This is a genomic window from Rhizobium sp. Root274, from assembly GCF_001429245.1.
Taxonomy (GTDB): domain Bacteria; phylum Pseudomonadota; class Alphaproteobacteria; order Rhizobiales; family Rhizobiaceae; genus Allorhizobium.
Genome location: NZ_LMJE01000001.1, coordinates 1,677,939 through 1,734,504, shown reverse-complemented (window position 1 = coordinate 1,734,504; position 56,566 = coordinate 1,677,939). Strand labels below are relative to the sequence as shown.

Here is a 56,566-nt window from a genome sequence, read left to right as displayed (position 1 = left end):
CTCCAGGCGTGGCTGGGTGCGAGGCACAATCAGGGCCGGCTTATCGAAGGACAGGATTTCGCAATAGGTATTGTAGCCGCCCATCGCGACGACTGCGCGCGCGCCGGCTATCCTGTCTTCCATCCGATTGTCGAACTCGATGATCTCAATGCGCGGATCGCCCGCGGCATGATCCATGAACTGCTGACGCTGCTCGTTGGGCATATAGGGCCCGAGCACGATCATCGCTTTGATCGTCAGCGTCGGATCCGCCTTGTAAGCGGCAATCACGTCTCGAACCAGGTCAGAGCCGTCTCCACCGCCACCCGTGGTCACAATCAGATATTCGCCAGCCTCCGACGAACGCGTGACAGATGCCTTGCGTTGCAGAAAGCCGACAAAATTCATTTTCTCGCGTACACTGTCGGGCACGTCGAGCCCGGTCAGCGGATCATAGAAGTCCGGCGGACCATAGACCCAGATATCGTCATAGAGCATGCCGATCTTGTGCATGGTGTCATTGCGCTTCCACTCGACGTCGAGCAGATGCGGTGCGTCCATGACCTCGCGGAGACCAAGCACGAGCGTGGTGCCGCGTCCTTTAAGGAAGTGAAGGGTATCCTCCACCTCGCCGCGCAAGCCCAGCGGTTCCTTGTCGATGATGAAGATGTCGGGCTCGAACGTCTCCGCCGTATTGCGGATGATCGACCGGCGCATGGCGATCGTTTCCGCCACGTTGATGTGCTGATCCATCGACGTGTATTCGCCATTGCGCAGCTTGATGACGCTCGGAATTTTGACGAAGTCGACGCGAGCCCGGTATTCGAAGGCACCTGCAATCGTCGCGCCGGAGATGATCAGAACCTGCAGGCTGCTGTAATCCTCAACCAGAGAATGCGCGATCGTCCGGCATCGGCGTAGGTGTCCCAGGCCGAACGTATCGTGGCTGTACATAAGGATGCGAGCTTTACGCGAACGTCCCGTCGTCATCAGATAACCTCACTGCGAAATCGCGGACGTCTTTCGGCGCTGTCGTGCCTCATCCAGGGTGTATTTGGGTCAATTATATGGATCGGCGGCATCTCTCAGGCCATCTCCCAGAAAGTTGAAAGCCAGGATGACAACGATGACCGGGATTACCGGGAAAAGCAGCCACGGGTAAAGGGCAACAACGTTCACAGTTCGTGCTTCCGTCAGCAAAACCCCCCAGCTCGTGATCGGTGGCCTGAGACCGAGACCGAGAAAGCTGAGAGTGGTTTCGCCGAGGATCATCCCTGGAATGGTTAGTGTCGCGCTGGCAATCAGATGCGACATGAAGCCGGGAACCAGGTGGCGGGCGATGATGCGCGGGCTTTTTGCCCCCATCAGCTGGGCTGCCAGAACATAGTCTTCTTCGCGCAGGGCGAGCAATTTGGAGCGGACGGCGCGGGCAAGGCCCGTCCAGTCGAGCAGCCCGAGAATGAAGGTTATTCCAAGATAGACAACAAGCGGGGACCAGTCCGCCGGCATGATCGCCGCCATGGCAAGCCAGAGCGGAATGCTGGGGATCGACTGCAGAACTTCCGTCACGCGTTGGACTGCGAGATCGAACCAACCTCCCCAATAACCCGCCAATCCACCGATCACGATGCCGAGAGCAAAACTCGTCATAACCCCGAGCAGGCCGATGGTCAGCGAGATCCGGGCGCCATAGAGAATCCGGGACAGGACGTCCCGCCCAAGCCGGTCCGTTCCGAGCAGGAAGAACTCACCCTTCTCCGCCGGGCAGACGAGATGCACATTGCCCTCGATCATGCCCCAGAAGCGATAGCTGTCTCCGCGGCAGAAGAAGCGGATTTTCTGCACGTCCGTGACGTCGTCGGTATAGATTCGTCGTAGCGTGTTCATGTCCAATGTCATGTCCCGTCCGTAGACGAAGGGTCCGACAAAGGCTCCGTCGTGAAAGAAGTGGACCTCCTGCGGAGGTGCATAGATGTTGTCCACGTTTCGGGTATGGACATTGTAGGGCGCCAGGAACTCCACGATCACGATCATCAGATAGGCGGAGAGCAGCAGGATGCCTGAAATCAGGGCGAGCTTGTGTCTGCGGAAGCGCCACCAAGTCAGTCTGAGCTGCGAGGCATGTCCGCTCGCCTGATCGTTGTCGACCTCTACGAGATAGGGGTCGAAAGGGGCGCTGGAGACGAAATGCTGCGCCACATTGTCCGATGCTGTCCGATCACTCATTTGGTTCGTCCCCCCTGGAGGCGGATGCGCGGATCGAGGATCGCCAGCGCGATGTCCGACACGAGGACACCAATCACGGTCAGGATGGCGAGGAACATCAGGAAGGAGCCGGCGAGATACATGTCCTGATTCTGCAGGGCGCGGATCAGCATCGGCCCTGTGGTCTCCAGTGACAATACGACAGCGGTGATTTCGGCCCCCGAAATGATCGAAGGCAGGATGGAGCCGATATCGGAAATGAAGAAGTTCAGCGACATGCGGAACGGATATTTCATCAGCGTGCGAAACGGATGAAGGCCTTTGGCCCGGGCCGTCATGACATATTGTTTGTGCAGTTCATCCATGAGGTTCGCTCGAACCCGGCGAACCATGCCGGCGGTGCCGGCCGTGCTGATGATCAGCACCGGGATCCAGAGATGCTCAAGGATCGACTTGAACTTCGCAAGGCTCATCGGTTCGTTGATGTAGCTCGGATCCATCAGATGGCCGATGGAGGTGCCGAACCAGATATTGGCGAAATACATCATCACCAGGGCCAGGATGAAGTTGGGCACCGCAATGCCCAGCAGGCCTAAAAGCGTGAAGCCGTAGTCGCCCCAACTGTATTTATGCGTCGCGGAATAGATCCCGATGGGAAAAGCGATCAGCCAGGTCAGGGTAATGGTGACGGTCGAGACAAGAACTGTCAGCCACACGCGATCACCGACCACATCGGCGACGGGCATGCGATATTCGAAAGAATACCCGAAGTCGCCCATGGCAAATTTGGTCACCCAGTCGATGTATCGGAGCGGCGCAGGTTTGTCGAAGCCGTAGCGCGCCTTGAGATCTTCGATCTCCTCCATATCGGCCTTTTCGCCGATGGCGCGCATCTCTTCGATATGGCTTTCGAAAAAGTCCCCGGGTGGTAGCTCGATGATCGTAAAGACGAGGATCGAGATCATGATCAGGGTCGGCACCATCATGGCGATGCGCCAAAGAATATAGCGCAACATCAGGTGTCTCCTTCGAACCAGAAGGTGTCCGGCATGTAGACGCCCAGATAGGAGGTGGGGTCGAAGCCGAAAAGAGCTTGTTCTGGCACATTCCGCAATCGGCGGTTCTTCGCCACCGGCTGCAGAACAGAATTCACGATTCCGATCGTGAAGACCTGCTGCGTGAAAAGCTCGAGCATTTCGTGCCAGATCGCAGTTCGGCCTTCGAGTGTGTCGGCCAAACGCCAGCGGTGGAAAAGCTCAAGCAACATCCGTGCTTCATCGGTTTCCGGCGGGCGTCCGTCGCCGCCGCCGGAAAGCTCGTGCAAGCCCCAGAGCGGCCATTGGATCTGGTCATTCGAGGTGGGCGCCAATTCGCGCGGCGACATGTCGGCCGTTGGCACGCCGTTGTCCAGTCCCCACCAGAGCGCCATGACCGTCTCGCCGTTGACGATCCGTTGGCGGAAGAGTTCACGATGCGCGACATGGGTGAAGATGCGAAAGCCGATGCGCCAGAAGTAGTCCGTGACGAGCTCGAGCACGTCTGTCTCATAACTCGTTTCGGCCGTGGTTTCGATGATCAGGTTGCACAAACGACCGTCGGGCAGCAGGCGCTGTCCCCGTGGGCTTTCCCGCTTCAAACCTACCTCGTCGAGCAGAGCGTTCGCCTGGTCCGGGTCAAATGCCGCCCAAGCATCCCGGTAACGTGTCTTGTACAAAGGACTATCGGGCAGAACCGCATTTGCACTTGGTTGGCCGAGACCAAAGAAGACAGCTTTGTTGATCTCGTCGCGGTTGATCGCGAGCGACAAGGCGCGGCGAACCCGCACGTCGCGGAAAACGTTGCGCCAGACCAGATCGGTGCAATTGAGATTGGGGATGAGCGCGGTCCGCGAGCCCTGGGTGCGCTTCCACAGGTCAACCTTGATGACCCCGCGCTCCTCCGCACCCTTGAGGAAGGTGTAATCGGAGAAATCGATATTGTTCAGCTGCAGATCGCTTTCCCCTGCGGCGGTCTTGGCTGAGATCAAGTCGCCGGAACCGACACTGAGTGTGACTATGTCGGCATAGGGCAACTGCTGCCCATTCTGGTCGACGCGGTGAAAATACGGGTTGCGTTCGAAAACGAAATAGCCGGAAGGGGGCGAAGTGGTGTTGCGCCAGGGATCAAGCGTGGGCAGATCCGGATTTTCCGGTCGTGCCGAACGCGACATCTTCTGATGCAGCGCGACCCAGTCTTCCACACCTTGCTGCGCGATCAGCTCGGCAAGCTTCTCGGGCGTCTGGTAGCTGGGATGAAACTGCTTCAGATAGGCAGAGGGCTGCATCAGGCGGGTCGCGACGGGAGATGCGAGTTCTGCGAGAAAATCCGGGTTTGGATCCTCCCAGCTGTAGCGCACGGTGACCGGGTCGAGCACCTCGAATACCGGCTCCTTATCCGCGACACGCAGCACGTTCGGCATGCCGCCCTTATGGAGCTCCTTGTTGTGGAACATGTCGTCCCAGACATAACGGAAATCCTCGGCCGTGAAGGGGCTGCCATCCGACCAACGATGGCCAGGGCGAAGATGCAGCGTGAAGATCCGGTCGCGCTCCACGCCGAAATCTCTGAGGATGTCGGGCTGGAAGTTGAAGTTCCGGTCGAAGCCAATCAGGCGACAATAGCTGTAGATCGGCATGTAACGGATGTCGCGCTGATTGCCGACCAGAATACGGATCTTGCCGCCCGTGCGTCCGGGCGCAAGGCCTGGTCCTTCCAGAGAAATGACGCGGGGGACCTGCGGCAGGCGCTCGCGCATCGGCGGCAGCGTACCCGCACGCACGGCTTCGCGCAGTGCTTCGGGTTCATCATCGATCGCGGCTGCGAAAACCGGACGGGCGAGCGTCGAGGCCGCCATCAAAGCGAGGATCGAGCGACGGGTAATCATGCCTTGAGCTCCCGTGCATCGGCGGTGCTGCGCGCAAGGACAAAATGTTCGCCCCCAAGGTCTATGTGTGTGAGCACATCCGGGTCACCCTCATCCAGAAACTGTTTGCCCCAGGCTCCCTTTGCGGAAATGGATGTCTCGCCTGCGCGCTCGAAGTCGATTGGCCTATCGAGATCCGGAGAGGGCACGGCTGCAATCAGCTTGCGTGTATAGGGATGGATGGGATTGCGCATGATGATGTCGCAAGGGGCAATCTCGACGATCCGGCCTGCATACATCACGGCCACCCGGTCGGCCATGTAGTTCACGACTGCCAGATTGTGCGAGATGAAGATGTAGGTAAGCCCCAGTTCAGCGCGGAGATCCTTCAGGAGATTGAGAACCTGCGCCTGCACGGACACGTCGAGTGCGGAGACTGGTTCGTCACAGATAAGCAGATCTGGGCCAAGCGCAAGTGCCCGCGCAATTCCGATACGCTGCCTTTGCCCACCGGAGAAGCTGTGCGGATAACGCCCCAGCGCCGACGTCGGCAATCCGACAGATTCCACGAGCCGTTTTGACAGAGCGACCCGTTCACGGGAATCGCCATAGCCGTGGATCTCCAGAGGCTCCCCGATAATGCTGCGCACCGTCATGCGCGGAGACAGCGACGAGACGGGGTCCTGAAAGACCATCTGAATGGAGGATCGCAGATCCTGCAAGGCTTTGCCGTCGGCTTTGAGAATGTCGACAGGCCCGTCGGCGCTTTCAAATATCGCCTGCCCATGGTCCGGGGTCACGCCCCGCATGAGGATTTTGCTGAGCGTGGTCTTGCCACACCCACTTTCGCCGACCAGGCCCAGCGTTTCGCCACGCCGGACATCGAACGATACGTCATGCACCGCACGGGTCGGCTTGGGCAACTTGCTGAAAAAGCCGTTCGAGCCCTTGGGCTGGTAAGTCTTGGTGACGTTGCGCACGGAGAGCAGGATATCGGACTTGCCCGCGGCGGGACGGGTTCGCGCGCCCAAAAGCCCGCCTGCGTTGACCTCGATCTCGCGCAAGGGCTTCAGTCGCTCGTCACGCGCCATGTCGAAATCGGGCACTGCCGCCATCAGCCCGCGCGTATAAGCATGCTGCGGATTGCGAAAAATCTGCTCGACGCTGCCCGATTCCATCACCTGGCCCCGATACATCACCACGACCTCGTCAGCCATGGACGCAACCACGCCGAGGTCATGGGTAATGAGCAGGACCGCCATGCCGAGCTTCGATTGCAGCTCCTTGAGCAGCTTGAGGATCTGCGCCTGGATCGTCACGTCCAGTGCCGTGGTTGGTTCGTCGGCAATCAGAAGTGCCGGTCGGCCGATCAGCGCCATGGCGATCATGGCGCGCTGGCGCATCCCCCCGGAGAGCTCGAAAGGATACATGTCGAAGATCCTGGCGGGATCCTGGAAACCCACCATCGCCAGCATCTCTTCAGAGCGCTCGCGGCGCTCACGAGCCGAGAGCATCGAGTGGATCCGCAGCACCTCTTCGATCTGATTGCCGATGGTGTGCAGCGGCGAAAACGAGGTCATCGGCTCCTGGAAGATCATGCCGATTCGATCACCGCGGATCTGTCGAATGCGGCGTCTATCGCGTGGCAGGCTGATCAGGTCGACCGGACCGTTGCCCTGAGGATCGTTGAACACGGCCTTTCCGGAGATCCGCGCATAATCGGATTCGATCCCCATGATCGCCCGGCCCAGCGCCGATTTACCCGATCCCGATTCTCCGACAAGAGCGGTAACGCGACCAGGTGCCACGCGCATGGAAAGCGAGCGAACGGCCTCGACGCTGCCGTTAATCAAGGGAAAGGAAACACTGAGCGTCTCCACGGAAAGCAAGTCAGTGCCGACGACCATGAACCAATTACGCCCCCGGGGATGCCAAAACCGTCCAAGCTTACGATCTTCTTCTGGGCTCGTTCTTGGACAAATCTACCGTATCGACCTCACCGCAGACTGTCCATCGCGAAGATGTGGCCATCAGCAGGCTTTGGAGGACTTGCGAGTGCATGGCTTTTGCCGATAGAAATCGGGCACTTGCCAAAGCGGGAGACAGGATTTGACCGACACCGACAATCCGCGCGCCCGCGCCCGCGAAATCATCGCGCAGTCCATTGAACAGGCACGCGCCGGTGATCCCGATGGCGCTCGGCAAGCGCTGGATGCCCTGGCCGCTGATACTGAACTGGTATCTCAAGCGGAACTGGGCCCTCCGACCGTATTGGGACTGCCCCGCAAGTTGCACTCTGCCTATCTGAAACTTGCCAAGCTTTCAGGCGACCGGTTGCGGGTCACCGGGCTTCAATTCACCCTGGTGCCTGATCCCGGCACGATGGAAGCTGTCGGCACCTATACCGGCGAGCAGCGCCGCCTCATTGCCCGTCTTGCTGCCGCGCCGGTGCCGCGCATACTGCACCAGGTGTGGATCGGCGATCTCCCACAGCCGCCGGCAGTCGCTGCATGGCGTGCCCATTGCGCAGCGCATGGCATGGAATATCGTCTCTGGGACACGATGGCGCTTCAGCGGGAAGGTTTTCATGACCACCCAAGCTACGCAGACATGCTGGCGCGCGAGGATTATCCCGGAGCAGCTGATGTTGCGCGATATCTGGTCCTTGAGCGCTTCGGCGGGATTTACATGGATGCCGACTGGTATCCGGCCCGGGACGATGCGGGTTTTGAAGACTTCATAGCATTGGTCGGTTTCACGGCGCTGGCGGCCGAGATACCACGACTGACCAGCGCGGGTGGTCTGCTTCTTGCCAATGCCTTCATAGCGACACCGGCGGCACACCCCGTGATCCAGCGCATCATCGAGGCCATGCCCGGGATCATGGAAGCTTTGCCGGGTGCGCCGGCCTGGTGGTCGACCGGCCCCCTCATCTTCACCTATGCCAGCCGCGGCGCAGGAGTGACACTGGCCACTGCAGACATGATGGCCGCCGTCTTACCAAGGCGCGCACCCTTCTCCGACGTTCAGATGGCGCGCGAGACCGCGATGAGAACCGATCGCGGTTTCATCATCGACTGGAAGTCCTGGTAGGACTCAAACCTCGGGCGAGACCCATTCGCATGCGGGATGCGACGCTGTAATTGCCAGCAAAGCCTCTAGGAACGACCATGCCGCGGCGTCGTGCACCAGATGATGGGTGAGTATGCCGATCATCGGAGGCGCATCGGCACGCCCAACCCAACCCGCCAGTTCGGCAAAAAGCGTATCCGCCGGTCGCCCGCCGCCAGATCCGTGCCAGTCCATGATGTCGACATGTGTGTTGACGAGCGGGATCGGCGACGAGGATTGCTCCTTCCCGAAAACCGACAGCAGCTTGAGCCCGAGTGCGGGCAGTTCCGGTAGTAGGGCAGGTGCGATGCGGTTCCACGGCGGCACCAGCATGGGAATAAAACGCGCAGCATGAATTGCAGCGAGCTTGTCGAAGCCTTGCTTCAATTCCGCGAGAACAACGGGCGCCGCTCTGTGCAGACCGATTTCCTGCTTTTTCTCCGCAGCGGGAGCATGATTATGATGCGACCAGCCATGCAGTGCCACACGCGCATGAGGTGCTTTGTCCAGGCGCCGAACCAGCGGTTCCCCGGTGTCTTTCGGAATGACGGCCAGGGTCACCGGCACCATGTACTCATGCGTCAATTCCAGCAGCCGATCGAGCGCTTCGGTGGGATCGACAGAATCGTCGTCGCGCAGCCAGAGCCGGACTTTGTGACCCTGCGCCCCGACAGTGTCCATTGCATTTCTGAGGAGAGCTTCGCTCACAGTGGATACTCCAAAGCCGCCAGGAGAAGAGGGGCGATCTGCGCCGCAATGACGGGCTGCGAGCGCTCCGTCAGAACGAAGTTCCGCGCCCTCTGGCCGAGAGACCTCCTCAGATCAAAATCTTGCAACAGCCTGTCGATCGCTCCAGCCAGGGCGTCAGCGTCGCCGGCGGGCGTCAGGATCCCGGTGCGCCCGTCGACGACGACTTCCGGCACGCCGGCGGTTTCATGAGCGATCACTGGCAGACCGGCTGCCTGGGCCTCGAGATACGCCAAACCATAGGCCTCCCCGTAACCTGGCCAGACGAAGACACTGGCACGGGCCAACTGCTCCGTGACACCCTCGCGCGGCAACTCGCCGATCCATTCGATGCGCTCCTGAGGCAGCAAGGCAAACAATTGCCTCACCTTGTCGCGCTCCGGGCCGTCGCCGATCACGGCCAGCCGCCACGCATCCGAGCGAACCCTCCGCAGGGCCTCTGCAAGTGCTGCATAACTCTGCATCTTGTCGCCGGCGCGCATCATTGCAACGGTAACCAGCCGTCCGGCCTCGGGCGCGGTCTTAATATTGGCAAAGGGCTCGGCATCGATGAACGGCGCGATCCGGGCAAGCCTGGCTTCCGGTGCCGCTGCCGTAAGACCGGCTTCGTCGCGCGCGGTGAGACAGATGTTCAACGCTGCGCGTTCCACCAGCGATTTCAGGGCCTCTTGATGCCCAGCCCAAAATCCGATGTTCCGGCGGGCGGAATAGGAAGCCTCTGCCGTCACATAGGGAAGCGAAAACCGTCGGGCAATGACCGGGCCGATCAGGTCAGGCGCCTTATAGTAGGGGTGGTAGCAGAACCACAGATCGGGCGGGCCGTCAGCCTCCCAAGCCCGCGTGAGCCGATCGATCTCCGCGTTTGCAGCACCCTCTAGGTCAGGCAAGACAGTATCGGGGGTCGCATGAAAGCTGCGCAGTCGCGAGGCGATCTCGAGGGAATGCCCGGCTTCTCTCAGAATACGCACGAACTGACGGGCCATCAGCCGGTCGCCGGAAGGCACGGGATGATCGGGCGATTTCAGCGGTGCATAGAACGCGATCTTCATGTTCGCTTTAGACCCTGCCGCCTTTTGTGAGACAAGAGGGAGGCACTCACATTTACGCGGGGTGGATTAACCGCAAAGGACCCCGCCCTTGACAGACACGTCCTGCGCACGCAACTGACAGGGTCAATTGCATCTCTCGGAGCCTGTGCATCATGCCATCCTCTTCCGCAGCGATCGGCCTTGGTGCCGCCATTCAAGCCCGTACAGCAAAAGCCGGAGTGATCGGCCTCGGTTACGTCGGCTTGCCCTTGGCCATGAGCATCGCCCGCGCCGGCTTTACGGTCGTCGGCTTCGATATCGATCCGTCAAAGATCACGGCCGTCGAGGCTGGCGAAAGCTATATTGAGGCAGTGCCGAGCGAAGTCCTGCAGGCCGAAACCTCCGCCGGCCGGTTCACCGCGACCTGTGACTTCTTGAGGCTTGCCGAATGCGAGGTCATCGCGATCTGTGTCCCAACGCCGCTGACGCGCCATCGGGATCCGGATCTGTCTTTTGTCGAGCGAACCTGTCGCAAGATTGCCGAGACACTGCGGCCCGGCCAATTGGTCGTCCTGGAATCGACCACCTGGCCGGGAACCACCAATGAGGTGATGAAGCCAATCCTGGAAGCCACCGGCCTTACGTCGGGAACTGATTTCTTCCTCGGTTTCTCACCTGAACGCGAGGACCCGGGCAACCGCGACTTCTCGACATCGACCATACCGAAGGTCGTTGCCGGCGACGGGCCGGACGCCAGCGCCCTGATGGAGGCCTTTTATAGCGCAGTCGTGAAAACCGTCGTGCCGGTTTCAACAACGGCAACCGCCGAGGCGGTGAAGCTCACGGAGAACATCTTCCGGGCCGTCAACATCGCGCTCGTCAACGAATTGAAGCTTGTCTACGACGCCATGGGCATTGATGTCTGGGAAGTTATAGATGCGGCCAAGACCAAGCCGTTTGGCTACATGCCCTTTTATCCCGGCCCCGGCCTTGGCGGTCACTGCATTCCCATTGATCCGTTTTATTTGACCTGGAAGTCTCGTGAGTTCGACCGACCGACGCGCTTTATCGAGCTTGCCGGCGAAATCAACACCGCCATGCCCCATTACGTCGTCGACAAGGTTGCCGAAACTCTCGATCGCCATGCCGGCAAGGCCTTGAGCCGCTCGCGTGTTCTGGTGATGGGACTGGCTTACAAGAAAAACGTGCCTGACATCCGTGAAAGTCCATCCCTGAGATTGATGGAGCTTCTCGTTGAGCGTGGCGCCGACGTCGCCTATCACGATCCCTATGTTTCGGAAGTGCCGCGAACCCGCGAATATGCCGATCTCATGGGGCGCAGAAGTGTGGCCTTGGATGAGGGCACCATTGGCAGCTTTGATATTGTCCTCGTTTCTACCGATCATGACGACGTTGATTATGCGGCAATCGCCGCCTGGGCGCCGCTGATCGTGGATACGCGTAATGTATTTGCCCGGCGCAACATCGCCGCCGGCAACATCTTCAAGGCCTGACCCATGAGCCGTCTCGACAGTTTCATCAATCGCATGACCGCCCAGCGCGATATGCTGAACCTCATTCGCGACCGGGTCGATCTGCCGGACGGTCCCATTTTGGAGATCGGGCTCGGCAATGGTCGCACCTTCAGCCATCTGCGCGAAAATTTTCCCGGCCGCCGAATCGTCGTCTTCGACCGCCAGCTTCTCGCCCACAAGAGCTCCATCCCGCCGTCGGAAGATCTCGTACTGGGCGAGATCGCGGAGACGGGGAAGGCCTATATCGGTATCGGCGCAGCTTTCGTTCATGCGGATATCGGCACCGGCGATCCGGAAAAGGATGCCGTGACACTCACATGGCTCCCCGCGATGGTGGAGAGCATGCTCGCCCCAGGAGCATATGCGTTGAGCGGACTGCCGCTTGAGAGGCAGGGGCTCGAGCGTCTTCCGGTCGCCGAGCACATCGATCCCGAGCGCTACTATTTTTACCGCAGGGCGTAACGATGCGGGAGGACGTCAGGCCGCAATACGCGCTCGCCGTCATTTCCGACGCCCATTTCCACGAGATCGAAGGTGACTACGGGATCGCCGGCATCGAGGCCGGCAATCGCCGACTGACCCTGCAAACCTGGGCGCACAGCCGCGAATCAACCCGCGTCTACAATGAAAGTGCGCCTGCACTGACGGCGGCGCTGGATGAGGTGGCGGCGCGAGGGGTCCGCCACGTCGTCCTGCTGGGGGACTATACCGATGACGGCCAGCGAGAGACCACCCATCGTCTCGCACAGCGGCTCAGCGATTACGAATCGCGCTTCGGCACACGCTTCTACGCGCTGCCCGGCAATCACGACCTTTTCGGTCCATCCGGTCGGCACCAGTCGCGCTACTTTCTCCGGCCCGATGGATCCTCCATTCGCGTCACCAGTGACGACCGGGATCCGCCTGCCGATAGCGTTGTCTCGGCGGCTATGTTCTGCGAGGGGTATCCGGACGGACTCGTGCCGATGGGGCGGCACGGTTATTTCCGGCGGCCCGATGACCTCTTCTGGGAAACACCGTTCGGAGCAGATGATCGACCTGAGAGGCGAACCTATGAGGTTGCCTCCGAGGACGGGCTCAACCGCTACCGCCTCATGGATGCTTCCTATCTGGTGGAGCCCGAACCGGGCCTATGGCTCCTCATGCTGGACGCGAACGTCTTCGAGCCGCGCAACGGCACCTTCCATCCAGGCTCCAAACGCGCCTTCATCGATAGCACTGCCGCCGGTTGGAATGCGGTCTTGCGGTTGAAGCCCTTCCTGCTGGATTGGATCAGGGATGTCACCAAGCGGGCAAAGGCGAGTGGCAAGACGCTCCTGGCGTTCTCCCATTACCCTGCCATCGATCCCCTTGAAGATCAGGAAGGCTTCGAACAGACCCTGTTTCCGTCCAGTCCCGTGAATGTGCGCCGACCGCGAACCGATGTAGCCGAGGCGCTGATGGCTGCGGGTCTTTCTCTTCATTTCAGCGGCCACTGGCATGTCGATGGTATCAGCGAGCACCGGATTGGCGGCGACATGCTGACCAACATAGCGGTGCCGTCGCTTGTAGCCTTTCCCCCGGCGTTCAAGCTGGTCACGGCCGAAGCAGGGCGCGTAACGGTCACGTCCGTCGATCTTTCTCAACTGCCGCTCGATCAGGACATCTTGGACCTGTATCGGCTCGAGGTGCGGGCGAACGGCCTGTCATGCGACGAGGCGCTCTCGGCCTCCGAATATGGATCTTTCCTGCGCCACCATTTGCGTGCGCTGGTGGTACATCGCTATTTTCCCAGAGAGTGGCCCAAGGATGTGGTGGATACCATTTCGTCCATGTCGCTTGCCGACCTCTGCAGCGATCCACGCACTGCGACGCCGAGCAAGGAAAAGGCAATTCCGGATGCGTGGCGGGATCTTCCGGTCATCGACCTCATTGCCGACTGGTACTGCCTGCGTCAGGCAGGCACGTTGGGAAAACGGCTCATAGGGCCACAGGCGTTGGATCGTATGAGAGCAATCGCCACCGGCTTCGTGGACACGCAAGACGGGGCCGAAAGAGAAGCGATCGCTGCTTATTTGAAGATTTTTTTCCGATCGATGCTTTTCTATGTCGAACGGGCTGAGCGGCTCAGTGAATCTAATCGCTTCGAGCTCTGAATTGCAGACATTAAGCTCCCGAATAATCCTTACAGAACCCGGCCCGGCAACTGTCTAAACGTCATGAGCCGGCGCATCTCTGCGCCGGCTCCGATCTTGGCCACCTTGCGGCGATGCGGCACGCCCATCTAGTGGTGTGCGGTCTCTGCCGCCGGCTGTAGGTTCGATACCGGCTCATGCTGCACCAGGGGGCGGTTGCCCGCCAACCTTCTCAGTAGCACATAGAAGACGGGGGTCATGAAGATGCCGAAGAATGTGACGCCGATCATGCCCGAGAATACGGCCAGACCCATCGCTGCGCGCATTTCCGATCCGGCGCCGGTCGACAGCACCAACGGGACAACCCCCATGATGAACGCCATCGACGTCATCAGGATCGGGCGCAGGCGCAGTCGACTTGCTTCGATGGCCGCCTGAACCGGGTTTCGCCCCTCGAACTCCAACTCTCGCGCAAATTCGACGATCAGGATGGCATTCTTTGCTGACAATCCGACAAGGACAACGAGACCGATCTGCGTGAAGATGTTGTTGTCCCCACCCGTCCACCAGACCCCGGCGAGTGCTGCCAACACGCCCATTGGTACGATCATGATGATGGCGATCGGCAACGTCAGGCTCTCATACTGTGCGGCCAGCACGAGATAGACGAGCAGCAGCGCGAGCGGGAATACGACGATGCTCGAATTGCCCGCCAGAATCTGCTGATAGGTCAGATCCGTCCATTCGTAGGAGATCCCCGTCGGCAGTGTTTCGGACGCAATGCGATCGATCGCCGCCTGCGCCTGGCCCGATGAGAACCCGGGTGCGGGGCCGCCATTGATGTCGGCAGCAAGGAAGCCGTTATAGCGCGTCGTCCGCTCCGGCCCTGTCGTTCCGTCCACCTTCAGCAGAGCGGAGAGCGGGATCATCTCGCCGGTCCGCGAACGGACCTGCAACTGGCCAATGTCTTCGGGCTTGGCACGGAAGGCGGAATCCGCCTGCACGCGCACGCTGTAGGTCCGCCCGAACGAGTTGAAGTCGTTCACATAGAGTGAGCCCAGATAGATCTGCAACGTTTCGAAGACATCGGTGACGCTGACGCCCAGCTGCTGTGCCCGAGACCTGTCGAGATCCGCATAGAGCTGCGGAACGTTGACCTGGAAGCTCGAAAACAGGCCAGCCAGTTCAGGTGTCTGATATGCCTTGCCGAGGAATGCCTTGGTCGCCTCATCGAGTGCGCCATAACCGAGGCCGGCACGGTCTTCCAACTGAAGCTTGAAGCCGCCGGTGGATCCCAGACCGTTCACAGGTGGTGGTGGGAACATGGCGATGAACGCATCCTGGATGCCCGCAAACTTCTGATTCAGCTGCATGGCAATGGCACCGCCGGAAAGCTCCGGCGTCGTCCGCTCCTCGAAATCGTCCAGCACGGCAAAGACGATGCCAGAGTTGGAGCCGATGGTGAAGCCATTGATCGACAGCCCCGGGAAGGCGATAGCATGGGCAACACCGGGTTGCTCCATCGCAATCGCGCTCATCCGCTTGATCACGGATTCGGTACGGTCGAGCGTTGCGCCATCCGGCAATTGGGCAAAGCCGATCAGATACTGCTTGTCCTGTGCCGGCACGAAGCCGCCGGGCACCGTGTTAAAGACCGCATAAGTCGCGCCGACGAGCATCAGGTACACGCCCATCACCAGTGACTTGCGCGACACGAGCCCACCGACGCTTCGCCCATAGCCGCGCGATGCGGCACCGAAGAAACGATTGAAACCACGAAAAAACCAGCCGAACAGGCCGTCCATGAGACGCGTCAGCCAATCCTTCGGGGTATCATGACCTTTCAGCAGCAGCGCTGCGAGAGCCGGTGAAAGTGTCAGTGAATTGATCGCCGAGATGACGGTCGAGATCGCAATCGTCAGAGCGAACTGCCGGTAGAACTGGCCGGACAATCCGCTGATGAAGGCGAGCGGCACGAAGACCGCGACGAGCACCAGAGCAATCGCGATAATCGGTCCGGAGACCTCCCGCATCGCCTGATAGGTCGCCTCCCGCGGGCTCAGCCCCTTTTCGATGTTCCGTTCGACGTTTTCGACAACGACGATTGCATCATCGACGACGATGCCGATCGCGAGAACGAGGCCGAATAGGGTGAGCGCATTGATGGAAAAGCCGAAGGCGTACATGACCCCGAAGGTGCCGATAATCGAAACCGGCACGGCAAGCAGCGGAATTATCGATGCGCGCCAGGTCTGCAGGAAGATGATCACCACGAGCACGACCAGTGCGATTGCTTCAAGCAAGGTATCGACCACCTTGTCGATCGAGGCGCGCACGAACTTCGTCGTGTCATAGACGATTTCGTATTTCACGCCTTCCGGCATGGCCAGTTGCAACTGATCCATGGTGGTATGGACATTGTCGGCGATTTCAATTGCGTTTGACCCCGGCGCCTGAAGCACGGCGATGGCAACGGCCGGCTGGCCGTCGAGAAGCGAGCGAAGTGTATAATCTGCCGCGCCCATCTCGATACGCGCGACATCCCGAAGACGCGTAATTTCTCCCTGGTCTCCGGTCTTCACGATGATGTTGCCAAATTCCTCAGGCGTGCGAAGCCGGCCTTGCGCATTGACGTTCAACTGCAGGCTGACATCGCCAGGCGTCGGCGAGGCACCGATGATACCGGCGGCGGCCTGCACGTTCTGTTCGCGGATGGCATTGGTGATGTCACTCGCGGCAAGTGCATGTTGGGCTGCCTTTTGCGGGTCGATCCACACGCGCATGGCATAGTCGCCCGCACCGAAGACCTGAACCTGACCCACGCCTTCAATTCGGGTCAGCCGATCCTTGATATTGAGCGTCGCATAATTGCGCAGATAGGTCACATCATAGCGATCGGTGGTCGAGACCAGATTCACCACCATGATGAAGTCCGGTGAACTCTTGACGGTCGTGACCCCGATGGCACGCACTTCCGCTGGCAGGCGTGGCTCTGCTTGGGAGACACGGTTCTGCACCAGCTGCTGCGCCTTGTCCGGGTCCGTGCCCAGCTTGAACGTTACCGTCAGCGTCAGCACGCCGTCGGAGGTCGCCTGACTGTTCATATAGAGCATGTCTTCGATGCCGTTGATCTGCTCCTCGAGGGGCGTTGCAACGGTCTCTGAGATTACCACGGGATTGGCGCCGGGATAGACGGCGCGCACCACGATCGATGGCGGCACCACCTCGGGATATTCGGAAATCGGCAGGGCGCGCATACCGATGAGGCCGGCAACGACGATCAGGATCGACAACACTCCGGCGAACACCGGACGGTCGACAAAAAAGCGGGAAATATTCATGTCGGCATCCTCTCCGGGATGAAAAACAGGACGAGCGGCTCCTGCGGCGGGTGAAGGCCCACCGGGACAGTCGTGAAGGTGAAGGGAATGACGCGGTGCGCCGAAGTGCACCGCGCAAGGGACGAGTTACTTTGCAGCTGCCACAGTGTCCGCAGGCTTCGGATCGACCAAGGCGCCGGGCGCGATCCGTTGCAGCCCGCTGACGACGACGCGTTCACCGGCGGTAAGACCGCTTTCGATGATTCGCGATCCGTCCGAGATGCTGCCGACGACGATCGGGCGATAGGCAACCTTATTGTCGTCTCCAACCACGAAGACGAACTTCTTGTCCTGGTCGGTACCGATGGCACGTTCGCTCACCAGGATCTTGTTCGCCGCGTGCGGCTGACCCAACCGAACCCGGACAAACTGGCCCGCCATGAGGCGCCCGCCTGGATTATCGAATACTGCGCGCACGCCGACGGTCCCGCTCGAAAGCTCGACTTCGTTCGAGATCAACTGAAGCTTGCCTTTGATCGGCGTTCCCTGGTCGGCAAGCGTGCCCATCTCGACCGGAATTTCCTCGATCGGCGGTAGAGCATCACCGGAGGTCGGCAATTGTGCCAAAGCCTTGGCTACGGTTTCTTCGCTGACATTGAATGCGGCATAGATCGGATCGACCGAAACCAGTGTCGTCAGCGCCGGCGATGCCGAGCCGGCGGCGACGAGATTGCCCACGGTCATCTCGACCTTGCCCACGCGTCCCGAGACAGGCGCACGTACATTCGTGTAATCCAGTTCCAGCTGAGCCGCATGCAAGGCGGCTTCCGCCGTTGTGACGGCAGCCTGCGCTTCAGCCAGAGCATTGCCGCGCTGGTCGAATTCGCTCTTGGATATGCTGTTGCCAGACGAAAGCTTTTGCCCACGCTCGAATTCCGTCTTGGCGAGTTGCAGGCGCGCCTGCGCCGACGCCAGCTGCCCCTCGGCCTGAGTGACGGCAGTCTTGAAGGGCTCCGGATCGATGGTGAACAGCAGGTCGCCAGCCTTGACCAGCGCACCCTCGCGGAAATGTACACCCTCTATGGCACCAGCCACACGGGAGCGAACCTGGACGCGCTCGATGGCTTCGAGCCTGCCGGAAAACTCTTCCCACGAGCGGATTTCGCGGTTTTCCAGGACGGAGACCGTCACCGGAACTGCCGGCGGAGCCGCCGCAGCAGTGTCCGTTTCCGCAGCCGCGATCGTACCGGGCAGTTGATAGACGAGCGCTGCGACGGAAATGGACGCAGCAAGACCTAGGCCGGTGCCCATCAGGGCCCAGCGTTTCCATGTCGATGTCATGGCTATTCTCCTTGAAGCCCACTCAGCGGGCTGACGATGTCTTCACAAAATCATTGAACGCGTATGTCTCGGATGAACTCCGAAAAGTATCGGCAGACGCTGTCTCCGTAGGCGGGCGCTTGGGTCACCGCGCCTCCGTAGACCGATGGCCAGCCCGTTCCCGTTTCCAGGACATGTCTGCTGACCATCACACCCGACCGCTCTAATCCATCGGCATAGGCCTGTGCCTCGTCGACGAGAGGATCGTCCTTCGACGAAATGATGAGCGCCGGTGCCATTCCCGACAGCCGCGAGCACAGTCGAGGTGCGGCATAAGGATGACACACACCGGCGCTCAGATAGTGGTTCCACCCCTCCGACCAACGTTGACGCATGCCGACCGCATCCGCCATCTGGAAGGAGGCCGTCCCCATGAAGGGATCAAGCAAAGGCGAGAAGAGAACCTGCCCGTCCAGCGCCTCGGCAAAATTGTCACGCGCCTTCAGTGCCACACCTGCCGCAACATTCCCGCCGGACTCCTCGCCCCCGATCAGCAACTGCGATTTCCGGTCTCCGAGCCCTGCGCGTTTCTTGGCAAGGTAGGAAAAGATCGAAAATCCGACCTCCAAGGGCTGCGGGAAGACCCCGCCCAGGGGGCCATTATAGTCGGGGACGACCACAATGGCGCCGGTCTCGGCAATGCACTTCGCCAGCTGGCAATCTCGCGGGCCCGACTGGAGGAAGGCGCCCCCATGAAAGTAGAGCACGACGGGCGGACCTTTGGCGTAGTCTTCACCCTGGTAGACACGTGCCGAAACGGGGCCAATGGCCACCTTATCGAGCGTCATATCTTTGATTTCGACCGTCATCTCACCACCTGAAGCTCATCGGACCAGCCGAAAGCGAAGTCATATCTATCATTGATCGACATGGACTGAGAAGTATGGCAAAACGGGCTTCACTGTCCGGAATTCCGAATAATAGCCTTCAACAGGATTAGTCACTATGGACCAGCTGTCAGCCATGCGCGCTTTCGTGCGAGTGGTCGAGACCGGTAGTTTTACCCGTGCCTCGGCCGCGCTAGGCACGCCAAAGGCCACCGTCAGCAACCTGATCCAAAATCTTGAAGCCCACCTGCAGACCAAGCTGCTGAACCGCACGACGCGGCGCGTGGTGGTGACCACTGACGGCGCCCTTTATTATGAGAGAGCGGTCCAACTGGTCGCTGAGATTGACGAACTGGATGGCAGCCTATCGCGATCCAGAACCAATCCCGCAGGCCGTCTCCGTGTCGAAATGGCCGGCGCCTTTGCCGATCTCCTCGTGATTCCGGCTCTTGCGCAGTTTCACGCGCAGTTTCCCGATATCCAGATTGATCTTGGGGTGGGAGATCGCACGGTGGACTATCTCGCGGAGAACGTCGACTGCGCGCTCAGGGCAGGAGCACTGCGGGATCAGTCACTGATTGCCCGCAAGGTGGGCGAAATGGCCCTCGTGCCTTGTGCAGCCCCTCGCTATCTGGACGAGTTCGGAATGCCCAACCATCCCAGCGAACTCGTCGATCGGCACCACTGCGTCAACTACTTTCTCGCCACAACCAATCGCACGATCCCCTTTGACTTCATCCGGCATGGGGAGAAAATCCAGGTCAATTCCCGCTATATCGTTTCCGTTAATGATGCCCGCTCCTACCTCGCGGCAGCCCTGTCAGGCCTGGGTATCGCTCCACTTGCCCACTTCATGGCGGCCGACGCGCTCCGACAGGGGCATCTCGTGCGTGTGCTGCCGGAGTGGCACATCGAGTCCATTCCCATGTACATCGTCTATCCACCGAACAGGCATCTGAGCAACAAAGTCCGGATCTTCGTCGACTGGATAGTTCAGCTTTTGGCGAAGTCGCAGCTCAAGCTGGAGGGATGAGAACACGCCAGTTTCAGATCAGATATGAGAGCTTCCGCGGAGAATACCATGTGATGGCGCGCAAAAATGGCCGGAAAGACCTTGTCTTCCGGCCATTGCTTAGCTGGCTACCAACTCTGTTCGAAGCGCAGAAGAACGACGGCTTTCTTCAGCGGGAGCGCAAGTTCAATGCGCGCCGGACATGTCGCCCAGCACTTCCTTCGAAGCGACTGTCGAATCCGCGTTCAGCTTGTAGACCATGGGAACACCGGTCGCGAGATTGACGCTGAGGATCTGCTCCTTGGTCAGCTTGTCGAGAACCATCACGAGAGAGCGCAGCGAATTGCCATGGGCCGCAACCAGTACCTTTTCGCCGCGCAACACGCGGGGCAGGATCTCGGTCAGATAATAGGGCCAGACGCGGGCGCCGGTGTCACGCAGGCTCTCGCCGCCCGGCGGCGGCACGTCGTAGGAACGGCGCCAGATATGCACCTGCTCCTCACCCCACTTGGCGCGCGCGTCATCCTTGTTGAGGCCGGAGAGATCGCCGTAGTCGCGCTCGTTCAGCGCCTGATCCTTGATCGTCTGAAGCCCCGTCTGACCAACGTTTTCGAGGATGATGTTGCAGGTCTTCTGGGCCCGCGTCAGCACTGAGGTATAAGCGACATCGAACTTGATGCCGTAATCGGCGAGCGCCTTGCCGCCGGCATTGGCTTCCTGCACGCCAAGTTCCGTCAGGTCCGGATCACGCCAGCCGGTAAACAGGTTCTTCAGGTTCCAGTCGCTCTGGCCATGGCGCACGAGCACGAGGGTACCGGTCATCGACAATTCCTCTCTTGACGATCAGGGGGTGGAGTTGAGCCCGAGCACGTCGAGCATGGTATAGCGGCCGGGCTTCTTGTCGAAGGCCCAGACGGCAGCCGTGAGAGCCCCGCGTGCAAACAGCGAACGGTCGCCGGCACTGTGGGAAAGGGTGATGATTTCGCCTTCACCGGCAAAAAGCACGGAATGCTCGCCGATGACGGAGCCTCCCCGCAGCGTGGCAAATCCGATCGAACCCTCTTCGCGGGCGCCGGTATGGCCATCGCGCACCCGCACGGAATGGCTGTCCAAATCGACACCTCGCCCTTCCGCTGCCGCCTGTCCCAGCAGAAGCGCCGTGCCGGACGGCGCATCGACCTTGTGCTTGTGGTGCATTTCCAGCACCTCGATGTCCCAATCGGAAGCGTCCAGCGCCTTTGCGGCCTGCTTGATCAGGACAGACAGAAGATTGACGCCGAGGCTCATATTGCCGGATTTCACCACCCGTGCATGCCGGGCCGCAGCATCGATCTTCTCTTCATGTTCCGGCAGGCAACCGGTCGTGCCGATGACATGGACGATACGCGCCTGAGCCGCAAGCGCGGCAAACTCCACGGTCGAGGCAGGCGAAGTGAAGTCGATGACGCCATCGGCATGCAGGAAAGCTGCCAACGGATCGTCGGTAACAGCAACGCCGAGTGTGCCGGCTCCCGCAAGCTCTCCGGCATCCTTGCCGAGAGCAGGTGAGCCTGGGCGCTCGACGGCGGCGTGAAGAACCAAGCCCTCCGTCTGGCAGATCAGGTTGATCAGCGTGCGTCCCATGCGCCCGGCGGCACCGACGACGACGAGCTTCATTGGAGAGGTCATGGTCAGATTTCCTGCAAGACGTCTGAACCGCCATGAGCGGCCTGGAGATTGTGCAGGCGAGCGTAAAGACCGCTCGGCCGCTGTGCAAGGCTCTGATGCGTGCCTTCCTCGACCACACGGCCCGCCTGCATGACGATGATCTTGTCTGCCTTGATAACGGTCGAGAGGCGATGGGCGATCACGATGACCGTGCGCCCGACCATGGCGGCATCGAGTGCCTGCTGGACCGCTGCCTCGGATTCTGCGTCGAGCGCCGAGGTCGCCTCATCCAGAAGCAGGATCGGTGCATTGCGCACGAGAGCCCGCGCGATCGACAGCCGCTGCCGCTGGCCGCCAGAGAGCGTCAACCCGTTCTCGCCGACGGGGGTGTCGTAACCCATCGGCTGCGCCAGGATGAACTCATGGGCATTGGCAAGCCGTGCCGCATCCTCGATCTCCGCGTCCGTCGCCTCGGGCCGTCCATAGCGGATGTTGTCGCGGATCGTTCCCTCGAACAAGTAAGGCTGCTGCGAGACATAGGCCAGGTGATGACGCAGCGATGCTTTAGTGACATCGGCAATGTTCTGTCCGTCGATCAGGATAGCGCCTTCGGCGGGGTCGTAAAACCGCGGCACGAGCGTGATAATTGTCGATTTTCCTGCGCCTGAAGGACCGACCAGTGCCGTTGTCTTGCCGCCTTCGGCCACGAAATCAAGTCCATGCAGGACCGGGTCGTTGCTTCCATAGGCAAAACGGACGTTACGAAACTCGACTCGGGCCTCGGTGACCTTGAGCTCCCCAGCACCAGGCTTGTCGCGCTGATGCGTCTGCATGTCGAGGATCTCATAGATCATCTTGGCGTTCACCGCCGCGCGTTCCATCTGCACCTGCAGCTTGGCCAAGCGTTTGGCCGGTTCATAGGCCAGCAGAAGGGCGGTGATGAAGGAGAAGAACGCACCTGGTAGCACGCCGCCGTAAATTGCCTGGTAGGCAGCATAGGCCATGACCCCAGCAACCGACAGGCCTGCCAGAGACTCCGTCAGCGGGCCATTGCGTTCGCTGAGGCGGGCGATCCTGTTGGAGCGGCGCTCTGCGGCATCAATCGTCGACTGGATCTTGCGCTGGAGCTGCTCTTCCATCGTGAAGGCTTTGACGATAGAGATGCCCTGAACCGTCTCCTGCATGGCGCCGAGTACATGCGAATTCAGGATAACAGATTCTCTGGTCGCGCTTCGCAGTCGCTTGGCGAGGTAACGAAGGCCGAGCAGCAGGGGGGGCGCGACCGTGAACACGATTAGTGAAAGCACCACATCCTGCACGAACATCACGCCGACGAGCGACACCAGCGTGACGAGGTCGCGAGCAAGCGACGTCACCGTCAGGTTGAGCACATCGCGTACACCGTTGATGTTCTGGTTGATCTGCGCAGACAAGCGCGCAGACCGGGATTCATTGAAATAGCCGACCGACAGCGTCATCAGGTGCGCAAACAGGCGGCGCTGGTACCGCGCCACGATATTGTTGCCGATCTTTGCAAGGGTAACGGCCTGGCCGTAACCGGCAAAGCCGCGAATGACGAATGCTGCAAAGATCGAACCGCAGATGGTCCAGATCAGATCTGCCCGGCGGTTGGCAAAGGCCTCGTTGATGACCGATTCCATAATCCATGCCGTAAAGGCTGTCGTCGCCGCTACAGTGAGAAGGCAGACGATGGCGAAGGCATAGGCGCCCAGATGCTCGCGGCCATTTTCGGTAACCACCCGACGCAAGACGGCGGTGATGCTGTCCCTGTCCAGCGTTTCGTTGGATTTGCCCTTGGCGCTCAAAAGAAAAGTCCTGTGCTGTTGCTATAAGCAGATCCCCTTGGGGCCGCCGCTCTATAGCCAGTTGCAGCACATTTGACCATAGCGCCTATTCTGCAGCCATATTGCGCCAGTGTCGGCCCTCGGTAGCGAGACCAAAATCCGATGGCGCGCTTGCGAAGGCTGCAAGGCCGTGAAGGGCCGCTTGTGGATGCGTGACCACGAATGTGGGGATGCCGTGCAGCAGGCCCTGATGCGGTGCCTTGTCTTCGAAAGCAGCGCGAAATTCGCCGCTCTGCAGCGCCGGCAGGATCTTCGGAGAAATGCCGCCGGCGAGGAATACGCCACCCTTCGCCATGAATATCAGTGCAAGATCCCCCGCCACACGACCGAGATAGGTAGCAAAGAGGCTGAGCGCTTCTCCAGCCAAGGCGTCTGCTCCAGAAATTCCTGCAGCCGAAACTTCTGCCGGTTCTTCGTAGCGAGGGGTCCGGTTGCCTTCGGCTTTGCAGAGCGCGCGATATATGTTCATCAGCCCCCGACCCGAAAGCAGTTCTTCCGCAGAAATTCGCCCGAGCGTGGCGTTTCCGTCATGCACCGGGGTCAGATGGGGCCAGATGGCATAATCGCGTTCCGTGCGCGGACCGACATCCACATGTCCACCTTCGCCGGGAACCGGAAACCACGTATCCCGTGCCCGCAGGAGCCCGGCAACCCCGAGCCCCGTTCCCGGACCGAGCACAACCCGCGACCCGAGAGGCGCATCGCTTAGCGCGCCGAGCGGCTGCCGGTCGGAGACGCCGAGCGTGGCAGCTGCCAGCGCCTGCGCTTCGAAATCATTCAGCAAGAGCACTTCGGCAAAGCCGAGTTCGGCCATCAACACCTTCGGGCGCACGACCCAGGGGCAGTTCGTGAGCGGCACCTCGTCGCCCTTGATAGGGCCTGCAAGGGCGAGGATCAGCGATTTCGGCTTGTGCATCGTCTGGGCGAGTACGGATATGCGGATCGCCTCGTCGATCGTGGCGAAATCTTTGTTGATCACGTTTGGAAAACTGATGGCTTCGCCGCTGTTGTCGAGCAGGATCGAGAAGCGGGCATTCGTGCCGCCGATGTCGCCGATCAGGATTGGAAAGGGAAGGGTATCGTCACGCTGTGTCTGGGCCATGGTTTGTCCGGTCTTGGCTCCACTGCCTCAGGCAGTCAGGGTCTGCATCAGGATGTCGGCGGTCGCAAGGTTGAGCGCCATCGGGATGTCGTAAACGGTTGCGAGCCGCATAAGTGCCTTCACATCCACATCATGCGGCATCGGAGTCAAGGGGTCGACGAGGAAGACCAGCATGTCGACTTCACCCGTGGCAATCAGCGCGCCAATCTGCTGATCACCGCCCAGTGGACCACTTTTCAGCCGGGTGACGTTGAGGTCCGGTGCTGCGTCCTGAATGCGACCCCCTGTCGTTCCAGTCGCCACGATCCGCCAATGGAGAAGCTTCGCACGATGCCGGCGGGCGAACTCCGCCATGTCGTCTTTCTTCTGATCATGGGCAATCAGGGCGATGCAAGGGAGGCTGGTCATGATGGATCGGCAGCTCTTTTAAATCGATTTGATACCCTCTACCGCAGAGGCTTCTGCTTGAAAAGCCACCCGATCAGTCCTGCATCAATATCCGCTCGGGCGTGCAGGCGGGACAGGAACCTCGACGGGCAGTTCGAAGGGCGTTGCAAGAGCTTGAGCCGGTGCAGCGAAGGCGGACGCAGTGGGAGCCAGCATTTGCCCGCCAGCCGGTCGATACGTTGCCTCCAGTTCGTTTCCAGCGCCGTCCGCACGCAATACTGCGCGGCAAGCTTTCGGCAGGTCTGTCAGTTGCATCGCTCTCGGCCTCGGTGCCGGTTTGGCGTTCGGGTCCTTTTTCGGCGCCTCCCAAGGCTCCTTGGTAAACCACCAGGCAAGCGACTTGTCGCAGCCGTCTCCGGGTCCAACTGGCGCCTGTGGTTTGCAGCCGGTCGCACCTTCCGGGCAACGAATGCGGATATGGAAATGCTCGTCATGGCCATAGATCGGCCGAATCTTGCCAAGAACCACCCGGTCACCCGTCCAGGTCTCGCAGAGTTTCTTCTTGATGGCCGGATTGACGAACACCCGTTCCACCTGCGGATAGCTGGCAGCCTGAACGACCACCTGCGCATGGATGTTGGTCCATCGGCGCTTGTCGACAGTTAGGAACTTGCTCTTGTCGAGCATGGAGGTGAACGGCATATCCTCGCGCTGCTGCGGCGACAATGGCTGCGCCGGCTTCGGCGTGAACCAGATGTCGGCATCCAGGCCCACCTGATGGGAGGCGTGCCCCGACAGCATCGGCCCGCCGCGGGGCTGCGATATGTCGCCGATCAGGATGCCCGATCCCCATCCCAGTTGTGCCGCATCCTGAGAAAATCGCTCCAAAAGCGCGATCATCTGCGGATGCCCCCAGCGTCGGTTGCGCGAAAGCCGCATGGCCTGCCATGTCGGCCCATCAGTGGGAATGGCGACAGCCCCTGCTATGCATCCTTTTGCGTAGGATCCATAGGGGGAAGGAGCCGCCCGGGTCGGCAGTGTGGCGCCGCCGAACAACTCTTTGGCCGGCGTATCCTGTGCCTGTGCGACATCGACGGCAGAAGCCGATACGGCTCCCAGGATCATGAGGGCTGCTGCAAGACTGCGGCAGGCGTTGAGTGGCGACATCGACAACATTTCCTAACGGTTTGACGATCCGGGTGGACGGATGAATCACATACGAATGCTACCGTGAAACAGGATTCGGGTGAAACTGCGAACGCGCGCGATTTCAATTCTGCGTCAGCATCCCTGTATTTCTCAGGGTTTTGTCTTATTCTCCTGTCAACTAATGAACGGGGTTTTGGGCATGGCTTTGAAAGCGCGACTTCTCAACTGGCTGATGGTTGCTGGGCTGACGGTGAGCGCTGGCGGTGTGCAAGCGCAGGAACCAGCTGCTCCTTTCAAGCATGGGGTCGCAATCGTGGGTGAAGTCAAATATCCACCGGGCTTCCCCCATCTCGACTACGTGAATCCTTCAGCGCCCAAGGGCGGCACCCTGCGACTGTCGGCGACTGGTACCTTCGACAGCTTCAATCTCGTGCTCAACAAGGGTGAGGCTGCACCGGGTCTCGCGAATGTCTTCGACACCCTGTTGAAGGACGTCGATGACGAGGTATCGACGGGTTACGGCCTGTTGGCGGAGGGTGTATCTTTTCCGCCGGATTTTTCCACCGCGACGTTCCGTCTCAGACAGGAAGCCCGCTTTGCCGACGGTGCGCCCGTGACGCCTGAAGACGTGATCTTCAGTTTCGACAAGCTGAAGGAACTTAACCCGGTTTACACCAACTACTATAGTCACGTAAAATCAGGCGAAAAGACCGGCGACCGCGACATCACGTTCCGGTTCGATCAGAAGAACAATCGCGAACTACCTATGATTCTCGGCCAGTTTCCGGTGATGCCCAAGCACTGGTGGGAAGCAAATGGGCCCGACGGCAAGCCGCGGGACATTTCCCGGACCACTTTGGAAGCGGTCATGGGCTCGGGACCCTATGAGATTGCGGATTTCAAAGCGGGGTCGACCATTCGCTACGAGCTCCGCAGTGATTATTGGGCCAAGGACCTCAACGTGAATGTAGGTCAGAACAATTTCGCGACAATCACCTACACCATGTTCGGCGATCGAGACGTTGAGTTCGAGGCTTTCCGCTCCGGCAATACGGATCTATGGGTGGAAACCCGGGCTGCACGTTGGGCGACCGGTTTCGATTTCCCGGCCGTCAAAGACGGACGCGTCAAGAAGGAGGAATTCGAGAATCCCTATCGTGCCACGGGCATCATGCAAGCTCTGGTCCCGAATATGCGGCGCGACCTGTTCAAGGATCAACGCATTCGTCGGGCGCTGAACTACGCGCTCGACTTCGAGGATTTGAACCGCACGGTGTTCTATGGGGCCTATCAGCGCGTCGACAGTTTCTTCTTCGGAACCGAACTGGCCTCTCGTGGCCTTCCGCAGGGCAAAGAACTGGAACTTTTGACAAGCCTTAAGGACAAGGTTCCGACCGCCGTCTTTGATACTCCCTACACCAATCCGGTGGGGGGGACCCCCCAGGCGGCCCGTGAAAACCTTCGCAAGGCCGTCGAGTTGTTCAAGCAGGCTGGCTACGAATTGCGAGGCAACGCCATGGTCAATTCTAAGACGGGAGAGCCTTTTCGCTTCGAACTGCTTCTGTCGAGCCCCCAACTCGAAATCGTAGGCGTCCCATACCAGCAGCAACTGCGAAAGATCGGCGTAGACATGCAGGTGCGGACGGTCGACGACTCGCAATATACCAACCGCATCCGAGCTTTTGATTATGATATGACATGGTCCGTCTGGGGCCAGACGCTCAATCCCGGCAACGAGCAACGGACGTATTGGTCTTCAGCTTCGGTTGACCAGCAGGGGTCGCAGAACTATGCCGGCATCGCGGATCCTGCCGTTGATGCATTGATCGATAAGATCATTTTCCCGGCCGACCGCGATGAGCAGGTTGCGGCAACAAAGGCCATGGATCGCGTACTGCTTGCCCATGATTACGTCATACCTCTGTATTACGGCAGAACCGCCCGCTACGCCTACTGGGACAAGTTCGAGCATCCGGCTGAATTACCGACGTACAGCACTGGATTCCCGTCCGTCTGGTGGGCCAAGTCGCTTTGAAAACGACGACGGCACTTGCACCTCCTGTGGGGCGGGCTACGAATGAAGCATACGAATCGCTCTACGACGGAGGCTTGCGCATTGGCGGATGAATACAGGTTGTGGGCGGGCAGTGGCCATACCCCTGCAGGGCAACCCGCATGACCGCATATATCTTCCGCCGGCTCCTCTTGATGATCCCGACCATCATCGGCATCATGGGCATTTCCTTCATCGTCATCCAGTTTGCCCCGGGCGGCCCTGTGGAGCAGGTGATCGCGCAACTGAGCGGTCAGGGCGACAGCGCCGATGCGCGGCTGTCCGGCGGCGGCGATATGCTCAACCAGCCGCAGTCCGCAGATGAAGGAGGCGGGCGCTATCGAGGTGCTCAGGGCCTCGACCCCGAACTGATTGCCAAGCTTGAAAAGCAGTTCGGCTTCGACAAGCCCCCGCTCGAACGCTTCGTCGAGATGATGTGGAATTACATTCGCTTCGATTTCGGCGAGAGCTTCTTCCGCAATACCTCGGTCATCGACCTGATCATCGAAAAGATGCCGGTGTCGATCTCGCTTGGAATCTGGGTCCTCTTGATTTCGTATGCCATATCCATCCCGCTCGGTATCAAGAAGGCCGTCTCCGACGGCTCGCGCTTCGATGTCTGGACTTCTGGCGTCATCGTCGTCGGCTATGCCGTGCCCGGCTTCCTCTTCGGTATCCTGCTGATCGTTCTTTTTGCTGGCGGGTCCTTCTTCGACTGGTTCCCCTTGCGAGGTCTTACCTCCGACAATTTCGCCGAGCTCTCCTGGTGGCAGAAGATCCTCGACTACTTCTGGCACCTCACGCTGCCGCTCACAGCACTTCTGCTTTCGGCCTTCGCGACGACGACGCTGCTCACCAAGAATTCGTTCATCGACGAGATCAAGAAGCAGTATGTTGTGACTGCCCGCGCCAAAGGTTTGGCCGAGCGACAGGTGCTCTACGGCCATGTGTTCCGCAATGCCATGCTGATCGTCATCGCGGGCCTGCCGGGCGCCTTCATTTCCGCTTTCTTCACGGGTTCTCTGCTGATCGAGAACATCTTCTCGCTCGATGGCCTGGGCCGCCTTGGCTATCTCGCGGTCGTCAACCGCGACTATCCGATCGTGTTCGCCACGCTTTACATTTTCTCCCTGATGGGCCTCGTCGTCGGCCTCATCTCCGATCTCATCTACACCTGGATCGATCCGCGCATCGACTTCGACCGGAGGGACGTCTGATGTCCGCCGTCGAAACCGTCACTGTTGTTCCGCCGAAGAAAACCTGGCTGAAACCAACGAATCGTCGCCGCCTTGAAAACTTCAAGGCGAACCGCCGGGGCTTCTGGTCGTTCTGGATCTTCATGATCCTGTTCGTGCTCAGCATGTTTGCCGAGTTCATTGCCAATGACCGGCCGATCATCGCCTCCTATAAGGGCGAGATGCTCTTCCCCGTTCTCGTTGATTATCCGGAAGAGAAGTTCGGCGGCTTCCTCGCCGTGACCGACTACCGCTCGCCCTTTATTTCAGACGAGATCAACGCGAACGGCTGGATGATCTGGCCGCCCATCCGCTACTCGTATCGCACGGTCAATTCCGAAGTGCCGCATTCGGCACCAACGGCACCCTTCTGGCTGATGGGCAAGGATGAGCGCTGCGCCGCCTATCCGCTGAAGGCGGAGGATCCGAACTGCGTGCTCGGCAACATGAACTGGCTCGGCACCGACGATCAGGCCCGCGACGTCATGGCCCGTATGATCTACGGCTTCCGCATCTCGATCCTCTTCGGTCTGGCACTCACGGTCGCCTCTGCCGCGATCGGCGTCACGGCCGGTGCCGTGCAGGGCTATTTCGGCGGCTGGACAGACCTTCTGATGCAACGCTTCATCGAGATCTGGTCTTCGATGCCGGTCCTCTACATCCTGCTGATTATCGCCGCCATCCTGCCGCCCGGCTTCTTCGTCCTGCTCGGCATCATGCTGCTTTTCTCCTGGGTCGGTTTCGTCGGCATCGTCCGGGCCGAGTTCCTGCGTGCCCGAAACTTCGAATACGTGAATGCGGCCAGGGCGCTGGGCGTTGGGAATGGCACGATCATGTTCCGTCATCTCTTGCCGAATGCCATGGTGGCGACGCTAACCTTCCTGCCCTTCATTCTCTCGGGCTCGATCACCACGCTCACTTCCCTCGACTTCCTCGGCTTCGGCATGCCGCCCGGTTCTGCGTCGCTGGGCGAACTCATTGCGCAGGGCAAACGCAACCTCCAGGCTCCCTGGCTCGGCCTCACCGCTTTCTTCACCATGTCGATCATGCTTTCGCTCCTGATCTTCGTCGGCGAAGCGGTGCGCGATGCGTTTGATCCGAGGAAGACCTTCCGATGAAGGCGGGTTCGTCAAACGAGAGCACCTGTGGCATGATGCGACGAGTCCGATCAGGAGCGTGATGCCATGAACAAGATCGTCAGAGAGCACTATCCGGTTGAGAACTTGCCAGCAGATCTCCGCGAGGGGCTGGCGGAGGGCACTACCGTGCGCATCGTGGTGGAGATGGAAGGCGACGCACCGAACCCGGCCAAAACGAGCTTTGATGAGTTTATGAAAACGGTAGAGGCCTATCGTAGTCAGAACGGCCGGCGCGTTACAACCGCTGAAGCTGTGGCGCGTATTCGGGAACTTCGCGACGAATGGGACGACTGATGCCGCAACGGCACCAACTCTATCTGGACACGAATGCCGCCATCTTGCTGGTCGAGGGTGAGGGTATCCTGCGTGAAATGCTGCGAGACCTGACCGATAAGGCATCATCCCGACCGGGCGCGATCCTGGCTACCGGCGCGTTGACTGTGTCGGAACTTTTGGTCAAGCCGTTGCGCCAAAACGACACGAGGCTGATTGAAATCTATAGGGCCTGGGTCTCGGGGCTGCCTTGGCTGCAGATTGTTCCCGTTTCCAATGGCATTCTTGATATGGCTGCACAATTGCGTGCACGGCGTGCCGGTCTGAAGCTTCCCGACGCCATCCATGTCGCATCGGGTCTTGCCATCGGCACCACGCATTTCTTGACCGATGACCACGGTATCTCGAACTCTGTCACAAGTGCGTCCTCCGAAGAGCCTGGCTCGTTTGAGGTTTGCCACTTGGATGCCCCATCTCTCACCTCCCTGATCGAAAGCCTGTCCGCATCATGACTGAACCACTCCTCTCCGTGCGCGATCTCTCCGTCGCCTTCCACCAGGGCGGACGCGAGAGCCTGGCGGTCGATCGAGTGTCATTCGAAATCAAGCGCGGAGAGATTGTCGCTCTGGTCGGCGAATCCGGTTCCGGCAAGTCCGTCTCGGCCGCGTCGATCCTCAAGCTTCTGCCTTATCCCTCCGCCAGCCACCCGTCTGGACAGATCCTGTTCGATGGACGCGACCTGATGGAGGCGAGTGAGCCTGAGCTGCGCGGGGTTCGGGGCAACGATATCACCATGATCTTCCAGGAGCCGATGACCTCGCTCAACCCGCTGCATTCGATCGAGCGGCAGATCGGCGAGATCCTCGCGCTTCACCAGGGGCTGTCAGGCGCTGCGGCTCGCGCCCGTATCCTGGAACTGCTCCATCAGGTCGATATCCGCGAACCGGAAAAGCGGCTGACTGCCTTTCCGCATGAGCTCTCTGGCGGCCAGCGCCAGCGGGTGATGATTGCCATGGCGCTTGCCAACAGGCCGAAGCTCCTGATCGCAGATGAGCCGACCACGGCGCTCGACGTTACCGTCCAAGCCCAGATCCTCGAACTTTTGGGACGCCTGAAGGTAGAGCACGGCATGTCCATGCTCTTCATCACCCACGATCTCGGCATCGTCCGCAAGTTTGCCGATCGCGTCTGCGTCATGACCAAGGGTGAGATCGTCGAGGCAGGCGCGGTCGAAGAGATATTCGAGCGCCCGCAGCATCCCTATACAAAGAAACTGCTCGCCTCCGAGCCGCGCGGCGAACCGCCATTGCTGGACGAAAGCAAACCTGTCGTCATGCAGGGCGAAGACATCCGCGTCTGGTTCCCGATCAAGGCCGGCTTCCTGCGCCGTACCGTGGATCACGTAAAGGCCGTCGACGGCATCGATCTCACACTGCGGGCCGGGCAGACACTCGGCGTCGTTGGCGAATCCGGCTCCGGCAAGACGACACTCGGGCTCGCGCTCTCGCGCCTCATTTCGTCCAAAGGCCGCATCAGTTTCATCGGCAAGAGCATCGACAGCTTTTCCTACAGCGAAATGCGCCCGCTGCGCGATCGTTTGCAGATCGTCTTTCAGGACCCCTTCGGGTCTCTCAGCCCACGCATGTCGGTCGGCGAGATCATTGCCGAAGGGCTGAAGGTTCATGAGAAACAGTTGACCTCGGAAGAGCGGGACGGTCGCGTTGCCTGGGCACTCGAAGAAGTCGGCCTCGATCCTGCCACCCGCTGGCGTTACCCCCATGAATTCTCCGGCGGTCAGCGGCAACGCATTGCCATCGCCCGCGCCATGGTTCTGAAGCCGCGTTTCGTGATGTTGGATGAGCCCACATCCGCGCTCGACATGACCGTCCAGGCCCAGGTCGTTGACCTTCTGCGCGATCTTCAGGCCAGGCATGACCTCGCCTACCTCTTCATCAGCCACGACCTGAAGGTTGTGAAGGCGCTGGCAAACGAATTGATCGTGATGCGCAACGGCAAGGTGGTCGAGCAGGGACCCGCTGCCGAGGTTTTCGCAGCACCCAAAGCCGATTATACCCGCGCCTTGATGGCCGCCGCCTTCAATCTTGAAGCCGCCGAGATCGGTGGCGTCCGCCAGTAGAGAATTCTAATCATGCCCGATAAAAGCCCCATCATCATCGATCTTCGCTTCGACCGCGACAGCGTTCTGCGTGCCTTGCCGGAGGCGTTTGCCGGTCGGCAGGTCATCGATCTCGGCGATCCCGCCAATCGCGACCGGGATCTGTCCGAGGCCGCTTATGCGGTGGTCTGGAAGCCGGACCCGGATCTCTTCCGTCGTGCCAGCGGGTTGAAGGCAATCTTTTCCGGCGGCGCCGGCGTTGATCACATTCTTTCCAACTACCAGCTTCCCGACCTGCCCATCGTGCGCTTCGTCGACCGCAGCCTGACGGATCGGATGAGCGAGTGGGTGGTGTGGCAGTGTCTGCATCATCTTCGTAACGGTTTCACCTACGCCGAACAGCAGCGCACGCACGTCTGGAACGAAATCGCCGCCCAGCCGGAAGCACGCGATGTCACTGTTGGCATCATGGGTCTCGGCGTGCTCGGAGCTGATGCCGCCGCAAAGCTCAAGGCCATGGGCTTTCGTGTTATCGGCTGGTCGCGCAGCAAGAAAGAGATAGACGGCATTGAAACCTTCAGTGCCGGCGGCCTGGACGAGTTTCTCGGCCGCACGGACATCCTTGTCGGCCTTCTGCCGCTGACCGATGATACGCGCGGGATCTATGACAAAGCGCTTTTCTCGAAGCTGTCGCGAGTGGGAGCGCTGGGCGGCCCGGTCTTCCTCAATGCCGGGCGCGGCGGCAGCCAGAACGAGGCAGATCTCGTGGCCTGCCTGACTGACGGCACTCTGAAGGCTGCCTCCCTCGACGTCTTCGTGAACGAGCCACTTGGTCCCGACAGCCCCTTGTGGACCTTGCCCAATGTCCTGGTCACACCCCATGCAGCGGCCTCATCGGAGGTACGCGCACTGTTTCGGCATGTCGAACAGCAGATAGATCGCCTCGAAGCCGGAAAACCTCTGCAATTCGTCGTCGACCGGACTTCCGGATACTGACAGGTCCGTGAGCTTCGGAACATTCATAGCCTGCTCCCGTTTGCCTAAGGAGAACGGCGTCAAAAGACGTCTTTTCCGAAAACAGGGAGAGTGCCATGAGCAGCAGAACCGACCTTCCAAATGCTACGGATCGTAGAACCCGCGGTTTGCAGCCCGAGCCGATGACCCCAACCGAAGCTCGCCAGGGCTTTCGCGGCAAGCCGGTCTTGATCGTGCTGCTGGCAGGACTTGTCCTTGCCATGCTCGTCTGGATCCCGGCCGAATGGTGGGGCAATTCGATCGCGCCGAGCAATCCGGCCAATGAGCCGACGACTGAAACGGCCCCTGCGCCGGCACCGAATACGACCGAATCCGGCACGCAGAACATGCCGCAATCGAACCCGACCCCGGGCCAGTGATAAACTTCAGTCACTGGACAAGGCAGTTTCGATTGCCGATAACATGCAGCAGAAGCGGTCGCACCGTGGCGACCGCTGATCACGGGCTAATCGGCAGTGATCGGTAAGGCAGCGGCAGATGACCAAGACTGATATCGCGACCAGGGTTTACAATCACGCCTGGAAGCTCGACCCGATCATTCGCAGCCTGATTGACACCGACTTCTACAAACTTTTAATGCTCCAGATGATCTGGAAGCTCTATCCGGACGTGCACGCAACCTTCACGTTGATCAATCGCACGACCTCCGTGAGGCTCGCCGACGAGATCGATGAGCAGGAGTTGCGAGACCAGCTGGATCATGTCCGTGCCCTTCGTCTGAGCAAGAAGGAGATGATTTGGCTGGCCGGTAACACCTTCTATGGTCGTGCCCAGATCTTCGAGCCGGAGTTTCTCGCCTGGCTCGGTAACCTTCAGCTTCCGGACTACGAACTGACCAAGCGAGATGGCCAGTATGAGCTGACATTCCACGGCCCCTGGATGGAAACGACGCTGTGGGAGATTCCCGCACTCGCCATCATCAACGAGCTACGTTCCCGGGCTGCCATGCGCTCGCTCGGCTATTTCACCCTGGATGTGCTTTATGCGCGGGCCAAGGCCAAGATGTGGTCGAAAGTCGAGCGGCTGAAGGAGTTGCCGGGGCTGCGTATTTCGGATTTCGGCACCCGTCGGCGCCACAGCTTCCTGTGGCAGCGCTGGTGCGTTGAAGCGCTCAAGGAAGGGATTGGCCCCGCCTTTACCGGCACCAGCAATGTATTGCTGGCTATGGATTCTGATCTTGAGGCCGTCGGCACCAATGCCCATGAGCTGCCAATGGTCGTCGCCGCCTTGGCACGCAATGACGAGGAACTTGCCGCAGCCCCTTACCGCGTCCTCAAGGATTGGAACCGCTTGTATGGCGGAAACCTGCTGATCGTCCTGCCGGATGCATTCGGCACCACCGCATTCCTCCGCGACGCACCTGAATGGGTGGCAGACTGGACGGGCTTCCGCCCCGACAGCGCCCCGCCGATCGAAGGCGGCGAGAAGATCATTGACTGGTGGAAAAAGATGGGGCGCGATCCGCGCAAGAAGCTGCTCATTTTCTCGGACGGTCTCGATGTCGACGCGATCATCGATACCTATCGCCACTTTGCCGGTCGCGTCCGCATGAGCTTCGGCTGGGGCACCAATTTGACCAACGACTTTGCCGGTTGTGCACCGGTTGAGATCGCTGGACTGAAGCCGATTTCCATCGTCTGCAAGGTGTCCGAAGCCAATGGTCGTCCTGCGGTGAAACTGTCCGACAATCCGCGCAAGGCAACGGGTGAACCCGCTGAAGTCGAGCGCTACCTCCGATTCTTCGGCTCGCAGGACCGCGTCGAGCAGGCCGTTCTCGTCTAGCCTCCATCTCCATATGGGAGGCCGCTTGCGTGGAGAGCCTGCGCCATGCTCTCTTGGGCAGAGGCGGGAGGGAGCCCGTCTGGCAAGGGAGGAAGAACCATGGACATGCAAGGCAGCGAGCGGATCGAAGCGTCTATCGATGCCGTCTGGAAGGCGCTCAATGACCCGGACGTCTTGAGACAGGCGATTCCCGGGTGTGAAAGCCTCGAGAAGACGTCAGAGACATCAATGGTGGCCAAGGTCGTTCTGAAGATCGGACCGATCAAGGCGAAGTTCGAGGGCGCCGTGGAACTGCAGAACCTCAATCCGCCGCATTCCTACACCATCTCTGGAGAAGGGAAGGGCGGTTTGGCCGGCTTCGCCAAAGGCGGCGCAGATGTCTCTCTGGAGAGTGACGGCCCATCCGTGACGATCCTGACCTATGTCGTGAAGGCAGAGGTCGGCGGTAAGATTGCCCAGCTTGGAAGTCGCCTTATCGAATCAACCTCGAAGAAACTGGCGGCTGAGTTCTTTTCAAATTTCGGCGCCGCTGTCGGCGCGGAGAATGCAACGGACTCTGCCTGACCCGGGCAATTAAGGAACACTCGACAGCCTTACGCAAGCCTGTCACCTCAATCTGGCTCCGGCCGAAATGATTCGGCGAGAAGGGGACATGACGATGAATGAGGGACCGGATCAATATTTCGACCAGCAGGACATGGCTGTGAAGCTGATGCTGATCGAGAACAAGTCTGACGAGCTCACCGACATTCTGGTGGAAGCGCTTCAGGATGCGCTGAAGCTGCTCGACGAGGAATTCTCGACCGTCCATTGATCCTGGCGACCGGCTGATCAGAGCCGGTCTGACACCTGGATCCCGGCCGGGCCGAGAATGACGGCCACGAGTACGGGCAGGAAAAACAGGATCATCGGTACAGTCAGCTTCGGCGGCAGTGCTGCGGCCTTCTTCTCGGCCTCGTTCATGCGCTCGTCGCGGCCTTCCTGCGCCAGCACGCGCAAAGCCTGGGCGACCGGCGTGCCGTAACGGTCCGCCTGGATCAGTGCTTGGACAACGTTTTTCACACTGTCGAGCTGGGTGCGTGTGCCCAGATTCTCCAGCGCCTGGCGGCGATCGGGCAGGAATGACAATTCCGCCGTCGTGAGAACCATTTCCTCCGCCAGTTCCGGTGATTGCTCGCCGATTTCGTCGGAGACGCGGCGCATGGCAGCCTCAAGAGATATCCCGGATTCCACGCAGATCAGCATCAGGTCCAGAGCATCCGGCCACGCGCGGCGGATCGAGTGCTGGCGCTTGGAGATGCGGTTGGAAACGTAGATGATCGGCAGATAGAAGCCGATGTAACCGCCGACAATGGTGGCAAATATCCGGATCGGAAGAGCCTTCTCGGCCAGATTGCCCAGCACGAAAATCCAGAACGCCGTCAGCAGCAGTGTGCCGAACGGCAGGAGAAACCGTGCGACAAGGAAGATGTTCAACGCGTTCTGCGAACGCAGGCCAGCAGCCTTGAGCTTGTCCACGGTCTTGTCGTCGACCAGCGCCTTGCGCAGGTTGAAACGTTCGACGATCTGCCGGACCGACTGGTTGTTGTTAGAGCGTAGCGTGGCGCGGCTTTGGGCCGCCTCCGCATTCAACTTGGCTCTTTCACGCGCCCGGATCAGGTCGCGCTCCGTCGAAACCGCCCGCATCCGCTTGTTCAGGTCGCCCTTTTCGAAATAGGGCATGACCAGCGTGTAGAAGGTGCCGAAAACGGCAAGCGAAACCAGAACCGCAAGAATAAGCGCGGGATTGGCGATTTGGGCAGCCCAGTCTTCCGTCATGCCGATCCCCTAGATGTCGAAGTTGATCATGTTGCGCATCACGATCAGGCCAATGCTCATCCAGACTGCAGACGCGCCAAGGATCAGATGGCCGCGGGCATCGGTGAAGAGAATCATGATGTATTGCGGTGAGGTCATGTAAACGAGGAAGGCCACGATGAAGGGCAGGGCGCCGATGATCGCCGCGGATGCCTTGGCTTCCATGGAAAGCGCTTGGACCTTGGCCTTCATTTTTTTGCGGTCGCGCAGCACCCGTGACAGGTTCGACAGCGCTTCCGAAAGGTTGCCGCCCGCCTGGCCTTGGATGGCGATGACGATCGCGAAGAAGCTCACTTCCGAGAGCGGCATGGTCAGATGCATGCGAGCAATCGAATCCGGCACGCTCAGACCGAGTTGTTGCGATTCGACGACGCGACGAAACTCGGTTTTCACCGGCTCTTGGCCATCGGATGCGATCATGCGGATCGCATCGTTGAGCGGCAGGCCCGACCGGATCGATCGAACCATGACGTCGAGAGAATTGGGAAACTCTTCCAGAAACTGCTTCTGGCGCCGTCTGACCAGGAAATTGATCACCCAGCGCGGCAGGCCGAGTGCCGACACGAAGGTGAGCCCCAGCATGACGAGCGGTGGCATGCCCGCCAATAGCGTTGCCAAAAGAACGAACAGTCCCAGGAATCCGCTGAAGAGATAGAATTGCACCGGGGTGATCGAAAGACCCGCTTGCACGATCCTTGATTTGAGACTGGTCTCCTTGGCCTTCTTCGACTTTTCCTGCTGCTTCTTTTCCAGTTCCTTCAGCGAATCCTGCACAGATTTGCGGCGCTTGGAAATTTCCTGAACGCGATCCCGCGCAGCCTTGACCTGACCCATGTCGGTTTCGGCGGATTTAACGCGGTTGATGCGGTTGGTCGTTTTCTTGTCGGTCTCCATTCGGTTGTAGAGGAGGCCATAGGCGACCGCTGCCGTAGATACCGCGACCAGCAAGACGATGCCCAGTATGGTCGGGTCCATGTGTCTCAGAGCCCCTTCGATTTCTGTTCCATGGTGTCGAGCGCAGCCGCGAGGCGACGGTCTTCGTTGTAGTAGCGCGCGCGATCCCAGAAATGCGGTTTGCCGATACCGGTCGACACATGCCGGCCGATGATCTTGCCGGCCGCATCTTCGCCCTCGATCTCGTAGCGCATCAGGTCCTGGGTGATGATCACGTCGCCTTCCATCCCGATCACTTCGGTGATGTGGGTAATGCGACGCGAACCATCGCGCAGACGCGCGGCCTGGATGATGACGTCGATCGAGCCGGAGATGATCTCGCGCACCGTCTTGGCCGGGAGCGAGAAGCCGCCCATGGCAATCATGGATTCCATACGGCTGAGGCACTCGCGCGGCGTATTGGCGTGGATCGTGCCCATCGAGCCGTCGTGACCGGTGTTCATCGCCTGCAAGAGGTCGAAAACCTCCGATCCGCGCACTTCACCGACGATGATGCGTTCGGGACGCATACGAAGGCAGTTCTTCACGAGATCGCGCATCGTAATCTCGCCCTCGCCTTCGATATTCGGCGGGCGGGTTTCGAGGCGCACGACATGTGGCTGCTGCAGCTGAAGTTCTGCGGTGTCTTCGCATGTGATGATGCGCTCATCCGAATCGATGAAGCCGGTGAGGCAGTTAAGAAGCGTCGTTTTACCCGAGCCGGTACCGCCCGAAATGACGACGTTACAGCGGACGCGGCCGATGATCTGCAGAACCTCGGCACCTTCGGGCGTGATTGCTCCGAACTTGACGAGCTGCGCGAGGTTCAGCTTGTCCTTCTTAAACTTACGAATGGTGAGCGCCGGTCCATCGATCGCAAGCGGTGGGGCAATAACGTTGACACGTGAGCCGTCGGGCAGACGCGCGTCGCAGATCGGGCTCGATTCGTCGACGCGGCGCCCGACCTGGCTGACAATGCGCTGGCAGATCGAGAGAAGCTGAGAGTTATCGCGAAAGCGGATCTCCGACTCGATCGTCTTGCCGCCCACTTCGATGAAGGTCTGGCCGGCACCGTTGACCATGATGTCGGCGATATCGTCGCGGGCGAGCAGCGGTTCGAGCGGACCATAACCCAGAACATCGTTGCAGATGTCTTCAAGCAGTTCTTCCTGCTCGGAGATCGACATCGCGAAGTTCTTGATCGTGATGATGTCGTTGACGATGTCGCGGATTTCTTCACGCGCGCTTTCGCCGTCCAGCTTGGCAAGCTGGGACAGGTCGATCGTGTCGATGAGCGCGGAAAACACCTTGCTCTTCGTGTCGTAGTAGTCGTCGGTTCGCGGCGCCTTCTTGCGGGCTGCCCCCGGCATGGGCGGCGGCGTCACCTGCATGCGGTTGCTGACTTCCGGACTGCCTGGCTCGATCAGGCTCGTGGCTGAGCGCGCAGCAGGCACGGCAGCCGCAGGAGCCGGCACTGTGCCTGCGCCCGCACCTCCCTTGCCGAAACCATCGTTTCCGCGTTTGCCAAACATGAGTTCTACCTGTTCCTGTTCAAGGTCTACTTCTTCCGGAGCTTTTCGAGCAGCGAGCCGAGACCGGCCTTTTTCGGTTTCTTGATCGCTGCGCGTCCGGTGACGAGATGGGCAAGCTGGCTGAACGTCTCTGCCGTGGGCGACTTGGCATCCATTTCCGGGATCATCCGACCGCTATTTGCCGCTGTACCGAAGAGCTGCGCGTCGAACGGGATGATTGCCACCGGCTCGAGTTCGAGCGGCTCGAAGAAGTCTTGCGGAGCAATTTCTGGTCGCTTGGGCATTCCAACCTGGTTGAGAACCAGATGCGGTGGCTTGTCGTTCGGTCGCAGCTTCTTCAGCGCGTCCAGCATGTTCTTCATGTTGCGCAGATTGGCGAGATCGGGTGCGCAGGTGATGACAACCTCGTCGACATCCGACAGCACGGCGCGCGTCCAGTCAGCCCACGTGTGGGGGAGGTCGAGCACACTGACCGGCGCACTGCGTTGCAGGAGGTCGAGGATCGGCTGAAAGGCGCCGCGCTCATAGTCGTAACCGCGATCGAGCAGGGACGGGGCTGCCAGCAGCGAGAAATTTTGGCCGCAATTCGTCAGCAGGCGATCCAGAAACACCTCGTCCAGACGCTCGGGTGAAAACACGGCTTCGGCCATGCCTTGAGCCGGATCCTGGTCGAAGTCGATATTGGCCGTGCCGAAGGGCAGATCCAGGTCGGCCAGCACGGTTTCCGTCGAAAACAGCGTGGAGATGCCGAATGCGCAGTTGTGAGCGATGGTCGAGGAGCCCACGCCGCCCTTGGCCCCGATGAACGCGATGCTGCGCCCCAGAGGCTCTGCTTCAGGATCGACGAAGATCGAAGCGATGGCACCCATGATCTCGGCCATCGAGAAAGGCGCAACGATGTACTCGGAGATGCCGCTGCGGATAAGTTCGCGATAAAGTGAAATGTCGTTATGACGCCCAACGACGATGACGCGGGAAGATGGGTCGCAGACTTCGGCCAGCGGCGCGAGTTCCGCCAGCAGTTCGCGCGGCCCCGCCTCGGTTTCAAGGATGATCAGGTTCGGTGTCGGTGTCGAGGCGAACATCGCCGCCGCCGCCGCGATGTTGCCGCGTGTCACCCGCAGGCTGACGCGCGCCATCCGTCGGTCTCCGCCACATTGCTGCATGACGTGGTGAACACCCTCGCTGATGCAGAAGGCGTGAACCGAGATGCGGGGCAGCGGGCGAAGAGCCTCGACATCGCCGGCGACAGATTTGTCGCCAGGGGCGTGGACGCTCTGGGCTCCGTCCTCGAATTCGTAGTCGATCGCGTTCATACTGCTTTCCTGTCCGTGAGGGACGCGTTGTTCATCACTCGGTCGAAGTATCGGCGCCTTCGCGGTAAAGACCGATGACGGTCGACCGGCGCGTGGCATCGATCGGCGCCATGGCCCGCGGCGTCATCAGGTCCATCGGATTGGCGATCTGGGCTGCGAGATTACTCTGCGTGGCGCAGCCGAAGTTCTCGTAATTCTTGTTGGCCGAGGTGTCGTTGGTCAGATCTTCTGGCCACTCACCACATGGATTGGTCATTGCCGTCATCGAGACATAGCTGAGGCGCAGAGGCGCAGAGTCACCGCTCGCCTGGGCCTGGTAGGTCGTTTCGATGATCCTGTTGGCCTTGACGCCACGTGTCGTGAGCACATCGCGGATCTGTTTGCGCAGGGCGGATGCCGCGCCTGAATTGGCCGAGCCCTGCGGCAGCATGATCTGGATCGTTCCCGAAGACGACGACAGGTATTCGTTGGCGAACCCGCCGATCGAATCGCGCAGGCCATTGGTGAGTTTCCGGTCACCGCTGGCGATCGGCACATCGAGCGTATGTTCGACTTCGCTCAGCATGATCGGATGGCGCGTGCGGTAGTCATCGGGAATGGCGGAGGTCGACATCTGGTCCTTGTTCATGTTGCCGCAGCCGGCAAGGACGGACGTGGCGCCGAGAATGACAGCCGCCAGAACGAGGCGATGAAAAGGGCTGGTGGTCGAGGCCATGGCTTTCTGGCTTTCCCTGGAATGGAGCGTCTTGGTCTTCATGTCTCTCTTCAAACCTCGCTCACTTGTAGATGAACCCGACGGCGCCATGGTATTGGCCGGCCGGAGCATTGGCCTCGCGGCGGCCATAGACCTTGTTGACCTTGTTCAGGAAAAAGGTCGCGCCATCGCCCTCGGGATTGAAGTTGTCGTCGGGCCGCGACAGGGCGCTGCGGGCGACAGGGCGCACGAGATAGGGCGTCGCGATGATCACCAGTTCAGTCTCGTTGCGCTGGAAGTCCTTGCTGCGGAAGAGGGCGCCGAGGATCGGCACCTTGGAGATCCCGGGCAGCCCGCTCATTGCCTGGCGGATATTGTCCTGCACGAGGCCGGCAATCACGATCGAGCCACCCGAAGGCAGTTCGACGGTGGTCGAAGCCTCGCGCTTGCGGATCGACATGTAGGTCGAACCGGGAATGCTGGGCGCCGTATTGCCGGTCACCGCACTGCCTTCCCAGGTCGGCTCGGAAACATTGGTCTCGATCTTCAGGCTGATGCGGCCAGGCGCCAGAACCACGGGTCGAAAGTTCAACTCGATCCCGTAATCGACCGAATTGGTCGTGCGGCTGAGCGTCGCCTGGCCGTCTTCGACATCGATCTCCTGTTCTGCAGCGAGACGATATTCGCCGCCGACATAGAATTTGGCCGGTTCGCCGGAAATTGCGGTCAGGCTCGGCTCTGCCAGCGTCCGCATGACGCCCGCCTGCTCCATTGCATTCACATAGGCGTTGATGCCGACATTGCCGATCGAACTGGAAATCGAGGCCGTGCCTGTCGGATCGATAGCGTTGCCGAGGTTCGAGGGATTGGCATAGCTGATGCCACTGGTGCCGTCCGAAATGCTTCCCGAGAAGCCGAGCTGCTTCAGGACCTGACGGCTGACCTCTGCCACAGTAACCTTCAGTGTTACCTGATCCTCGCCTTCGATCTGAAGCAGATTGACGATCTGGGACGTCTGGCGCTCTTCCGCATAGATCGCGACATCGCCGCCATCTTCACTGCTGGATGCCGTCGTATTGCGCGTGGTTGCTTCACCGCCCTGCAGGAAGGCTTTGGCAAGGCTCTGCGCGCGCGCCGCGTCCTGCGGCGTCCGCACAGTGCCGGTCAGCACGATGTTGTCGGAGACGATCTCGACCTTGATGTCCGACTCCGGAATAAAGCGCCGCAGATTGGCTTCCAGGCCGGCGATATCGCGTTCGATTTCGATGTCCAGGCTGACGATCTCCTGGCCATCGTCCCCAAAGATGAAGATATTGGTCTGGCCGACCGTTTTGCCGAACAGATAGATGCGCCGCGACGACCGGGTGACGGCGTCCGCCATGCTCGGATCCGCAACCAGGATATCGTGGGCGTCTGCAGGCAGGTCAACGACGAGGGCCTTGTTCAGCCCGAGCTTCACGGTCCGACGCTTGCCAGGACCGGAATCGGTAATCCTGAGAACGCTCTCTTGAGCAGCCTCGGCCATTGGGGCATCGAAAAGGTGGGAGTTGAAGGGCGTCGGAATGCCCGAGACGGCCATTGCCAAGGCCAATCCGCCGGTCAGGGATACACGAAGTTTGTTCGTCAGGTTTCTCACGGTGTGTCCCCACTCACTTCATGGAATTGGCGGCGGTCGAGTCGGATGATTTCACGAGCTCGCCGGACTTGATGACCTGGATCGTCGGCTGGCCGTCGCCGCCGCTCAAAAGGTAGTCGGCCGCACTCGTGTCTTCTTCCTGGGCATCGGCGACCGAGCGCAGCGCCAGCGACAGACGATCCGCCATCTGCTGCGCAACCGCGATCACCTTGGTCTGGTCTGGCGTCAGCTCGAGCGTAGCCGTGGTGCCAATGACCGACTTCGACCCGTCTGGCGCTTCTTCGATTTGCTGGTCGACCGCGAGCACGCGAACATTGGACAAGACGGTTTCGGTCAGGAAATTGTTTTCGTCGCCCTTGCGCACCATGATCACGTCGACGCGGTCATTGGGCAGGATGAAGCCGCCGGCACCGGTTGCGACCGAGATTTCCGTAGACACGGCGCGTTTGCCTGAGGGCAGCAGGGCGGACAGGATGCGGGAAGACGAATCGGCGATCTTCTCGCGGCGCAGCGGCTCGCCTTCAAAAAGCGGCAGGCGCACGACAGCACCCTTCAGCTCGGTCATGGCGTCGGCGCGGGTCGATGAGGTAATGAAGCCGTCAACGACGCTGTCGGCCGGCCATGGCATCCAGCGCATGGCGCTGTCATCCAGCCGCGCGCCCACGGGCAGATTTTTGGCGGAAACGAGAACGTCGACCGTCTGTTGCTTTTCCACGGTCGGATCTTGCTGCACGACCACGGTCTGGTTGCCTGTCAGGCGCATGGCCAGAAGGCCGGCCATACCGGCTGCCACGACGGCGACTGCAAGTATGATGAGGCGGGCGGGTTTCATGATCGATCCTTGGACGATGCAGCAGTGCTATCGCCAAGATTGATCAGGAATTGGTGTACTTATGGTTAATAAGCCGCTTACTTTTGTAGTTAACGCAAGGTTTCTTACGGCGTCAGCGCATACTCGCCAGGGCGGAAATCATCAATGGTGACTGGGGATATGCCATGAGGCCGGCAGCACCGATCGCGATGGCATAAGGGATCTTGTTCGCCACCATCAGGGTCTTGGGAAGTTTCACGCCGATAGTGGCAAACACCTCCCAGTTTGCCCGAATGGCAATCACCATGACGGTGAGAACGCCCCCGAGAAAGCCGGTATAGGCGAGAAAATCGAATAGCGAATGGTTGAAGCCGAACCAGATGGCCGCAGCAGACAATAATTTTGCATCGCCGCCGCCCATCACATTGAATGCGAAGAGACCAAAGCAGACGGCAAAGACCGCAGCGGCAGCCGCCATATGCCAGCCGAACTCGACCATGCCGAGCCCACTGAACGGGGCAATGGCCAGAAATGTGCAGAACAGGATGACCGGAATTCGGTTCGGGATGGTCATCTCAAGAAAATCGGTCAGAGCTGCTAGAACGAGGCAGATCGGCGGGATGATGAAGATGATGGAGACATACATGGCTTTATCCTTGACCCGCCACGATCCTAAGGCCGAGAGGTGAATATTTGGCAAAGCGCTGCCAGCTCGGACGTCTACAAACGGCAAAGCCGCCTCGCAGCACGAGACGGCTTTGCATATGCATCGAACCAGCGATCAGCCCGAATAGTTGAGCTTGCCTGCCAGGGTGTCAAACTGCTTGTTCAGGGCGCCGCCGAGGGTCGTCGCACCCGTGATGAGAGCCACGGAAATCAGTGCGGCGATCAGGCCATACTCGATTGCGGTAGCCCCGGATTCGTCTCTCACGAAACGAGCAATAATGGATTTCATATCTGTCTCCAAAATTTGACGCGATTGATCCGGTCGAGGCACCTGGCTTAGCCGACGTGACCGACGAGAACCTCCAGTAGGACCCTGGAAATCAACCGGCGTAGTTGAGCTTCTTCGAGATGTTGTCGAACTGGGTGTTCAACTTGGTGCCGAGCGTGGTGGCGCCGGTGATGAGGGCAACGGAAATCAGGGCGGCGATCAGGCCGTACTCGATTGCGGTTGCACCGGATTCATCCTTGATGAAACGTGCGAAAAGATTGGTCATGGTAGTCTCCTACTCCGCGAGGTTGATCAGCACTGCCGGCAACTGTTTCCGTTGCTCGGATGACCTCAACCTAAATCCACCCTGTTGCCATCGACTTAAGAAAGACGGTTACCACGCCGTGAACAGCGCTTTGCGAGAAGCTTGGTAAATGAAGCATCGGTCGGATGGTTCAAATGCAGCCGAGTTCGGCCGGATCGCCTTCAATGAAGTGGGAAAAGCTGCAAATCGTCATTTCCAGAGGCACTCGATGACCAAGGAGAACCAGCGCTTCGCAGACCGGTTCCCGGTCCCGCCTCAAAGAGGAAGCGTCTTCGTGTGTGCCGAATTGAAGCAAAGCCGGCGCAGAGAGATCCGCACTCTCAAAAGTGCTTCATGTTCACCGCCCCGAAAGTGCTTGGTGTTTGGGGTTAACCCTTCGTTCACCAAGGCATTCCATACTCGATTGAAGTCCCTCACGCGCGGAATGTAAGGCATGTCCAAGTTCGATCGTCGTTTCACGGCCTTGGCCGCAGTCGTGGCCCTGCTGACAGTCATGGTCGTGTCCGCTCCGGCTGCCGCCGCGGATGATGTTCTGCGCGTCTATATGAATAGCGCGCGCATTCTGAAGCTTGATCGCCCGGTCAGCAAAGTGATCGTCGGCAATTCCGAAGTCGCCGACGCGACCGTTGCGGATTCGAAGACGATCGTGCTCACGGGCCGTGCCTATGGCACGACCAACCTCGTTTTGCTTGATGCAGACGGTAACGCAATCGTCGACGAGCGCATTCTTGTATCGATCGACGAATCGAATACAGTGCGAGTCTACAAAGCCACGGATAGAACAGTGCTGTCCTGCACACCCAACTGCGAAGAACACGCCAAGACCGGGACGTCTCAATAAAAATCCCTCATCGGACTTTCCGGGACTGACGCAAGTCTAAAGAGTTCGGAAACGGAAAATCAATACTTGGCGCTTAGCCTCTGCTCCAACATCCGGAGCGGGCGGGGCTATGAACAGCCAAAGAAACCATCAGCATGATGCGAAATCACCCAAGATGCGGACAGGTCGCATCTGGAAGCGGTTGGTGCGTTCGCGAGAGGGATCCGCTGCGATCGAATTCGCGATCCTCTCCATCCCCTACTTCATGATCATCTTTGCTATTCTCGAAACGTTCATCGCGTTTGCCGCCGAGCAACTCGTGACCAACGCCGTAAACACGCTGGGGCGCCAAATCCGCACGGGGCAGATCACCTATGGTCTCAACCGCTCGACAGACAAGACCAAGGAGCAATTCCGGCAGCTGTTCTGCGACGAGGTGAAAATTCTCATCACCTGTTCGGCAACGGAAGTGACGACGGCGGCCAAGCTCTACATTGACGCCCGCACGTTCTCGACCTTCGCCGCGATACCGACCACAATTCCGCGGATGACGACGGCGGCTTATTCCGACATCAACCCTGCGACGTTCGCCTTCACGCCCGGTGGCCCGGAAACGATCAACATGTTGCGCGCCTACTACCGTTGGCAGGTGATTACGGATCTCGTGCGTCCCTACATCACCACAATCCGGCCTGCAGACGGGTCCATGCCGAGCGACTTCCTGATTGTGGCGACGACCGCGTTCAAGAATGAGAAATATCCATGATCCAGGGTCATCTCGAACGTCTGCGGCACAAAGCGTCCGGATTGCCCGATCGATACACGGGGATATTCCTTCGTCTGCGGGACATTTTGCTCGACAAGCAGGGCGTGGGCGGCGTCGAATTCGCCCTCGTCGCGCCTATGCTTCTCGTCCTTTATCTGATGTCCTTTGAGCTCACCATGGGCTTCAGTGTCGCGAAGAAGACATCGATGGCGAGCAGCGCCGTCGCCGATATCGTTGCTCGTGAGGAAAAGGTTACCAAGTCCCTCCTGGTCACCATGCCGGATGTCGCCAAGGCGATCTTCGTGCCCTATCCGACCAATAATCTTCTGATCAAGGTGACCGCCATCAAGATCGACAGCACCAAGGCTCCCAAGGTTGCCTGGTCCTGGTCGTCTACAGGTGTCGTGCCTTATGCCGTCGGCACCACGCCGCCGGTTCCGGCTGATTTGCTGGTGGCCGATACCTTCTTGATTCGCAGTGAGCTCAGTGTCTCCCATGAACTGATGACCTACCTGCCGGGCCTTGTGAGCGGGGGCAAGAAAAGCCTGACCCTCTACCGCGAGTTCTACTACCGCCAGCGTCTGGGCACCGAAATCACCTGCAGCGACTGCTGATCGGCAACATTTGCCAAGCCAGGGTCCACCGGCTAATGATGCTGATAGACGCCGGCCAGCAAGATCCAGGGCCGGTCCTTGGGTAAGGCATGGCACGCGCATTTCTTTTCGTCCTCGATTCCTTTGGTATAGGCGGTGCGTCTGATGCGCCCGCCTATGGTGATGACGGCTCCGATACGCTGGGTCATATTGCCGAATTTTGTGCGGCGGGGGCTGGGAATCGCAAGGGATTGCGGCAAGGCCCCCTGGTGCTTCCCAACCTCTCAGCCCTTGGTCTTTTGAATGCCGCCAAACTGGCGACGGGGCGCTTACCCGCCGGCATGCCGGTGCCGGAGCGTGTTTTCGGCTTGCATGGTGCGGCAAGCGAAGTCTCGCACGGCAAGGATACGCCCTCCGGACACTGGGAAATTGCCGGTACGCCTGTGATGTTTGACTGGGGCTACTTCCCGGAGGGCAACGAAGCCTTTCCGCCCGATCTTGTCGAAGCCATCTGCCGCGAGGCAAACCTGCAAGGCATCCTCGGAAACTGCCATGCGTCGGGTACGGAAGTCATTGCCCGTTACGGCGAGGAGCATATCCGCACCGGCAAACCCATTTGCTACACATCGTCGGACTCGGTCTTCCAGATCGCGGCCCACGAAACGCACTTTGGCCTGGAGCGTCTGCTGTCGCTGTGCCAGATCGTCCGCAAGCTGCTGGATCCCTTGAACATCGGCCGGGTCATTGCGCGCCCCTTCATCGGCGAGACCGTGCAGAGCTTTGAGCGCACGGGCAACCGGCGCGACTATTCCGTTTTGCCACCGGAGCCAACGCTGCTCGATCGTCTGGTCGATCAGGGCAGGAAGGTGCATGCGGTCGGCAAGATTGCCGATATCTTTGCGCACCAAGGCGTGAGCCGCATGATCAAGGCAAATGGCAATGCCGCCCTCATGGACGCGACCCTGAAGACCATCGACGAGGCGGAAGACGGCGATCTTGTCTTTACCAATTTCGTCGATTTCGACATGTTGTATGGCCATCGTCGTGACGTTCCAGGCTACGCTGCAGCACTGGAAGCTTTCGATCGCCGCCTGCCCGAAGTCCACCGCAAGCTGAAGCCGGGCGACATTGTGTTGATGACGGCTGACCACGGTTGCGATCCGACCTGGCGCGGCACGGACCATACGCGCGAGCGCGTGCCGATCATGTGTTTCGGGCCGAGCATCCGCTCGCGCAACATCGGCCTGCGGAACACCTATGCCGATATCGGCGAAACCATTGCTGCGCATCTGGGCATCGCGCCCGGCCGCCATGGACGGAGCTTCCTGTGACGACACAGCTGAAAAAGGCCGAACTGCACTGTCATCTCGAAGGTGCGGCGCCCCCGGAACTCACCCTCGATCAGGCCCGCAAATACGGCGTCGATCCCGCCAGTTTCATGGATGGCGGCGGCTACGCCTGGAAAGACTTTGCCGAGTTCATCAAGGCCTATGACAAGGTCGCCAGTCTTTTCCGCACGGAAGAAGATTATGCCCTCCTGACAGAGACCTATCTGCGGGAATTGGCATCGGTCGGCACCATTTACAGTGAGCTTATCGTCTCGCCCGATCACGGTGATCGCATCGGTCTCGGTGCCGACAACTATCTGGCTGGCGTCACGGCCGGTATCGAGAGCGCGAAGGCGGCAACCGGTATCGAAGTCCGCATCCTTGTCACGGGTGAGCGCCATTTCGGCCCTGAAAGCGTGATCGCCGCTGCCGAATATGCTGCACGCAGCACCAACCTACTGATCACCGGCTTCAACATGGCTGGCGAGGAGCGCATGGGCCGCGTGGCAGACTATGCCAAGGCCTTCGATATCGCCCGCGAAGCGGGGCTCGGCCTCACCATCCACGCTGGCGAAGTCTGCGGCGCCTTCAGTGTCGCCGATGCGCTGGATCTTGTGAAGCCGGCCCGCATCGGCCACGGCGTGCGCGCCATCGAGGATGCGGATCTCGTTCGCCGTCTCGCCGATCTCGGAACCGTTCTCGAAGTCTGCCCCGGTTCGAATATCGCCCTTTCGGTCTATCCCGACTTCCAGAGCCATCCCTTGCGCAAGCTCCGCGATGCCGGTGTCCGCGTCTGTATCAATTCCGACGATCCGCCCTTCTTTCACACTTCGCTTGCCCGGGAATACGAGCTGGCGGAAACGGAATTCCGCTTTTCGCATGACGACATCAACGCCATGACGCGCACAGCGATCGAAGCGGCCTTCGTCGACGAGCAAACACGGGCCACCCTGCTGGCGAAACTCTGACGCCGTCCTGTTGAAGACGCGTCAAAATCTATGCCCGCTCTTGCGGCTCTCACTGAGAACGTGAAAATAGACGCAACCGAAGACAAGAAGAAAAGAAGGCTCGATCCATGGACGGCGTAACAGTCATCAACCACCCTCTCGTGCAGCACAAGCTGACGATCATGCGCCGCAAGGAAACCTCGACCTCCAGCTTTCGCCGGCTGCTGCGCGAAATCTCGACCCTTCTCTGCTACGAGGTCACGCGCGATCTCGAACTGACGATGGAGACGATCGAGACGCCGCTGACTGAAATGCAGTCGCCGATCCTCGAAGGCAAGAAGCTGGTCTTTGCCTCCATCTTGCGCGCTGGCAACGGTCTCCTGGAAGGCATGCTGGAACTGGTGCCGGCCGCCCGCGTCGCCCATGTCGGCGTCTACCGTGATCACGAAACGCTGCAGGCCGTCGAATATTACTTCAAGGCGCCGGAGGCGCTCTCGGAACGTCTGATCATCGTTGTCGATCCGATGCTCGCAACCGGCAATTCCTCGATCGCGGCCATCGACAAGCTCAAGGAACGCGGCGCGAAGAACATTCGCTTCCTTTGCCTGCTGGCGGCCCCGGAAGGCATCAAGAACTTTCATGCCGTCCACCCGGACGTGCCGATCTTCACCGCCTCGATCGACAGCCACCTCAACGAGAAGGGCTACATCATGCCGGGCCTCGGCGACGCGGGCGACCGGATGTACGGGACGAAATGATTCCTTAACCAGATCGCAAGCTTTGACGGCCCGAAACACCTGTTTCGGGCCGTTTCTGCATATGCGCTATCCAGTAGGAAACTTGGGGCTGCTACAGTCTGCGCGATACACTCGAGGAGCGCCGATGTTCGCCCGCACGCTGTTCACCGTCCTGATGCTCGCGCTTTCCGCCAGCCAGTGGCCGACGATCGCCCAGAAGGTCGAAGCCCTGCTTCATAAGGAGGGGCCATCAGGTGAGACGGCAGCTAAACCTGTCTCCACCGGCTCGGGTCAGACCGTCCTCACCATGGGACCGGGCGGCCACTATGCCGGCACCTTCAAGATGAACGGCAAACCCGTCGGAGCCATGGTCGATACGGGCGCTTCGTTGGTTGCAATTAACGTTTCGACAGCACGGCGGCTCGGTATCAGTCCGGCTGCGCTTGACTTCCGCTACGACGTGAGCACGGCGAACGGTGGCATCAAGGCAGCACACGTCGTCCTCAACAGGATCGAGATCGGCAGCATCCGGGTTCGCGACGTCGACGCCTTTGTCCTGAAGGACGAGGCTCTTTCGTCCACCCTGATCGGCATGAGCTTCCTGCAAAAGCTCAAGTCCTACTCGGCCGAACAGCGCGTCATGCGCCTCGTGCAGTAACGTTCACTGAGCGCCAATGCGAAGGCCAATCACCGGAGTGGCAGACGGCCTCTCTTGCCGGATCTGGTAGCTGGAAAGGACCGCTTTGGCGGCCTCCCTCGCTGAGGGTTCGGTATTGGCCTGCACGAAGGCAATCGGCTCGCCTCTGCTTACTGCGGTTCCCAGCGGCTTGAAGCCGGACAGGCCGACGCCGTGGTCGATACTGTCGCTCGGCCGCTTTCGCCCGCCGCCCAGCGCAACCACGGCAAGTCCAAGCGCGCGCGTATCGCACGCACTGAGAAACCCGTCTTCGGGCGCCTCTACAGCGATCTCGACCTTGGCCCGTGGTAGATAGTGATCTGGCCTCTCCATGAAGTCGGAGGGGCCACCCAGCTCGTGTACCATCTTCCCGAAAACGTCCGCTGCATGGCCGGAGCCGAGAGCGTCGACGCAGCGGGCATAGGCGATGCCATGGTCCGTTTCGAGACCGGCATTGACCAGCATCTCGGCGCCAAAAGCGAGCGTCACCTCTTCCAGCCGCGTGCCGCCCTTCCTGCCTTTGAGAAAGTCGACAGCATTCTGCACCTCGATCGCATTGCCGGCACAATCGGCGAGCGGCTCGTTCATGTCGGTGAGAAGCGCGGTTGTCCTCACACCAGCGCCGTTCGCCACACGCACCAGCGAGCGAGCCAGGGCTTCGGCATCCTCCGCCTTTGCCATGAACGCGCCGTTGCCCACCTTGACGTCGAGCACGAGGCTTTCAAGCCCGGCAGCGAGCTTCTTCGAGAGGATGGAGGCCGTGATCAGGGGAATCGATTCCACCGTCGCGGTCACGTCCCGGATCGCATAGAGCCGTTTGTCGGCCGGCGCCAGATCACCGGTCTGACCGATGATGGCGCAGCCGGCCCTGTCCACCGTCCGCCGGAAGGTGACATTATCAGGCATCACATTGTAACCAGGGATCGACTGCAGCTTGTCGAGCGTCCCGCCGGTATGGCCGAGTCCACGGCCCGAGATCATCGGCACGGCAAGTCCACAGGCCGCAACGATCGGGGCCAGCATCAGCGAGACATTGTCGCCGACGCCGCCGGTCGAATGTTTGTCCGCGATCGGCTTGCCGACACCAGACCAAGACAGGACATCGCCGGAATCGCGCATCGCAAGGGTCAGCACCACGATCTCCTCAGGCGTCATGCCCCGAAAGAAGACCGCCATGGCGAAGGCCGCCACTTGTCCTTCGGAAATCGTCTCGTTGGAGAGCCCCTCGATAAAGCCGGAGATTTCGGCGGCCGACAACACGCCACCGTCCCGCTTGCGTCGGATGATCTCCTGCGGTAGCATGATCAGTATCCCGAAGCTGCGGCGGTCGAGCGCTCGCCTGAAAGAACGGCCAGAATGTCGTCCAGCAGGCCGGAGGCTCCAAAACGGAAGGTGGACGGGATCACCCAGTCCTCGCCCATGATCGTATCGGCAAGCCGCAGATAGAGTGCCGCGTCGGCGACCGTCGAGATACCACCGGCGGGCTTGAAGCCAACCTTCTTGCGGCTGTCGCGGATCGACTGCAGCATGATGTCGGCCGCTTCCAGCGTGGCATTGACGCCGACTTTGCCGGTCGACGTTTTGACGAAATCAGAACCTGCCGCAATCGAGAGATCAGACGCCTTGCGGATCAACGCGACATCCTTGAGTTCGCCGGTTTCCAGGATCGTCTTCAGGATTGCGTTGCCGCAGGCTGCTTTCACCGCCGCGACCATGTCCGTCACCGCCTGCTCGTCGCCGGAAGCCAGGGCCCGGTAGGGAATGACGAGATCGATATCATCGGCACCGTCTGCAACAGCATCGCGGGTCTCTGCCAGCACATCCTCCACCTTCATCGCGCCGGAGGGGAAATTCACCACCGTTGCAATACGGATCGGACTGTTGGGGCCAAGCAACGTGCGAGCCTGCATCACGAAACGTGGCCAGATGCAGACCGCAGCCGTCGGCCCGAAGGCCGTCTGTGCCTTGCTGCAGAGCGCAACGATCTGTTCGGGCGTGCAGTCATCCTTGAGGTTTGTGAGGTCGAGAAGCGACAGCGCCTTGGTTGCAACGGCGCGCAGTTCCTGATTATCCAATATCGTTTCCTCCACCGATCATCCGTGTGAGGATGCGGGCCAGACGTTTGCCGCCGATCGGGGCCATGTCCTTGGTTTCTTCGTGACTGAGTTCGCCACCCGTCATGCCTGCCCCATAATTGGTGATCACGGAGGCTGCCGCAACCCTGAGACCAAAGAAACGTGCCAGGATAACCTCCGGCACGGTCGACATGCCGACGGCATCCGCGCCGAGAACGCGCGCCATCCGGATCTCGGCCGGCGTTTCGAAGCTCGGTCCGGAGAACCACATATAGACCCCCTGCTGCAGCTCGACGCCCTCTGCTGCCGCCGCTTCTCGCATGGCAAGAGCGAGATCGGTGTCATAGGCGGACGTCATCCCGACAAAGCGCCCGTCACTCGGCTCGCCGATCAGCGGGTTCATGCCGGAATAGTTGATGTGGTCGCTGATTTGCATCACCGAACCCGGCGGCATGTCCTCGCGTAGCGAACCTGCTGCATTGGTCAGAATAAGCGATCGGACGCCGAGACCCATCAGCACTTCGATCGGTCCACGCATCGCATTGGCATTGCCGTGTTCGTAATAGTGAACGCGGCCTGCGAGCATGATGACAGGCGTCTTGCCGAGATAACCGGCAACCAGTTCGCCGGCATGACCGGACACGGCACTGACGGGAAAACCCGGCAGGTCTGAATAGGGAATGCGGACAGCATCGCGGACTTCGTTTACCAGAGATCCGAGGCCGGACCCGAGAACGATGCCAAAGCGTGGCATCAGGCCGTTCAGGCGCTCAACCAGAAGATCGACGGCGGCCTTCATCCGATAACGTCCGTCTTGAAGCTGAGCGGCAGCAGCTCATCCATGGTCATGGTCTTCTGCACGCCGACTTCGTCGCAGAGATAAATCTTGGTATCGGGGCTGGCGAATTCCGAAATCTTCTGGCGGCAACCGCCGCAAGGCGGGCAGAGCGCGAGCTTTTCGGCAATAACCGCCATCTCCACGATGCGTTTGCCGCCGCCCATGATCATGCAGCCGATTGCCGTGGGCTCCGCGCACCAGCCCTGCGGAAAGGACAGGTTCTCGATATTGGCCCCCGTGTAGATCTTCCCATCATCGGCGCGGATGCCCGCACCGACGGGGAATTTGGAATAGGGCGCATGTGCAAACGCCATTGCGCCGCGTGCGGCCTCGAACAGATCGTGAGCCATGGATCAACGCTCCTTGGTATAGGGCACGCCACCGGCCTTCGGCGGGTTGGCAGCGCCGATAAAGCCGGCCAGCAAGATACAAGTGAGGATATAGGGCAGAGCCTGAAAGATCTGCACCGGCACTTCGCCGATGCCCGGAACTGCCTTGCCCTGCATGAAGTTCGCCAGCGCGTCGAGGAAGCCGAACAGCAGGCAGGCAAACATCACGGGTACAGGCTTCCACTTCGCGAAGATGAGTGCCGCAAGCGCGATATAACCCTTGCCCGCCGACATGTCCTTGATGAAGGCTGCCGACTGAGCGATCGCCAGATAGGTGCCGGCAAAGCCGCAGAGGAAGCCCGCAACCAGAACCGCACGGTAGCGCAGGAAGGTCACCGAGATGCCGGCGGTATCGACAGCACCCGGATTTTCACCGACCGCCCGCAGACGGAGGCCGAAACGCGTACGATAGAGCACCCACCAGGAAATCGGCACGGCCAAGAATGCAAGATAGGTCAGGATGTTGTTGCCCGAGATGACGTTCGCATAGATCGGCCCGATGAAGGGCACGTCACGCATCGCGTCGGCTCCGGGCAGGATGATCGGTGCAAAGCGACCGTCATTGGTCACCTGCGGCGTGCGCCCGCCCTGGCCGAACCAGGCCTGGCCAAGCACGACGGTGAGCCCGGCCGCAACGAAGTTGAGAGCAACGCCCGAAATGATCTGATTGCCACGATTGGTGATCGAGGCAAATCCGTGGATCAGCGAGAAGAACAGCGAAATGCCAATCCCGGCGCAAAGTCCGGCCCAGGCGTTGCCTGTCAAATGCGCGGTACAGGCCGCCGCGAACGCGGCAGCCAGCATCTTGCCCTCAAGCCCGATGTCGAAGATGCCGGCGCGTTCAGAAAAGAGACCAGCAAGAGCGGTGAAGATCAGCGGGATCGACAGGCGGATGGTCGATCCGAGAATGCTGATGAGGATGTCGAAGCTATCCATGGTCTGGTCCTCAACCCTTCACAAACGATTGGTAGGCGCGAACGATCATCGGCCGGCACATGAATTCGAGCGCACCGGCAAACAGAATGACGAGGCCCTGGATGACCACGATCATGTCGCGGGTGATGTTCGGCATATCGAAGGAAAGCTCGGCGCCGCCCTGATAGAGAACACCGAACAGGATGGCGGCAATGACGATCCCGAGAGGATGGTTTCGTCCCATCAACGATACGGCAATCCCGACAAAACCGGCGCCGCCGACAAATTCCACCTGCAGGCGTGCCGATGCGCCGAGAACCGGGTTGAGCGCCATCATGCCGGCGAGACCGCCGGAGATCAGCATCGTGATGACCACGATCTTGGTGTAGGAAATGCCGGCATAATCGGCAGCCGAGCGGCTGAGACCCATGGTCCGCATCTCAAAGCCAAGCTTTGTCCGCCAGATCAACACCCAGACCACCACGCACATGACGAGCGCGA

The 56,566-nt window shown here is 60.0% G+C and carries 55 protein-coding genes (2 of these 55 only partly in view); 23 read left to right on the top strand and 32 right to left on the bottom strand.

Annotated features, from left to right (window positions below):
- From ASE36_RS08590 to ASE36_RS08570, 5 genes are all read right to left on the bottom strand, one after another.
- On the bottom strand, window positions 1-969 hold the 5' portion of the coding sequence (locus ASE36_RS08590) for a glycosyltransferase family protein (protein WP_062277748.1). 234 nt of this gene lie to the left of the window's left edge; the window shows 969 of its 1,203 coding nt (coding positions 1-969); its start codon is at window positions 967-969; its stop codon lies beyond the left edge, outside the window.
- Window positions 970-1,038: 69 nt separating this feature from the next.
- A complete protein-coding gene (locus ASE36_RS08585) occupies window positions 1,039-2,205 on the bottom strand; it encodes an ABC transporter permease (RefSeq protein WP_062277745.1) in 1,167 nt (388 codons plus the stop codon).
- Entirely contained in the window at window positions 2,202-3,200 is a 999-nt protein-coding gene (locus tag ASE36_RS08580) for an ABC transporter permease (RefSeq protein WP_062277742.1), read from the bottom strand. The genes ASE36_RS08585 and ASE36_RS08580 overlap by 4 nt, the downstream gene beginning before the upstream one ends.
- Window positions 3,200-5,107, bottom strand: a complete 1,908-nt coding sequence (locus ASE36_RS08575) for an ABC transporter substrate-binding protein (protein ID WP_062277739.1) — start codon at window positions 5,105-5,107, stop codon at window positions 3,200-3,202. Before ASE36_RS08575 ends, ASE36_RS08580 begins: the two co-directional genes overlap by 1 nt.
- On the bottom strand, window positions 5,104-6,993 hold the full coding sequence (locus ASE36_RS08570) for a dipeptide ABC transporter ATP-binding protein (protein ID WP_062277737.1): 1,890 nt from the start codon (window positions 6,991-6,993) through the stop codon (window positions 5,104-5,106). Before ASE36_RS08570 ends, ASE36_RS08575 begins: the two co-directional genes overlap by 4 nt.
- A gap of 202 nt (window positions 6,994-7,195) precedes the next feature.
- On the opposite strand from ASE36_RS08570, the gene ASE36_RS08565 reads away from it, so the two are divergent.
- Window positions 7,196-8,179, top strand: a complete 984-nt coding sequence (locus ASE36_RS08565; RefSeq protein WP_244474684.1) for a glycosyltransferase family 32 protein — start codon at window positions 7,196-7,198, stop codon at window positions 8,177-8,179.
- 3 nt (window positions 8,180-8,182) lie between these two features.
- Here ASE36_RS08565 and ASE36_RS08560 read toward each other — a convergent pair whose 3' ends face one another.
- A complete protein-coding gene (locus tag ASE36_RS08560; RefSeq protein ID WP_062277734.1) occupies window positions 8,183-8,905 on the bottom strand; it encodes a polysaccharide deacetylase family protein in 723 nt (240 codons plus the stop codon).
- Window positions 8,902-9,993 (bottom strand): glycosyltransferase family 4 protein, encoded by a 1,092-nt coding sequence (locus tag ASE36_RS08555; RefSeq protein WP_062277731.1) that lies wholly within the window; start codon window positions 9,991-9,993, stop codon window positions 8,902-8,904. Before ASE36_RS08555 ends, ASE36_RS08560 begins: the two co-directional genes overlap by 4 nt.
- A gap of 152 nt (window positions 9,994-10,145) precedes the next feature.
- Between ASE36_RS08555 and ASE36_RS08550 the strand changes: the two genes are divergently transcribed.
- Genes ASE36_RS08550 through ASE36_RS08540 form a run of 3 tightly spaced genes read left to right on the top strand, consistent with a single transcriptional unit; the run spans window position 10,146 to window position 13,642 of the window.
- On the top strand, window positions 10,146-11,486 hold the full coding sequence (locus ASE36_RS08550) for a nucleotide sugar dehydrogenase (protein ID WP_062277726.1): 1,341 nt from the start codon (window positions 10,146-10,148) through the stop codon (window positions 11,484-11,486).
- A 3-nt stretch (window positions 11,487-11,489) separates the two neighbouring features.
- Entirely contained in the window at window positions 11,490-11,969 is a 480-nt protein-coding gene (locus ASE36_RS08545; RefSeq protein WP_062277723.1) for a class I SAM-dependent methyltransferase, read from the top strand.
- Between the two features lie 2 nt (window positions 11,970-11,971).
- Entirely contained in the window at window positions 11,972-13,642 is a 1,671-nt protein-coding gene (locus ASE36_RS08540) for a metallophosphoesterase family protein (protein WP_062277720.1), read from the top strand.
- Between the two features lie 128 nt (window positions 13,643-13,770).
- On the opposite strand, the gene ASE36_RS08535 is transcribed toward ASE36_RS08540, so the two are convergent.
- The 3 genes from ASE36_RS08535 to ASE36_RS08525 all read right to left on the bottom strand — a co-directional run bounded on the left by ASE36_RS08535 (window position 13,771) and on the right by ASE36_RS08525 (window position 19,130).
- Window positions 13,771-16,962, bottom strand: coding sequence for an efflux RND transporter permease subunit (locus tag ASE36_RS08535; protein ID WP_062277717.1), 3,192 nt, complete (start codon window positions 16,960-16,962; stop codon window positions 13,771-13,773).
- 126 nt (window positions 16,963-17,088) lie between these two features.
- Complete coding sequence (locus ASE36_RS08530) at window positions 17,089-18,282, bottom strand: efflux RND transporter periplasmic adaptor subunit (RefSeq protein WP_062277713.1); 1,194 nt, start codon at window positions 18,280-18,282, stop codon at window positions 17,089-17,091.
- A 50-nt stretch (window positions 18,283-18,332) separates the two neighbouring features.
- Window positions 18,333-19,130 (bottom strand): alpha/beta hydrolase fold domain-containing protein, encoded by a 798-nt coding sequence (locus ASE36_RS08525; protein ID WP_062277709.1) that lies wholly within the window; start codon window positions 19,128-19,130, stop codon window positions 18,333-18,335.
- A 136-nt stretch (window positions 19,131-19,266) separates the two neighbouring features.
- Between ASE36_RS08525 and ASE36_RS08520 the strand changes: the two genes are divergently transcribed.
- Complete coding sequence (locus ASE36_RS08520) at window positions 19,267-20,181, top strand: LysR family transcriptional regulator (protein WP_062277707.1); 915 nt, start codon at window positions 19,267-19,269, stop codon at window positions 20,179-20,181.
- Between the two features lie 165 nt (window positions 20,182-20,346).
- Here the strand turns inward: ASE36_RS08520 and ASE36_RS08515 are convergent, their stop codons facing one another.
- The 6 genes from ASE36_RS08515 to mepA form a co-directional block, all read right to left on the bottom strand.
- Entirely contained in the window at window positions 20,347-20,982 is a 636-nt protein-coding gene (locus ASE36_RS08515; RefSeq protein ID WP_062277703.1) for a 2,3-bisphosphoglycerate-dependent phosphoglycerate mutase, read from the bottom strand.
- 21 nt (window positions 20,983-21,003) lie between these two features.
- Window positions 21,004-21,816, bottom strand: coding sequence for a 4-hydroxy-tetrahydrodipicolinate reductase (gene dapB, locus ASE36_RS08510; RefSeq protein ID WP_062278227.1), 813 nt, complete (start codon window positions 21,814-21,816; stop codon window positions 21,004-21,006).
- Between the two features lie 14 nt (window positions 21,817-21,830).
- A complete protein-coding gene (locus tag ASE36_RS08505; RefSeq protein ID WP_413813651.1) occupies window positions 21,831-23,603 on the bottom strand; it encodes an ABC transporter ATP-binding protein in 1,773 nt (590 codons plus the stop codon).
- Window positions 23,604-23,718: 115 nt separating this feature from the next.
- A complete protein-coding gene (locus ASE36_RS08500; protein WP_062277698.1) occupies window positions 23,719-24,774 on the bottom strand; it encodes a glucokinase in 1,056 nt (351 codons plus the stop codon).
- 27 nt (window positions 24,775-24,801) lie between these two features.
- The gene (locus ASE36_RS08495) at window positions 24,802-25,182 is read right to left on the bottom strand and encodes a methylglyoxal synthase (RefSeq protein WP_062277695.1); all 381 of its coding nucleotides are present in this window, start codon (window positions 25,180-25,182) and stop codon (window positions 24,802-24,804) included.
- 84 nt (window positions 25,183-25,266) lie between these two features.
- Complete coding sequence (gene mepA / locus ASE36_RS08490; protein ID WP_062277690.1) at window positions 25,267-26,328, bottom strand: penicillin-insensitive murein endopeptidase; 1,062 nt, start codon at window positions 26,326-26,328, stop codon at window positions 25,267-25,269.
- A gap of 214 nt (window positions 26,329-26,542) precedes the next feature.
- Between mepA and ASE36_RS08485 the strand changes: the two genes are divergently transcribed.
- The 11 genes from ASE36_RS08485 (at window position 26,543) to ASE36_RS22540 (ending at window position 36,757) form a co-directional block, all read left to right on the top strand.
- Window positions 26,543-28,345, top strand: a complete 1,803-nt coding sequence (locus tag ASE36_RS08485) for an extracellular solute-binding protein (protein WP_062278225.1) — start codon at window positions 26,543-26,545, stop codon at window positions 28,343-28,345.
- Between the two features lie 140 nt (window positions 28,346-28,485).
- A complete protein-coding gene (locus ASE36_RS08480; protein ID WP_062277687.1) occupies window positions 28,486-29,580 on the top strand; it encodes a microcin C ABC transporter permease YejB in 1,095 nt (364 codons plus the stop codon).
- A complete protein-coding gene (locus ASE36_RS08475; protein WP_062277684.1) occupies window positions 29,580-30,716 on the top strand; it encodes an ABC transporter permease in 1,137 nt (378 codons plus the stop codon). The genes ASE36_RS08480 and ASE36_RS08475 overlap by 1 nt, the downstream gene beginning before the upstream one ends.
- Before the next feature lie 66 nt (window positions 30,717-30,782).
- A complete protein-coding gene (locus ASE36_RS08470; protein ID WP_062277680.1) occupies window positions 30,783-31,031 on the top strand; it encodes a hypothetical protein in 249 nt (82 codons plus the stop codon).
- Entirely contained in the window at window positions 31,019-31,522 is a 504-nt protein-coding gene (locus ASE36_RS08465; RefSeq protein WP_082510899.1) for a PIN domain-containing protein, read from the top strand. The genes ASE36_RS08470 and ASE36_RS08465 overlap by 13 nt, the downstream gene beginning before the upstream one ends.
- Window positions 31,519-33,147, top strand: coding sequence for an ABC transporter ATP-binding protein (locus ASE36_RS08460; protein ID WP_062277673.1), 1,629 nt, complete (start codon window positions 31,519-31,521; stop codon window positions 33,145-33,147). The genes ASE36_RS08465 and ASE36_RS08460 overlap by 4 nt, the downstream gene beginning before the upstream one ends.
- 12 nt (window positions 33,148-33,159) lie before the next feature.
- Window positions 33,160-34,122, top strand: a complete 963-nt coding sequence (locus tag ASE36_RS08455; protein ID WP_062277670.1) for a 2-hydroxyacid dehydrogenase — start codon at window positions 33,160-33,162, stop codon at window positions 34,120-34,122.
- A 95-nt stretch (window positions 34,123-34,217) separates the two neighbouring features.
- Window positions 34,218-34,520: a hypothetical protein gene (locus tag ASE36_RS08450; protein ID WP_062277667.1), complete on the top strand. Its 303-nt coding sequence runs from the start codon at window positions 34,218-34,220 to the stop codon at window positions 34,518-34,520.
- 118 nt (window positions 34,521-34,638) lie between these two features.
- Complete coding sequence (gene pncB / locus ASE36_RS08445; protein WP_062277664.1) at window positions 34,639-35,943, top strand: nicotinate phosphoribosyltransferase; 1,305 nt, start codon at window positions 34,639-34,641, stop codon at window positions 35,941-35,943.
- A gap of 99 nt (window positions 35,944-36,042) precedes the next feature.
- The gene (locus ASE36_RS08440; protein ID WP_062277661.1) at window positions 36,043-36,507 is read left to right on the top strand and encodes a CoxG family protein; all 465 of its coding nucleotides are present in this window, start codon (window positions 36,043-36,045) and stop codon (window positions 36,505-36,507) included.
- Between the two features lie 88 nt (window positions 36,508-36,595).
- Window positions 36,596-36,757 (top strand): hypothetical protein, encoded by a 162-nt coding sequence (locus tag ASE36_RS22540; RefSeq protein ID WP_156378587.1) that lies wholly within the window; start codon window positions 36,596-36,598, stop codon window positions 36,755-36,757.
- Window positions 36,758-36,774: 17 nt separating this feature from the next.
- Here the strand turns inward: ASE36_RS22540 and ASE36_RS08435 are convergent, their stop codons facing one another.
- From ASE36_RS08435 to ASE36_RS08395, 10 genes are all read right to left on the bottom strand, one after another.
- Window positions 36,775-37,761 carry a type II secretion system F family protein gene (locus ASE36_RS08435; protein ID WP_062277657.1) on the bottom strand — a complete coding sequence of 329 codons (987 nt, stop codon included), beginning with the start codon at window positions 37,759-37,761 and terminating at the stop codon, window positions 36,775-36,777.
- Window positions 37,762-37,770: 9 nt separating this feature from the next.
- Complete coding sequence (locus tag ASE36_RS08430) at window positions 37,771-38,775, bottom strand: type II secretion system F family protein (protein WP_062277653.1); 1,005 nt, start codon at window positions 38,773-38,775, stop codon at window positions 37,771-37,773.
- A 5-nt stretch (window positions 38,776-38,780) separates the two neighbouring features.
- Window positions 38,781-40,265 carry a CpaF family protein gene (locus tag ASE36_RS08425; protein WP_062277650.1) on the bottom strand — a complete coding sequence of 495 codons (1,485 nt, stop codon included), beginning with the start codon at window positions 40,263-40,265 and terminating at the stop codon, window positions 38,781-38,783.
- Window positions 40,266-40,291: 26 nt separating this feature from the next.
- Entirely contained in the window at window positions 40,292-41,581 is a 1,290-nt protein-coding gene (locus tag ASE36_RS08420; RefSeq protein WP_062277647.1) for an AAA family ATPase, read from the bottom strand.
- Between the two features lie 34 nt (window positions 41,582-41,615).
- Entirely contained in the window at window positions 41,616-42,338 is a 723-nt protein-coding gene (locus ASE36_RS08415) for a CpaD family pilus assembly protein (protein WP_062277644.1), read from the bottom strand.
- A gap of 19 nt (window positions 42,339-42,357) precedes the next feature.
- Window positions 42,358-43,911, bottom strand: a complete 1,554-nt coding sequence (locus ASE36_RS08410) for a type II and III secretion system protein family protein (RefSeq protein ID WP_062277641.1) — start codon at window positions 43,909-43,911, stop codon at window positions 42,358-42,360.
- 13 nt (window positions 43,912-43,924) lie between these two features.
- Window positions 43,925-44,743, bottom strand: a complete 819-nt coding sequence (gene cpaB / locus ASE36_RS08405) for a Flp pilus assembly protein CpaB (RefSeq protein ID WP_062277638.1) — start codon at window positions 44,741-44,743, stop codon at window positions 43,925-43,927.
- A 112-nt stretch (window positions 44,744-44,855) separates the two neighbouring features.
- Window positions 44,856-45,368, bottom strand: coding sequence for a prepilin peptidase (locus ASE36_RS08400; protein ID WP_062277635.1), 513 nt, complete (start codon window positions 45,366-45,368; stop codon window positions 44,856-44,858).
- Between the two features lie 135 nt (window positions 45,369-45,503).
- Window positions 45,504-45,677, bottom strand: coding sequence for a Flp family type IVb pilin (locus ASE36_RS22170; protein ID WP_082510895.1), 174 nt, complete (start codon window positions 45,675-45,677; stop codon window positions 45,504-45,506).
- A 91-nt stretch (window positions 45,678-45,768) separates the two neighbouring features.
- A complete protein-coding gene (locus ASE36_RS08395; protein ID WP_062277632.1) occupies window positions 45,769-45,942 on the bottom strand; it encodes a Flp family type IVb pilin in 174 nt (57 codons plus the stop codon).
- Window positions 45,943-46,474: 532 nt separating this feature from the next.
- Here ASE36_RS08395 and ASE36_RS08390 point away from each other — a divergent pair.
- From ASE36_RS08390 to ASE36_RS08360, 7 genes are all read left to right on the top strand, one after another.
- A complete protein-coding gene (locus ASE36_RS08390; RefSeq protein WP_246085106.1) occupies window positions 46,475-46,822 on the top strand; it encodes a pilus assembly protein N-terminal domain-containing protein in 348 nt (115 codons plus the stop codon).
- A 154-nt stretch (window positions 46,823-46,976) separates the two neighbouring features.
- Window positions 46,977-47,567, top strand: coding sequence for a TadE/TadG family type IV pilus assembly protein (locus ASE36_RS08385; RefSeq protein WP_244474704.1), 591 nt, complete (start codon window positions 46,977-46,979; stop codon window positions 47,565-47,567).
- Complete coding sequence (locus ASE36_RS08380; protein WP_156378586.1) at window positions 47,564-48,181, top strand: TadE/TadG family type IV pilus assembly protein; 618 nt, start codon at window positions 47,564-47,566, stop codon at window positions 48,179-48,181. Before ASE36_RS08385 ends, ASE36_RS08380 begins: the two co-directional genes overlap by 4 nt.
- Window positions 48,182-48,270: 89 nt before the next feature.
- Window positions 48,271-49,491 carry a phosphopentomutase gene (locus ASE36_RS08375; protein ID WP_062277622.1) on the top strand — a complete coding sequence of 407 codons (1,221 nt, stop codon included), beginning with the start codon at window positions 48,271-48,273 and terminating at the stop codon, window positions 49,489-49,491.
- Window positions 49,488-50,456 (top strand): adenosine deaminase, encoded by a 969-nt coding sequence (locus tag ASE36_RS08370; RefSeq protein ID WP_062277619.1) that lies wholly within the window; start codon window positions 49,488-49,490, stop codon window positions 50,454-50,456. Before ASE36_RS08375 ends, ASE36_RS08370 begins: the two co-directional genes overlap by 4 nt.
- Window positions 50,457-50,563: 107 nt before the next feature.
- Entirely contained in the window at window positions 50,564-51,193 is a 630-nt protein-coding gene (gene upp, locus ASE36_RS08365) for a uracil phosphoribosyltransferase (RefSeq protein WP_062277615.1), read from the top strand.
- A gap of 124 nt (window positions 51,194-51,317) precedes the next feature.
- Window positions 51,318-51,830 (top strand): TIGR02281 family clan AA aspartic protease, encoded by a 513-nt coding sequence (locus ASE36_RS08360; RefSeq protein WP_062277612.1) that lies wholly within the window; start codon window positions 51,318-51,320, stop codon window positions 51,828-51,830.
- A 3-nt stretch (window positions 51,831-51,833) separates the two neighbouring features.
- Here the strand turns inward: ASE36_RS08360 and deoA are convergent, their stop codons facing one another.
- The 6 genes in view from deoA to ASE36_RS08330 are tightly spaced (at most 10 nt apart) and all read right to left on the bottom strand, a layout consistent with a single transcriptional unit that may run on beyond the window.
- Complete coding sequence (gene deoA, locus ASE36_RS08355) at window positions 51,834-53,150, bottom strand: thymidine phosphorylase (RefSeq protein ID WP_062277609.1); 1,317 nt, start codon at window positions 53,148-53,150, stop codon at window positions 51,834-51,836.
- A 2-nt stretch (window positions 53,151-53,152) separates the two neighbouring features.
- Window positions 53,153-53,923 carry a deoxyribose-phosphate aldolase gene (gene deoC / locus ASE36_RS08350; RefSeq protein ID WP_062277606.1) on the bottom strand — a complete coding sequence of 257 codons (771 nt, stop codon included), beginning with the start codon at window positions 53,921-53,923 and terminating at the stop codon, window positions 53,153-53,155.
- Window positions 53,916-54,722, bottom strand: coding sequence for a purine-nucleoside phosphorylase (locus tag ASE36_RS08345; RefSeq protein WP_062277603.1), 807 nt, complete (start codon window positions 54,720-54,722; stop codon window positions 53,916-53,918). The genes deoC and ASE36_RS08345 overlap by 8 nt, the downstream gene beginning before the upstream one ends.
- The gene (locus ASE36_RS08340) at window positions 54,719-55,111 is read right to left on the bottom strand and encodes a cytidine deaminase (RefSeq protein WP_062277599.1); all 393 of its coding nucleotides are present in this window, start codon (window positions 55,109-55,111) and stop codon (window positions 54,719-54,721) included. The genes ASE36_RS08345 and ASE36_RS08340 overlap by 4 nt, the downstream gene beginning before the upstream one ends.
- Window positions 55,112-55,114: 3 nt before the next feature.
- Entirely contained in the window at window positions 55,115-56,086 is a 972-nt protein-coding gene (locus ASE36_RS08335) for an ABC transporter permease (RefSeq protein WP_062277597.1), read from the bottom strand.
- 10 nt (window positions 56,087-56,096) lie between these two features.
- Window positions 56,097-56,566 carry the end of an ABC transporter permease gene (locus ASE36_RS08330; RefSeq protein ID WP_062277593.1) on the bottom strand. Its footprint extends 634 nt past the window's final position, so 470 of the gene's 1,104 nt are visible here — the last part of the coding sequence; the start codon falls outside the window, past its right edge; its stop codon occupies window positions 56,097-56,099.

Bases quoted from the DNA above. Each gene is read 5' to 3' on its own strand.
- ASE36_RS08585 (WP_062277745.1), bottom strand. From the start codon at position 2,205: ATGAGTGATCGGACAGCATCGGACAATGTGGCGCAGCATTTCGTCTCC.
- ASE36_RS08580 (WP_062277742.1), bottom strand. From the start codon at position 3,200: ATGTTGCGCTATATTCTTTGGCGCATCGCCATGATGGTGCCGACCCTG.
- ASE36_RS08575 (WP_062277739.1), bottom strand. From the start codon at position 5,107: ATGATTACCCGTCGCTCGATCCTCGCTTTGATGGCGGCCTCGACGCTC.
- ASE36_RS08570 (WP_062277737.1), bottom strand. From the start codon at position 6,993: ATGGTCGTCGGCACTGACTTGCTTTCCGTGGAGACGCTCAGTGTTTCC.
- ASE36_RS08555 (WP_062277731.1), bottom strand. From the start codon at position 9,993: ATGAAGATCGCGTTCTATGCACCGCTGAAATCGCCCGATCATCCCGTG.
- ASE36_RS08550 (WP_062277726.1), top strand. From the start codon at position 10,146: ATGCCATCCTCTTCCGCAGCGATCGGCCTTGGTGCCGCCATTCAAGCC.
- ASE36_RS08545 (WP_062277723.1), top strand. From the start codon at position 11,490: ATGAGCCGTCTCGACAGTTTCATCAATCGCATGACCGCCCAGCGCGAT.
- ASE36_RS08540 (WP_062277720.1), top strand. From the start codon at position 11,972: ATGCGGGAGGACGTCAGGCCGCAATACGCGCTCGCCGTCATTTCCGAC.
- ASE36_RS08535 (WP_062277717.1), bottom strand. From the start codon at position 16,962: ATGAATATTTCCCGCTTTTTTGTCGACCGTCCGGTGTTCGCCGGAGTG.
- ASE36_RS08530 (WP_062277713.1), bottom strand. From the start codon at position 18,282: ATGACATCGACATGGAAACGCTGGGCCCTGATGGGCACCGGCCTAGGT.
- ASE36_RS08525 (WP_062277709.1), bottom strand. From the start codon at position 19,130: ATGACGGTCGAAATCAAAGATATGACGCTCGATAAGGTGGCCATTGGC.
- ASE36_RS08520 (WP_062277707.1), top strand. From the start codon at position 19,267: ATGGACCAGCTGTCAGCCATGCGCGCTTTCGTGCGAGTGGTCGAGACC.
- ASE36_RS08515 (WP_062277703.1), bottom strand. From the start codon at position 20,982: ATGACCGGTACCCTCGTGCTCGTGCGCCATGGCCAGAGCGACTGGAAC.
- dapB (WP_062278227.1), bottom strand. From the start codon at position 21,816: ATGAAGCTCGTCGTCGTCGGTGCCGCCGGGCGCATGGGACGCACGCTG.
- ASE36_RS08500 (WP_062277698.1), bottom strand. From the start codon at position 24,774: ATGGCCCAGACACAGCGTGACGATACCCTTCCCTTTCCAATCCTGATC.
- ASE36_RS08495 (WP_062277695.1), bottom strand. From the start codon at position 25,182: ATGACCAGCCTCCCTTGCATCGCCCTGATTGCCCATGATCAGAAGAAA.
- mepA (WP_062277690.1), bottom strand. From the start codon at position 26,328: ATGTCGCCACTCAACGCCTGCCGCAGTCTTGCAGCAGCCCTCATGATC.
- ASE36_RS08485 (WP_062278225.1), top strand. From the start codon at position 26,543: ATGGTTGCTGGGCTGACGGTGAGCGCTGGCGGTGTGCAAGCGCAGGAA.
- ASE36_RS08480 (WP_062277687.1), top strand. From the start codon at position 28,486: ATGACCGCATATATCTTCCGCCGGCTCCTCTTGATGATCCCGACCATC.
- ASE36_RS08475 (WP_062277684.1), top strand. From the start codon at position 29,580: ATGTCCGCCGTCGAAACCGTCACTGTTGTTCCGCCGAAGAAAACCTGG.
- ASE36_RS08470 (WP_062277680.1), top strand. From the start codon at position 30,783: ATGAACAAGATCGTCAGAGAGCACTATCCGGTTGAGAACTTGCCAGCA.
- ASE36_RS08465 (WP_082510899.1), top strand. From the start codon at position 31,019: ATGGGACGACTGATGCCGCAACGGCACCAACTCTATCTGGACACGAAT.
- ASE36_RS08460 (WP_062277673.1), top strand. From the start codon at position 31,519: ATGACTGAACCACTCCTCTCCGTGCGCGATCTCTCCGTCGCCTTCCAC.
- ASE36_RS08455 (WP_062277670.1), top strand. From the start codon at position 33,160: ATGCCCGATAAAAGCCCCATCATCATCGATCTTCGCTTCGACCGCGAC.
- ASE36_RS08450 (WP_062277667.1), top strand. From the start codon at position 34,218: ATGAGCAGCAGAACCGACCTTCCAAATGCTACGGATCGTAGAACCCGC.
- pncB (WP_062277664.1), top strand. From the start codon at position 34,639: ATGACCAAGACTGATATCGCGACCAGGGTTTACAATCACGCCTGGAAG.
- ASE36_RS08440 (WP_062277661.1), top strand. From the start codon at position 36,043: ATGGACATGCAAGGCAGCGAGCGGATCGAAGCGTCTATCGATGCCGTC.
- ASE36_RS22540 (WP_156378587.1), top strand. From the start codon at position 36,596: ATGACGATGAATGAGGGACCGGATCAATATTTCGACCAGCAGGACATG.
- ASE36_RS08435 (WP_062277657.1), bottom strand. From the start codon at position 37,761: ATGACGGAAGACTGGGCTGCCCAAATCGCCAATCCCGCGCTTATTCTT.
- ASE36_RS08430 (WP_062277653.1), bottom strand. From the start codon at position 38,775: ATGGACCCGACCATACTGGGCATCGTCTTGCTGGTCGCGGTATCTACG.
- ASE36_RS08425 (WP_062277650.1), bottom strand. From the start codon at position 40,265: ATGTTTGGCAAACGCGGAAACGATGGTTTCGGCAAGGGAGGTGCGGGC.
- ASE36_RS08420 (WP_062277647.1), bottom strand. From the start codon at position 41,581: ATGAACGCGATCGACTACGAATTCGAGGACGGAGCCCAGAGCGTCCAC.
- ASE36_RS08415 (WP_062277644.1), bottom strand. From the start codon at position 42,338: ATGAAGACCAAGACGCTCCATTCCAGGGAAAGCCAGAAAGCCATGGCC.
- cpaB (WP_062277638.1), bottom strand. From the start codon at position 44,743: ATGAAACCCGCCCGCCTCATCATACTTGCAGTCGCCGTCGTGGCAGCC.
- ASE36_RS08400 (WP_062277635.1), bottom strand. From the start codon at position 45,368: ATGTATGTCTCCATCATCTTCATCATCCCGCCGATCTGCCTCGTTCTA.
- ASE36_RS22170 (WP_082510895.1), bottom strand. From the start codon at position 45,677: ATGAAATCCATTATTGCTCGTTTCGTGAGAGACGAATCCGGGGCTACC.
- ASE36_RS08395 (WP_062277632.1), bottom strand. From the start codon at position 45,942: ATGACCAATCTTTTCGCACGTTTCATCAAGGATGAATCCGGTGCAACC.
- ASE36_RS08390 (WP_246085106.1), top strand. From the start codon at position 46,475: ATGGTCGTGTCCGCTCCGGCTGCCGCCGCGGATGATGTTCTGCGCGTC.
- ASE36_RS08385 (WP_244474704.1), top strand. From the start codon at position 46,977: ATGCGGACAGGTCGCATCTGGAAGCGGTTGGTGCGTTCGCGAGAGGGA.
- ASE36_RS08380 (WP_156378586.1), top strand. From the start codon at position 47,564: ATGATCCAGGGTCATCTCGAACGTCTGCGGCACAAAGCGTCCGGATTG.
- ASE36_RS08375 (WP_062277622.1), top strand. From the start codon at position 48,271: ATGGCACGCGCATTTCTTTTCGTCCTCGATTCCTTTGGTATAGGCGGT.
- upp (WP_062277615.1), top strand. From the start codon at position 50,564: ATGGACGGCGTAACAGTCATCAACCACCCTCTCGTGCAGCACAAGCTG.
- ASE36_RS08360 (WP_062277612.1), top strand. From the start codon at position 51,318: ATGTTCGCCCGCACGCTGTTCACCGTCCTGATGCTCGCGCTTTCCGCC.
- deoA (WP_062277609.1), bottom strand. From the start codon at position 53,150: ATGCTACCGCAGGAGATCATCCGACGCAAGCGGGACGGTGGCGTGTTG.
- ASE36_RS08345 (WP_062277603.1), bottom strand. From the start codon at position 54,722: ATGAAGGCCGCCGTCGATCTTCTGGTTGAGCGCCTGAACGGCCTGATG.
- ASE36_RS08340 (WP_062277599.1), bottom strand. From the start codon at position 55,111: ATGGCTCACGATCTGTTCGAGGCCGCACGCGGCGCAATGGCGTTTGCA.
- ASE36_RS08335 (WP_062277597.1), bottom strand. From the start codon at position 56,086: ATGGATAGCTTCGACATCCTCATCAGCATTCTCGGATCGACCATCCGC.